Source organism: bacterium, from assembly GCA_029210965.1.
In the GTDB taxonomy this organism is placed as follows: domain Bacteria; phylum BMS3Abin14; class BMS3Abin14; order BMS3Abin14; family BMS3Abin14; genus JALHUC01.
In genome coordinates this window covers 1-57,671 of record JARGFZ010000007.1, presented here as the reverse complement: position 1 = coordinate 57,671, position 57,671 = coordinate 1, and the positions used below count along the sequence as shown (strand labels likewise).

Annotated in this window: 41 protein-coding genes (1 of these 41 running past the window's edge); 1 reads left to right on the top strand and 40 read right to left on the bottom strand. The window is 55.4% G+C overall.

Features of this window, described 5'->3' with window-relative positions; translation table 11 throughout:
• The 13 genes from P1S59_04745 to asnB all read right to left on the bottom strand — a co-directional run.
• On the bottom strand, positions 1-3,712 hold the 5' portion of the coding sequence (locus tag P1S59_04745) for an Ig-like domain-containing protein (GenBank protein ID MDF1525561.1). The gene continues 1,946 nt to the left of window position 1, outside the view; the window shows 3,712 of its 5,658 coding nt (coding positions 1-3,712); it begins with the start codon at positions 3,710-3,712; its stop codon lies off the left edge, out of view.
• Between the two features lie 50 nt (positions 3,713-3,762).
• Complete coding sequence (locus P1S59_04740; protein MDF1525560.1) at positions 3,763-4,320, bottom strand: prepilin-type N-terminal cleavage/methylation domain-containing protein; 558 nt, start codon at positions 4,318-4,320, stop codon at positions 3,763-3,765.
• Positions 4,311-4,979: a prepilin-type N-terminal cleavage/methylation domain-containing protein gene (locus P1S59_04735; protein MDF1525559.1), complete on the bottom strand. Its 669-nt coding sequence runs from the start codon at positions 4,977-4,979 to the stop codon at positions 4,311-4,313. The genes P1S59_04740 and P1S59_04735 overlap by 10 nt, the downstream gene beginning before the upstream one ends.
• 183 nt (positions 4,980-5,162) lie before the next feature.
• Positions 5,163-6,536, bottom strand: a complete 1,374-nt coding sequence (locus tag P1S59_04730; GenBank protein MDF1525558.1) for a sigma-54 dependent transcriptional regulator — start codon at positions 6,534-6,536, stop codon at positions 5,163-5,165.
• A gap of 119 nt (positions 6,537-6,655) precedes the next feature.
• Positions 6,656-8,320, bottom strand: coding sequence for an ATP-binding protein (locus P1S59_04725; protein MDF1525557.1), 1,665 nt, complete (start codon positions 8,318-8,320; stop codon positions 6,656-6,658).
• On the bottom strand, positions 8,296-9,123 hold the full coding sequence (locus P1S59_04720) for a prepilin peptidase (GenBank protein ID MDF1525556.1): 828 nt from the start codon (positions 9,121-9,123) through the stop codon (positions 8,296-8,298). The genes P1S59_04725 and P1S59_04720 overlap by 25 nt, the downstream gene beginning before the upstream one ends.
• 161 nt (positions 9,124-9,284) lie before the next feature.
• Positions 9,285-10,445, bottom strand: coding sequence for a glycosyltransferase family 4 protein (locus tag P1S59_04715; protein ID MDF1525555.1), 1,161 nt, complete (start codon positions 10,443-10,445; stop codon positions 9,285-9,287).
• The gene (locus P1S59_04710) at positions 10,442-11,758 is read right to left on the bottom strand and encodes an FAD-dependent oxidoreductase (GenBank protein MDF1525554.1); all 1,317 of its coding nucleotides are present in this window, start codon (positions 11,756-11,758) and stop codon (positions 10,442-10,444) included. Before P1S59_04710 ends, P1S59_04715 begins: the two co-directional genes overlap by 4 nt.
• On the bottom strand, positions 11,739-13,589 hold the full coding sequence (locus P1S59_04705) for a glycosyltransferase family 39 protein (protein MDF1525553.1): 1,851 nt from the start codon (positions 13,587-13,589) through the stop codon (positions 11,739-11,741). The genes P1S59_04710 and P1S59_04705 overlap by 20 nt, the downstream gene beginning before the upstream one ends.
• Before the next feature lie 54 nt (positions 13,590-13,643).
• Positions 13,644-15,635: a glycosyltransferase family 39 protein gene (locus P1S59_04700; GenBank protein MDF1525552.1), complete on the bottom strand. Its 1,992-nt coding sequence runs from the start codon at positions 15,633-15,635 to the stop codon at positions 13,644-13,646.
• A 185-nt stretch (positions 15,636-15,820) separates the two neighbouring features.
• Complete coding sequence (locus tag P1S59_04695) at positions 15,821-16,819, bottom strand: MraY family glycosyltransferase (protein ID MDF1525551.1); 999 nt, start codon at positions 16,817-16,819, stop codon at positions 15,821-15,823.
• Positions 16,816-17,997 (bottom strand): glycosyltransferase, encoded by a 1,182-nt coding sequence (locus P1S59_04690; protein ID MDF1525550.1) that lies wholly within the window; start codon positions 17,995-17,997, stop codon positions 16,816-16,818. The genes P1S59_04695 and P1S59_04690 overlap by 4 nt, the downstream gene beginning before the upstream one ends.
• Positions 17,976-19,922, bottom strand: coding sequence for an asparagine synthase (glutamine-hydrolyzing) (asnB, locus tag P1S59_04685; protein MDF1525549.1), 1,947 nt, complete (start codon positions 19,920-19,922; stop codon positions 17,976-17,978). Before asnB ends, P1S59_04690 begins: the two co-directional genes overlap by 22 nt.
• A gap of 343 nt (positions 19,923-20,265) precedes the next feature.
• Between asnB and P1S59_04680 the strand changes: the two genes are divergently transcribed.
• Positions 20,266-21,186, top strand: coding sequence for a glycosyltransferase family 2 protein (locus P1S59_04680; protein MDF1525548.1), 921 nt, complete (start codon positions 20,266-20,268; stop codon positions 21,184-21,186).
• Positions 21,187-21,781: 595 nt separating this feature from the next.
• Here P1S59_04680 and P1S59_04675 read toward each other — a convergent pair.
• The 27 genes from P1S59_04675 to P1S59_04545 form a co-directional block, all read right to left on the bottom strand.
• Positions 21,782-23,659, bottom strand: coding sequence for an O-antigen ligase family protein (locus tag P1S59_04675; protein ID MDF1525547.1), 1,878 nt, complete (start codon positions 23,657-23,659; stop codon positions 21,782-21,784).
• The gene (locus tag P1S59_04670) at positions 23,656-25,455 is read right to left on the bottom strand and encodes an O-antigen ligase family protein (protein MDF1525546.1); all 1,800 of its coding nucleotides are present in this window, start codon (positions 25,453-25,455) and stop codon (positions 23,656-23,658) included. The genes P1S59_04675 and P1S59_04670 overlap by 4 nt, the downstream gene beginning before the upstream one ends.
• Positions 25,456-25,537: 82 nt before the next feature.
• Positions 25,538-25,957, bottom strand: coding sequence for a type II secretion system protein (locus P1S59_04665; protein ID MDF1525545.1), 420 nt, complete (start codon positions 25,955-25,957; stop codon positions 25,538-25,540).
• 214 nt (positions 25,958-26,171) lie between these two features.
• Complete coding sequence (locus tag P1S59_04660; GenBank protein ID MDF1525544.1) at positions 26,172-27,566, bottom strand: sigma-54 dependent transcriptional regulator; 1,395 nt, start codon at positions 27,564-27,566, stop codon at positions 26,172-26,174.
• Positions 27,563-29,236, bottom strand: a complete 1,674-nt coding sequence (locus tag P1S59_04655) for an ATP-binding protein (GenBank protein ID MDF1525543.1) — start codon at positions 29,234-29,236, stop codon at positions 27,563-27,565. The genes P1S59_04660 and P1S59_04655 overlap by 4 nt, the downstream gene beginning before the upstream one ends.
• A gap of 8 nt (positions 29,237-29,244) precedes the next feature.
• A complete protein-coding gene (locus P1S59_04650) occupies positions 29,245-30,453 on the bottom strand; it encodes a type II secretion system F family protein (protein MDF1525542.1) in 1,209 nt (402 codons plus the stop codon).
• A 66-nt stretch (positions 30,454-30,519) separates the two neighbouring features.
• Positions 30,520-31,647, bottom strand: coding sequence for a type IV pilus twitching motility protein PilT (locus P1S59_04645; protein ID MDF1525541.1), 1,128 nt, complete (start codon positions 31,645-31,647; stop codon positions 30,520-30,522).
• Between the two features lie 276 nt (positions 31,648-31,923).
• Positions 31,924-33,711: a type IV-A pilus assembly ATPase PilB gene (gene pilB / locus P1S59_04640; protein ID MDF1525540.1), complete on the bottom strand. Its 1,788-nt coding sequence runs from the start codon at positions 33,709-33,711 to the stop codon at positions 31,924-31,926.
• 233 nt (positions 33,712-33,944) lie between these two features.
• The gene (locus tag P1S59_04635) at positions 33,945-35,654 is read right to left on the bottom strand and encodes a tetratricopeptide repeat protein (GenBank protein MDF1525539.1); all 1,710 of its coding nucleotides are present in this window, start codon (positions 35,652-35,654) and stop codon (positions 33,945-33,947) included.
• 200 nt (positions 35,655-35,854) lie between these two features.
• Positions 35,855-36,856 (bottom strand): bifunctional riboflavin kinase/FAD synthetase, encoded by a 1,002-nt coding sequence (locus P1S59_04630; protein ID MDF1525538.1) that lies wholly within the window; start codon positions 36,854-36,856, stop codon positions 35,855-35,857.
• Between the two features lie 509 nt (positions 36,857-37,365).
• Positions 37,366-37,626 carry a DUF3343 domain-containing protein gene (locus P1S59_04625; GenBank protein ID MDF1525537.1) on the bottom strand — a complete coding sequence of 87 codons (261 nt, stop codon included), beginning with the start codon at positions 37,624-37,626 and terminating at the stop codon, positions 37,366-37,368.
• A complete protein-coding gene (locus P1S59_04620) occupies positions 37,619-38,785 on the bottom strand; it encodes an aminotransferase class V-fold PLP-dependent enzyme (GenBank protein ID MDF1525536.1) in 1,167 nt (388 codons plus the stop codon). Before P1S59_04620 ends, P1S59_04625 begins: the two co-directional genes overlap by 8 nt.
• Complete coding sequence (locus P1S59_04615; protein ID MDF1525535.1) at positions 38,778-39,668, bottom strand: SPASM domain-containing protein; 891 nt, start codon at positions 39,666-39,668, stop codon at positions 38,778-38,780. The genes P1S59_04620 and P1S59_04615 overlap by 8 nt, the downstream gene beginning before the upstream one ends.
• A gap of 97 nt (positions 39,669-39,765) precedes the next feature.
• Positions 39,766-40,773: a GeoRSP system radical SAM/SPASM protein gene (locus tag P1S59_04610; GenBank protein MDF1525534.1), complete on the bottom strand. Its 1,008-nt coding sequence runs from the start codon at positions 40,771-40,773 to the stop codon at positions 39,766-39,768.
• Positions 40,763-41,095, bottom strand: coding sequence for a PqqD family peptide modification chaperone (locus P1S59_04605; GenBank protein MDF1525533.1), 333 nt, complete (start codon positions 41,093-41,095; stop codon positions 40,763-40,765). Before P1S59_04605 ends, P1S59_04610 begins: the two co-directional genes overlap by 11 nt.
• A 544-nt stretch (positions 41,096-41,639) precedes the next feature.
• A complete protein-coding gene (yedE, locus tag P1S59_04600; GenBank protein MDF1525532.1) occupies positions 41,640-42,692 on the bottom strand; it encodes a YedE family putative selenium transporter in 1,053 nt (350 codons plus the stop codon).
• Positions 42,689-43,216, bottom strand: a complete 528-nt coding sequence (locus P1S59_04595; GenBank protein ID MDF1525531.1) for a hypothetical protein — start codon at positions 43,214-43,216, stop codon at positions 42,689-42,691. The genes yedE and P1S59_04595 overlap by 4 nt, the downstream gene beginning before the upstream one ends.
• 82 nt (positions 43,217-43,298) lie before the next feature.
• Positions 43,299-44,231, bottom strand: a complete 933-nt coding sequence (locus P1S59_04590; protein ID MDF1525530.1) for a phosphate/phosphite/phosphonate ABC transporter substrate-binding protein — start codon at positions 44,229-44,231, stop codon at positions 43,299-43,301.
• 124 nt (positions 44,232-44,355) lie between these two features.
• Complete coding sequence (locus tag P1S59_04585; protein MDF1525529.1) at positions 44,356-44,922, bottom strand: hypothetical protein; 567 nt, start codon at positions 44,920-44,922, stop codon at positions 44,356-44,358.
• The gene (locus P1S59_04580) at positions 44,910-46,460 is read right to left on the bottom strand and encodes a 4Fe-4S binding protein (protein ID MDF1525528.1); all 1,551 of its coding nucleotides are present in this window, start codon (positions 46,458-46,460) and stop codon (positions 44,910-44,912) included. Before P1S59_04580 ends, P1S59_04585 begins: the two co-directional genes overlap by 13 nt.
• A gap of 641 nt (positions 46,461-47,101) precedes the next feature.
• Positions 47,102-47,992, bottom strand: coding sequence for a HEAT repeat domain-containing protein (locus P1S59_04575; GenBank protein ID MDF1525527.1), 891 nt, complete (start codon positions 47,990-47,992; stop codon positions 47,102-47,104).
• A 503-nt stretch (positions 47,993-48,495) separates the two neighbouring features.
• Positions 48,496-49,287 carry a carboxypeptidase-like regulatory domain-containing protein gene (locus P1S59_04570; GenBank protein ID MDF1525526.1) on the bottom strand — a complete coding sequence of 264 codons (792 nt, stop codon included), beginning with the start codon at positions 49,285-49,287 and terminating at the stop codon, positions 48,496-48,498.
• Entirely contained in the window at positions 49,268-50,332 is a 1,065-nt protein-coding gene (locus tag P1S59_04565) for an ethylbenzene dehydrogenase-related protein (GenBank protein ID MDF1525525.1), read from the bottom strand. Before P1S59_04565 ends, P1S59_04570 begins: the two co-directional genes overlap by 20 nt.
• A gap of 189 nt (positions 50,333-50,521) precedes the next feature.
• Positions 50,522-51,880: a sigma-54 dependent transcriptional regulator gene (locus P1S59_04560; protein ID MDF1525524.1), complete on the bottom strand. Its 1,359-nt coding sequence runs from the start codon at positions 51,878-51,880 to the stop codon at positions 50,522-50,524.
• Entirely contained in the window at positions 51,873-53,501 is a 1,629-nt protein-coding gene (locus tag P1S59_04555; protein ID MDF1525523.1) for an ATP-binding protein, read from the bottom strand. Before P1S59_04555 ends, P1S59_04560 begins: the two co-directional genes overlap by 8 nt.
• Before the next feature lie 490 nt (positions 53,502-53,991).
• Positions 53,992-55,248 carry a cytochrome c biogenesis protein ResB gene (locus P1S59_04550; GenBank protein MDF1525522.1) on the bottom strand — a complete coding sequence of 419 codons (1,257 nt, stop codon included), beginning with the start codon at positions 55,246-55,248 and terminating at the stop codon, positions 53,992-53,994.
• A gap of 366 nt (positions 55,249-55,614) precedes the next feature.
• Positions 55,615-57,144: a 4Fe-4S binding protein gene (locus P1S59_04545; protein ID MDF1525521.1), complete on the bottom strand. Its 1,530-nt coding sequence runs from the start codon at positions 57,142-57,144 to the stop codon at positions 55,615-55,617.
• Positions 57,145-57,671: the final 527 nt, after the last annotated feature.

Genomic DNA, 57,671 nt, shown 5'->3' with positions numbered 1-57,671 from the left:
CGATGAGATCGACCGTCCCGTCCGACGGGAAAGCGACTATGTCGGTTAGGTCTACAGTATGGTTAAATATCCCCCCGCTCGCACTAACGGTCCAGGTCATTGCTGGCACGCTATTGACGTTGAGCAGCAGTTCGTATGTACCACTCTGGGCGGCCAGGCTGCCCACCTCTATCTGGACGACCACATCCTGGCTCCAGATGGAGTTGAAAGACGGGTCGTTGAACCAGATGGGGCTCAGGTTGTTTGCCACCGTCACGCCCACAAGATCGCTTGTTGCCTCATTGAGGCTGGTGTCGAAGGCCTTGGCCGTGAGGATGTGGCTGCCGTCCAACCAGTAAGGGGTGCTCCCTATTGCTGTCGTCCAGATGAAACTGTTTGTGCCGGTAAGGTCAGCACCAACAATGGAATCGACGAAGCGTCCGTTGATGTAAAGTTCAACCCTGCTGATGCCCCCCGCTGGGTTTGCCACATCGCTGACGTTTACATCCACCGTCACCGCACCGGACACCGTGGCGCCATCGGCAGGCGCTGTGATGGTGACCTGGGGCGGGTCGAAGTCCTTCATGAAGAAGGAGAGGGTCATGGCGTAGCTCCCGACCACATTGTACTCCAGGGTGACGTATCGCGGTGTGGTGGGTGTGGCAAGGATATCGTCGGCGTCAGCAACATCGCTCTGGGCCACCGAGAAGTGCTTGTTTCCGTAGAGAATGTCGTCGGGCACCATGATGCCGGTGTCACCCTCTTCCCTCAGGACCAGCATGTCGGTGTCAGCGCCCGAATCCATAGTGATCTGGACGGTATCGGTGTTAATGCTGCCGTCTCCTGCCAGGAAGGGCAGTGAGAGTTCAGGCCGCAGCTTGTCGCCGTAGGCAACCTCCACCTGTAACGGGCCAGCTGGCGGCAGGATCTCCTCATCAGGAGACCCCACTTTATAGATCCTGAAGACGTCGGCCCCCGGTGTGTTGATCGTCCACGTATCCGTGTCGCCGGGGTTGTCCTTGTCGACGTAGGTCATGGAGATGGTATCGCCGTCGCGGGTCTGAAGGATGCCGTCATCTTTTTGCACAGTCGTCGCCACGGAAGAATAGAACGCAGTCTCCAGGGTCTTGAGAAAATAGGGGGAGTTTTCGTCAATGTACTCGGTAAGGCCCACGACCTCGACGTCCTGCGTGATCTGACTCTCGATCGTCACCTTAACATCGTAAGGGAAGGAGAAGGAATCACGGGAATTGGGGTCCTCGTTCTCATCATAGTCGAAGATCCTCAGGAAGAGGTCATAACCCGGCTTGAAGGTCGTAATGGCCTGGTCCGGGTTCGTACCGATCTTCGTGGTGTACAGGTTGTCCTGGTAGAACCCGCTGTCGCTCTGGGGATGGTTCGTTTCCAAATGACCTAAAACGATACTGCCCGAATAGAAAGCGCCTTCTATGTCCGCCTCCGCCGTTACGGTAACAGAGTCGTCCCAATCAGCCGTTCCGGGATAGACGTCCACCTGAGCGATACCCGCAACGTTAACGGTTACCGTCTTGGTAATGTCATTAAAAGGCGCCAGGGGGCTGAAGGAGTCGTTGCCATTCGTATCGCCTGCCAGCGTGTACTGCATAGAGAACGGAGCCATCGAACCGGGAATCAGGTTCGTGCAGTACTGCTTCACCGGATCGTACTGCAGGATAGAAGACTGGACAGTCACATAATCGCCTGTATTGCCCGCCTGGAGGGTCTTGCCAATGGGGATCTTGTCCATGAGAACAAAGGGACCGGCGAGGGGATCGGAAGACCTGGTCGTCAGAAGAGCGAAGGAGATCGTCTCGCTCTGGGTCGAGGGGTTGGCAATGGCCGATGTGCTGATCGTGATCGTCTCGCTCAGCTGCTCGAGGCCGCAGCCGATGTTGGATTCCCACGCGAAGCTATAGCTGCCGTCCCCGTTGTCGATCAGAGACGACAGTGTGCCCTTGGATGAGGAGTGGTTGATGCTCAGGCTCTTATACACACGGTTGCCGCATTCGTCTTCGACGTGGAAGGTAACTCCCACTTCCTGACCGTCTACACGCTCGATAGTGAAACTGCTGCCGGAGTTGCCCCCCAGTTGAGTCGCGCGGTCCGGAACGGTTGCGGCAAACTGGAAGATATTCGCCTGGGTGATGTCCACGATGGAGTCGATGACGATATCGTGGGGCTGGGCCGCGATAAGGTCCACATCCACGTTGGGTGTAAAGGAACCCCACTGGGCGCTCAGGGTTGCCGTGTACACAGCGGCCGCCGTGCCCATGGTATCGGGTGGTATAAAGGTGGCGCTGTAGGTGCCGTCTCCATTATCCACCTCGTTGACAAAACTGCCCCCGAACCCTCCGTCGCTCCAGGCGATGGTCTCACCGGGAATGCCGTTTCCGCAGTCATCATTGAGGCGCGCTCCCAGAATAACCCGCTCGTTGCCCACGGAGGAACACATGGCCACCTGGCCCGGTGTTGCAAGTGTAATGGACGAACCGCTGTTGTCCACATAATCCACCGACAGACCGCCAGGCATGGTAGCAGAGGTGCTGAATACGGATGCAGGGTTAGCCGCGACAATGATCTCATGTTCACCCTCGTAGCTCATCTGGGTGCAGAGTCCGTCCGAATAGGCGAACCGGAGTTTCACGTGGGTCCCCGTAGAAACGTTTGACAGGTCGTTGGCGGCAACATACCGGGTCTCCCCGTTTAATATGGTGTTGTTCACGGTATAGGGGTCGGCGGAGTCATACATGTTGTAGGGCGTGCCATCATCGGCCACAGCGTAAACGTAAGTGACCTGGTTGGAGCTGGTATTGAGGTTGCCGTCCTTGTCGTAGGCCTGGATAGTGACGTAGGGGTTGTCGTCAAAGGTGTTGTTGGCCGGGTCGGGACGGAAGTTGACCGCATAATAATTCTTGTCGGGGCAGGCCGCGTAGCTGTTATAAGGACCATTGACAGAGTTAATCAGATATCCGCAGGAGCCCACAACGATCTGACCACCCTGGAGGGTAACGTCCTCGATGTTCCTTGCCCTCAGGTCCAGGACCGCCCTGCGCTTGCGGAAGTTGGGGTTGGGCCCGCCGTTGGGATCGGTGTACATCCAGTCGGGGTTGGAGGTCCTGGCCGTGACCCTGGCCTTGACCCGCTGGACCATCAGGAGACTTACGTCGTTCTCGGGCAGTCCAGGGGAGCACACGGCAGTGCTGAGCTCATCGGCGCAAAGGGGACTCGAGATAGGGGTGTCAACGATGCCGTTGAGAATATTGTAGTAGGAGATAGCCATGGACTCGATGTCGGAGGCCATGACTGTCAGATCCATGTTTTCCACAAAGCTCTCGTCGGCACCCGCTGCCCTGCGGATGGTGTTGGTGGAAGGATCGAACTGATATCTCACGTACTGGATCGTTGATCCCGAGTTGGGGATATTGGCCTTGAAAATGATGTCCGACTGACCCGCCTTGATCACGGCTAAGCCGGGAACCTGGTAGCCGAGCCAGGACAACTCCTGGTTGATGTACTCCACGGTGGCCCTCAGGTTCTCCTGCATGGAGGCGATCTGTTCCTGGTTCCTGAAGAACCTGTCCTGGGAGCTGAAGACATTGTAGACCACGGACATGATCAGCCCCATGAGCAGGAGAGAGATCATGAGCTCAATGAGGGTGAACCCTCTCTGCCCATGAGCGCCTCTTCGGAAACGGTTCAGTGTAGTCGGCAGCATCTTTCCATCCTCCATCAACAAGAGAGCCTCAGTTAGCGATCTGATCCGTCCTACTGGAAATATTCCATATCCTTGAGACCGATCTGGGTCTCCATGTCCACGTGTTTCTCCACACCCCGGGAGGTCCAGCTGACCCGGATCCGGATCGTTTTGAAACCGGCAATGGGAAAGTCGTGAACCACGTTCCATGACCTGGTGTAGAGATCTCCCCCGGAAGTGGAATCCGCGCTCTCGTTAAAAGGACCCTCAGTGAAATCGGGGGTGGACCAGTCAGCCAGATCGTTGGTGGTATCGGTATCATTCAAACCCACGATGGCGCCTTCCTGAACAGAGTAGGCACCGATCCTCTTTAACTCCTCCATCTTGGAGCGGGCCAGGTTCACAGCAGCGCTGTTTTGCCGGGAAGCCGCGTTCCCGAAACCTGACTGCATCTGGAGTTTCATGATCCCCAGAATGCCGATGGCCAGAATGGTCATGGCGATGATCAGTTCCAGGAGGCCGAACCCGTCTCTGGATCCAGGGGTTAACCCTTTAACCATCAGCCTGCACAGCCTGTGAAATAGGTAATGCTTGCCTGATTTGGTATCTTCGTAATTCGTCATTGCCATACCCCACCGCTCCATCGAGATACCTTCACTCGCCCCGTGATCTGAACAGATACCGCATACCCCTCACCCAGGCTGTTCTTCAGGTAGATGACAGCTGGAGTAGGAGCGGTCATGGAACTTTGCAGGTTTATGACCGGGACACCAGTGGGCCTGTAGCCAAAATACCCGCCTTGGGTACCCCCGGCATAGGTGCCCACTGCATGGGTCGTAATAAAGTTACCGGCCCCCGGGAAGGCTGTGCCGTCCGGTCCCGCCCCGGAGGTGAAACCATCGGGAAAGCCGAAGCTGACGTTGACCGGCAGTTTGAAACAGGGGGTGGAACCCACGATGTCAGGAAGGTCGATACCTGCAGCGTTATAGTCAGCCGGGTTGTCTGCGGTGTTGTAGGGCGCTTCGTCAACGAACCCCGTGAAATAGTGGCTGCCCGCCGTGTCGTAGTTGACATTTATCCAGGCCATCTTGTTTGTGGCCACAGCTCTTACCTTAAGGTACTGCAATGTGGCAGCGACCTTGTTGGCGGTTGCCCTGAGGCGGTACTTGGGAAGGTCCCCCAGAAGGTTGTAGACAGCTATAGAGGTGATGATGAGACTGATGGAAACAGCCAGCATCAACTCCACCAGCGTAAATCCCTTTTCATTTTTGGAAAACCGATTCTTCATGTTTCCTCCATGCCACTGGTAAAGCAAGAGCCGTACCATGGATAACCCACCTTTAATAAAGGATATTTACGCCAAGCCAAACTTTAATGACGCACTTTTTTCATAGCAAGCGAATAACTATTACGTGAACAGTGAACCGTGATCCGTTTATTCTGCGTTCTACATTCTGCGTTCTACATTCTGTCACTTAGGTACCTCTATCTCGTAATCCTTGATCTTGTACAGCAGTGCTCTGTGGCTGATCTCCAGGAGGCGGGCTGCCTGGCTCCTGTTGTACTGGGTCTTTTTCAGGGCTTTTACAATGAGCCTCTTTTCCATGTGACGAGAGGCGATCTTAATGGACAACTCGTCGGGTGAAAGGCTCGTCTCTTCTCCTGTCTCCATTTCGGCCAGCAGGGGCAGGATGTCCTCCAGCTCCAGGGTGGTGGAATCGGCAAGGATCGACGCCCGTTCGAACAGGTTCTCCATTTCCCGGACGTTTCCGGGCCATGGATACTTCAGCAGGGCCTTCATCCCATCCGGGGAAAGGTTCCGCTGTCCGCCACCCAGGCGCATGGATATGCGATAGAGCAGGTGATCGGCCAGGGGATAGATATCCTCGGGGCGCTGCCTCAGGGGCGGGATCTGGATCGGCACAACGTTGAGCCTGTAGAAAAGATCTTCCCTGAACCGGCCCTCCCGGACCGCCTTTGACAACTCCACTGCGGTAGCGGCGATGATCCTCACATCGACTTCGATAGCCGTATTATCCCCCACCCTCCTCACCTCGCCCTCCTGGATGGCGCGGAGGAACTTGACCTGCAGCTCCAGGGGCAGGTCGCCGATCTCATCTAAAAACAGAGTACCTCCGCTGGCTTCCTCGAAGAGGCCGGCCTTGTCCGTTACGGCATCGGTGAAGGCTCCCCGGGCATGCCCGAAAAACTCGCTCTCCATGAGTGTGGCAGGAATGGCACCGCAGTTAACGGCGACGAAGGGGTCATCCTTCCATGGGCTCAGGTTGTGAACGGCCCTGGCAAGGACCTCCTTGCCGGTCCCGCTCTCCCCCGTCACCAGCACATGGCTTCTGTAACCGGCGACCTTGCGCACAGACTCCATGATTTTCACCATGGAGGGGCTGCGAGCCACGATCCCCTCGAGGCTGAACCGCTCACCAACCTCCTCCTTGAGGCGGGTATTCTCCCTCCGAAGCCCCTCCCGCTCCTGAGCTTTCCTGAGAGCCAGAAGAATCTCATCAGGCTTGAACGGCTTGCTGATGTAATCGTATGCGCCCCTTTTCATGGCCTCCACGGCAAGGTCCACCGTTCCGAAGGCCGACATCATGATGACCGTGATATCGGGGTAGAGGGCATGGATACGTTCGAGCAGCTGCAGCCCATCCATGCGGGGCATGCGAATGTCGGAAATGACCAGGTCGAAAGGTTGTTCTCCCAGAAGCTCCAGGGCTTCACTTCCACCCTGGGCGCTGCTGACCTGGTAACCCTCCTTCTGGAGGAGAACCGCCACCATGGAACGGACACTCTCCTCGTCATCGACAACTAATATCTTGTGTAGCTCCATAAATCACCGTCCTGTGAGTTCAGTTTCAAAATTCAAAATAACAGGTGAATCGTGAATCGTGAAAAATGAACCGAATAAACACTAAAACTTTTCCGCTGTTACCGTTCACTGTTCACCATTCACTGTTCACTGCTTTTCTCCGGCAACAGCACCGTGAACATCGCGCCGCCCTCCTCCGGGTTCTCCAGACAGAGCCGTCCCCCGTGGGCCTCGACGATGCCGTGGGCGATGGCAAGTCCCAGGCCTGTGCCCTCACCCGGTCCCTTGGTGGTGAAAAACGGATCGAATATCTTGTCTGCGATCTCGGGGGGAACGCCGCCCCCTGAATCCCTGATCGAAATGGCTACCGCGCGATCCCCTTCCTTGAGCAGAGGAGCATCGGGGAAAGAGCGTCTCATAGCCACGTAGTCTTCGTTCAGGGGATCGGTGACCCTCTTCCGGAAATCAGCGGCCCTCCTCCTGGGAACGGCACCTTCACCTGCCTGGAGCACCGTGGACCTTGTCCGCACCTCCAGGTGACCCTCCCCTTCCACGGCCTGGGCCGCGTTAAGGAGGATGTTGATGAGGATCTGCTGGAGCTGATGGCTGTCTCCGCTGACCAGAGGATCCTGATCGGACAGGATCGTTTTAACCACCATATTCCTGAAGATCTGCTGGGGAGTCACCAGATCGATGGTGCTTTTGACAATTTCGTTAACACTCAGGATCTCCACATGGGAATCCCTGGGACGGGAGAACTCAAGAAGACCGCTGATGATCCTCTGGATCCTCTCCGTCTCCTTCTCAATATAGCCGAGATACTGCTGGGCCTCGGGATCCTTCTCTTCCCTCAGGAGGATGGAGGCGTAACCCAGAATAGCCGAGAGGGGGTTGCCGATCTCATGGGCCACCCCGGCCGCCAACTGCCCCACGGAGGCAAGCTTTTCCACCCGGACCATCTCCCTCTGGGTGGACATGAGCTCCCAGTTGGTGCGCTCGATGGCAGCCAGGTGCTCGTCCTGTTTATAGACCGCTGCCTGAACCCTCTCTGCCATGGAGTTAAAAACCGCGGCCAGAGCCTCGATCTCCCTGGCCCCCTGAACCTGGACCCTCGTGTCATATTCTCCTGCCGCCAGAGCCTCAGCCCCTCTGGAGATGCGAATTATGGGATTTATGGCAACCCTCCCGATAAGCCACCATCCGAACAGGACGATCATGAGGCCGTCTATTAAGGCGAAGGTATAAACGAGCTTACGGTGGAGCTTCAGAACGACCCCCAGATTTTCCAGGGGATAGGTGACCAAAAAGGCACCCATCATGACCCCATCCTTGAACACCGGAGCGGCAAAAGTCCATGAACCGCTGGCCGATTTCGGAAGCTTTCCTGTGATCTGACCCGGCACCACGATCGATCTCGTTTCCAGGGCACGGATGAGGAAAGGATCCGATGTAGTACCGGTATCACTTTCACGGATCCCCGCTAGAAGGCGGCCTTCCAGGTCAGCGACCTTGAAAGAGGTGATACCAAGGCCTGCCGTGGTCTGGTTCAGGATCACCTGCAGATTCCGCGAAGGGCCTTCCTGGTTCCACCAGCCGGAAAGTCCCAGCTGCACAGCACGGGTGACCTGGGTAAGGGATTCGAGTTTTTGAAGGAGGATCGTTTTCTCAGCCGCCCTCAGGGCTGTGGCCCCCAGAATAACTACGCCGCTGAACATGATCAGTCCGAGGCTGAACATGATCTCGAACCTCAGTCCGCGCTGGCGCCCGAAACCCAGGCCTTTTATGACAGTTTTCCCAGATACCATTGTATCAGCTGGACTCCGAAGAAAAGGTGAACAAGGGCCCCGAGGGCCAGAAAGGGGCCGAAGGGAACCGGGAATTTTCTCACCGATTCACCCTTTACAAGGGCATACCCCACACCCACAACGCTGCCGGACAAGGAAGAGACCAGTATCGTGACCGGAAGGGCCTGCCAGCCCAGGAACGCACCAATCATGGCAAGGAGCTTGACATCTCCCAACCCCATCCCCTCCTCTCCCATGATCTTCTCGTAGGCATAAAGGACGAGGAAAAGGAACCCGGCCCCTATGCCCACACCCGCCACCGAATCCATCGGCCGGGGAAAACCCGGGAGAAAACTGCAAGCGAGACCAAGTATGGTTCCGGGCCCAGAGATGACGTCAGGTATGATGCGGTGGTCAAGATCTATGAAAGTGATGACCACAAGGGCCCAGACGAACAGAGCCAGCGGGACAGTTGCCGCCAGAACCAACAAGACAGTTTCCAGCAGAGCCAACGGGACAGTTGCCGCCGGGATCCCGAATCTCATGCCCACGGCCGCGAACAATAGGCCGCTCAAGGCCTCCACAAGAGGGTACCTCGGTGAGATGGTCGTCTTGCAGATACGGCAGCGCCCTCCCAGGATGAAATAGCTGAGGATGGGGATGTTGTCGGACCACCTGATCCCACTACCGCAAGACGGGCACCGTGAACCGGGAGATACAATGGACAGGCTCATGGGCAGCCGGTGGATGAGAACATTGGCGAAACTGCCCATGATGGCCCCGAATGGGAAGGCGAATATCACTATCTGGAACTGTATGCTCATTGTCGGGATCCTTTAGTAGAATAATATCTCATATTTCAGATCTCCAAAGTTGCTGTGAATAGTGAACCGTGAAGTGTGAAGAGTGTTAATCTAAAACAACCTGATCTTAATAACTCCTCGTCAATACATGTCTTGACCGTTCACTTTTCACTATTCACTGTTCACCATATGTTCTTTTCTCTGAGGAGTCGCTCGTAGAGCTCCTCCTGCTTCCTCACCATCTGGTCCTGGTCCCATTCGTCCACTACCCGGTTCCCTTCCCGGCCCATGCGATCGGCCAGGCCCTGGTCTTTCAGGAGACAGATCACCCTTTGGGCCATGGAGTCCACATCCCCGGGGGGGCAGAGGTACCCGTCCACACCTTCCCTTATGGCCTCAACGGAACCGTCAACGGCGGCAGCTACTACCGGACGGGCAGCCGCCTTGGCCTGGGGTATCACCCTCGGGAGCCCCTCCCATCTCGAGGTAAGGACAACGACGCGGCTGCTCTTCATGAGCTCGGGAATATCCTCACGCCATCCCGGAGCTATAAAAACACCTTTCAGCCCCAGGCGGTCCACCTCTGCAAGAAGGGTTCCTCTCAGTTCCCCGTCACCTGCAAGCAGGAATCTGACTTCCGGAAAGTCACGATGCACCAGGGCAGCCAGATTGACAAAATCGAGGGGAGCCTTCTGGGGCTTTAAACAGGCAACCATGAGAACGAGGGGTGATCCGTGAGGGATACCCAGATCAAGAAGGAGATCGGGCTTGACCGGTTGGGCACGGAGGAACCGGTCAAGGTCGAAACCCGATCTGATAAGGGTGCACCGCTCCGGGCTGAAAAGACCCAGGCGTGCCCCATCTTTACGGTTGGATTCGGACACGGCGATAAAATGATCGGTGATGCGGGAGGTAAGACGCTCTGCCGTCTGGAAGAGAAATCGTTTTGGAGGACTTTGTGCCGGGGTGAAACCGAACCCGTGGATGGAGTGGATGATAACCGGGACACGGTTCTTACGGGCAGCCCAGCGGCCCAGGATGCCCGCCTTGGAGCTGTGAGTGTGAACGATAGCCGGTCGGCCCCGGTAGGGTTCGAGAAGTTTGCCCAATTCCCTGTAGGCCGCCCCATCGACACCCGGTCTCAGGGCACGCTCCATGTTGGACACAACCCTCAGGTCCAGGTCCAGGTCCAGGGCCTCAGGCATGAGATAACCACCGGGGCCCGTCATGAGAACCGGTTCGAAGCGCTCCCGATCCAGAGAAGCTACTGTATACAGGGTGTTCTGCTGGGCGCCGCCGAACTCCAGTTTGGTTATAACGTGTACCACAGGGATCCGGCTCATCCCAGGACCCCCCTGGCAGCGTTAAGCCCCCACTGAACCGCATCCTGCATGGCAGAGTACTCCCAGGCCCCGTAACGCCCCACGGATCGAATACCTTTTTCACCCAATGACCCAAGAATGGCATCGAGATGGTTGGCTCTGTAAAGGTCATGAAAAACGTAGGCACAGGGCATTTCCTGATCAACTCTGGCCGCAACCCTGGTGGACCGATCAATGAGCCCCGTATCGGCCAGGGTCTCGAGAACTTTATCAGCAACCCGGTCCGCATCCGGGGGTGAACCCGGGATATAAGCCACCTCGGCGTAAAGGGAACCACAGCCTGAAGGCGCGACCCTGGCGGAAAAGTTCGTGGGGAAACCCACGCGGTAAAAAGGCAGACGCTCATCGGGGAAGTAGACCCAATGATCCTGGGTGTTGACAGGACCGTCGAGACCCATGCAGATCCCGAGGACCGAACTATACCTGAGGCTCCCGGCGGATCGGGCCAGAGAACTGTTCAGGCCCTCAGTTATTTCCAGGAGCCCCGGAAGAGGCACGGTGCTTATGAGAGAGCTGAAGGGAAGTACCTCACCCCTATCCAGGGTCACCGTTTGGGCAAAAGCGTTCACCCGGTCAACTTTCGTACCGTTGAGAATGAAGGTCTCCTGACCACGGGCCAGGCTGCGGGGCAGGATCTCTATGCCTTCCTTGCGGGGATAGAAAAAGGTGGCGTTGTAACCGTAGGCAGGAGGAGTTTCCCCCCGTGCGATGGCCCTGAGTTCCCGGGCTGTGGGAACAGGCACCGACCAGGATGTCCAGGAGATCTCCATCTCTTCCAGGGGATGAACGTTGAGCTTGGCGTTGTAGGGGATCATGAAAAGCCTGGCCAGGGTTTTACCGAACCGTTTTTCCGCCCACTGGTCAAAAAATATCTCCCCGGAAACCGTCCCATCAGCAGCTACCAGAAGCTCCTCCAGGCACTTCCCGGCGAAAGGGGCCGGCAATTTACCGAAATGGGCCTGGATGGGATAATCCACAAAAACCCCTTCCACATATACGGAAGCCTTCCGGTTTTGCTCTACAAGACCATCCCCGATCAGCTCAAGGATAAGGTCCCTGGACTCCCCCTCCCTTAAATGCAGAAGGTGCCCGGTGTAGTCGAAGGTGAAACCGTCCACCACCTCGGTACGGCACAGGCCGCCAGGACGGTCTGCGGCCTCCACAATAAGGTAGTCCGCGCCAGCGGCACCGAGAACGCGTCCCGCCGCCAGCCCGGCTAAGCCTGCCCCGATAATGACGACCGGGGCACGGGAGTTAGCGGAGGGTAAAGACATATATCCCTTTCTCCTCGAACGCGATATCAGCCTGGTCGGACAGGAACCGGGTCAACATGGATGCCGCCTCATCATCGATCCTCAGGAAAGGAGACTTTGCCGCAAGCCTTTTCATTTCCCAGGTGTTGAAAAGGATGTGGGTGAATCCGGCCCTGGAAAGCTCATTCGCCATTTCATTCGATGTCCTGCCGTCCTTTACCATTTCAATGAGCCTATGCGGCATTTCGAAAGTGGCAACCTCCCTGGAAAAGTTGGAGTAGAAACCCTTCATTTCCCCCAAAAAAAGGACCTTGCCCGGCTGCGGGTCGAGGTTGTTTAGATAATTAATGGCAGGGTACAGGGGATAGTTACTGGAAAGGTATTCCTTATCCTTCGTCATCCCGAAAGCGATCCCGGCCCGGTTAGCGTACCCGGCGTCGAAATCAAGGAAAATCCACACGTTGGCCAGCAGCATGATAACAGCGAACGCCTTCAAGAGTCTGCTCCAGATTGAATCAACTGCCAGGACACGCGCAAAACCGGTACCCATATAAAGGAACGCGACAGCCAGCAGAGGGATCAGAAACCGTCCAGATCTGAAAGAGAAGTACCAGGCCACGAAGAAAAGCAGGGCCCAGGTACCGAGAAACCTGTTCCCGGTCCGGCTGCCCTTGAGCCAAGGCAGGGTCAGTAAAAGCACCACGGGGAGCCTACCGATAGACATGGGGAACTGCAAGCTCCAGGGTTTGAACACAGCGAAGTAGGGAACAAGGGCCCATGTCCAGATATCCTTAATGGAAATAGTATGGTAATGCGTGTCGGCCGCAAGGATCTTAAGGCCAGGGACCTTCCCGGCAAATCCCGCGAGAAGAGGATAGAGGGGATCACCTGTAAAAAGGAGGTTCTTCAGGTACCAGGGGGAGACCACAACCAGGGCGGACAAGAGGAAGATCCCCCATGGAACTGAATGGAGGCCCCTCTTTTCCCTGAGGTCGTCCCAGATCCCCGCAGCCAGGGGAGCGGCCAGAGCGAAAGCCAGGGCATTGTATTTGCAGCCAGTGGCCAAGCCGGCCATGCAGCCTGCCAGCACCATGCTCGCCGGTCTTCGATCCCCTTCAGCAAGGATGGCAAGGGTCGCAAGCGTAAAGAACGCGGCGGCCCAGTCGTTCTCAAAGAACCCCGCAATGACCATGAGAGGGGGTGTCAGGACCAGGAGGGCGATGCCCCAGGCCGTTCCCGCTTCCCCGAACCGTTCCTTCCCCCATTCCCACAGAAGGAGAATGGTAAGGAGAAGGAAAGTCATAGAGATCATTCCCGCCAGGTCAAGACCGTCAAGGGCCATCCCGGCCCCGAAAAGGATCTCGGCTATCTGGGGATAACCGGAATACAGGTTTTCGGATACGTGAAATACCTTGCCCTCCAAAAGGTAACGGGAGGGCAGTTCCAGGTGATATGTCATGGCATCGAAAAAAACCGGGGGAACGAGTGTAAACAGGAGGTTAACGAGGCCGGCGATACTTATCAGGATAAGAGGGATCCTTGTTCCGGGACCGAACTTCTGGACCCCGGGCGTGACTCCGGGGAGGATACGGACGATATCCTTCCTCAGGACAGGCGCAACGGCGACCAGGACTGCAAGGACCAGAGCGGTAATGGCCTGCGTATTATAAAACCCGGCCAGCCCCAGAAGAAATATCTCCAGAGACAGGGCTCCCAGACCCAGTCCGATGACCAGAGCTGGCCTCATTTCACGTTCGCCCTTCGGACCTTCAGAATACAATACACGCAGCAGGAGTGCCCCCTGACCCCATGACACAGCCAGAATGACGATCCACCACAGGTAGGCGCTCAAAGGCCCCACAGGGACTCCATCGTCCTGGAAGCCAGCAAGGCAAGGATGACAGGATCAATACTCATTTCGGATCCTGTAAACACTGACCCCGTTGGCGGCGAAGACACGGTCCGTCTGCCCCCTTAACATGGAATCAAGTGCCTCTTTTTCCAGAGCCGTGAGTACCCACAGCGGGGCGTTCCGGTTCCCGTAGGCCATTCTCTCCCACTCCGCGGGGTTAAAGAGGATGTGGGTAAACCCGGCATTCTTGAGTTCCTGTACCATTTGCTCGGGGTATTCACCCCGTTTAACCATTTCCAGGAGACGGTTGGGAGCGTTGTGGGACGGCACTTCCCTGGAAAATCTTGAATAAAACCCCCTCATTTCACCGAGAAAAAGAACCCTGCCAGGCGGCGGATCGATCCGGTTCAGGAAATTTATGGCCGGATAGATCTCATATGTCTCCGTGAGGTACCGCTCGGGAGACCTGGTTCCCAGGGCGGCATCTATGCTTTTATTTGTGTAATCGAAAAGTCCCAGAAACACCCCTGCATTGGCGATAAGGGAAACGGAAACAACAACCTTCAAAACATTCGCCCTGAAACCATTTCCACGGGCAATGTGGGCAAGGAGCGCACCCAGCCAGAGATAGCCCACGACCATCATCGGCATGGCGTAACGGAAAGTTCGGAAAGTCAGGTGCCACGCGACAAAAGACAGCAGAACCCAGAGCAGAAGAAAGGCACTGCCACCTTGTTTCTTTTTAACAAACGGCAGCAGCAAGACGAGGGCGATGGGCAGGATCCCGATAGTAGCGGTCATGCTCAGCCTCATCGGATCGAAGGTAGCCTGGTAGGGCACCATTATCCAGGACCAGAGAAGATCTGTGGACCTTGAACCTACAAAGGAATCCACGAAGTCAATGTTGTGGCCAAGTTTTCCTGTTATGGAACTTAGAAGCGGGTAGAGGGGGTCGCCGGTCTGGACCAGGTTTTTCAGGTACCACGGAGCCGTTGAAACCATTGAAGACAGCACGAAAACTGACCAACATCTTATAATACCGGTACGTCTTTTGAAAAGATCCGTAGCGAGACCGGCTGCGGGGATCAGGACAATGGCATAGCCCAGCGCCTGATGGCGACAGCCCGCCGCCATCCCTGCCAGGATCCCGGCCAGGACCATTTGCTTTACGTCCCGTTCCTCGCGAGTGACCAGGAACAGGGCCGCAAGCAGGAAAAAGGTCATGGACCAGTCGGCGCCGGTCTGGGGAACCTCCACCAGGAATACGGGGGTAAGCGCCAGGAGAGCCGCAGCCCAGGCGGCCCCCAGGTTGCCGAAAAGTTTTTCGCCACCGCTCCAGATCGTCCAGATAGTAAGGATAAAAAACAGGTAATAAAAAAGACCGGCAAGATCAGCACCCACAAGTCCCATCCCCAGTCCGTAAAGCATCTGGGTCAGGAGTGGTGAATAGGAGTAGAGGTTCTCGGGAATGTTGACCATACCGCCAGCCTGGAGAAAACGAAGCGGCACCTCGAGATGATAACTCAGGGCGTCGAAAGCCCTTGTAGGCACCAGGACAATTGGAAAGGAGATCACAGCGGAAATAAGGACCATCCCAAGGGGAAGGACAGCCTCCTTTGCCCGCCGGGAAGCGTCCCGCGACGCGCTTCTAACAGCTGCAAATACGAACTTTCTTCCGAAAAGCATTGACTGGATGAGGACCAGGAGAACCAGTATCGTCAGAGCGGGTGTGTTCATGAGCCCCAATGCGGCCAATACCAGAACTTCCATCGACATGGCCCCCAGACCGAGCCCCATAATGACGCTGATGACCATACCCGGAGGCAGTAACAGCTTTTCACCCCCCAGCACCTTGAACCAAAAGGCACCCTGCCCCAGACAGGCAGCCGAGACGGTCAACCACCACAAGAGGGCACTAACGTGCCACACCATGACCCTCACCGGGAACATGACCTCCTTTCCCACTACAAGGAGTAGGAGGATAAGGGCGGCCAGGACTACCGGGCTGGAAAAACTCCTTAACTTTTGGCGGCTGCTATCATCCACAGACAGGATCATTCCTCCTAAACGTTGATGACTTCGCAAAAAGTCATCAACGCGCCCCACGCGGGGCGCCCGGATCAATGACTTACACCGTAAGTCATTGATCTGTGAGGAAAGGGAAAACGACGCTTTTCCCTTTCCGTGGAGCAAAAAGTCCCGGATCGGACTTTTTGCGACCCTGTCAAACGTTAAAGGTTTCCGTCTATCTTCCACAACCACAGGGCCGACAGCATCATGCCAAGGCTTACTGTAAGCAGAGCGCCGACAGCGGTCTGTTCATTACCGTACACCATGATCAAAGCTACAGTTCCCATTAAAAATGAGACCCCGTAACTCAAAATAACTGTCTGAGACACTGTAAGGCGCCACCTCCGGAGCCGCAGGGCAAAGTGGTCCGGGCTCCCCTTCAGAGGATTAAGCCCGCGCTTCCACCGAACCATCATGACAAAAAGGGTGTCGAAAACAGGCACCCCCAGAATGAATATGGGAGCTAAAACAGCCACGGGGTTCACTCTGGCATATATCCCCACCATTCCCAGAGCACCCAGCATGAAACCGATGAACAAACTGCCGGCATCACCCAGATATATTCTGGCCGGGTGATAATTGAACCTGAGGAAACCGATGAGTGCGCCCATGAGAGCAAGGACCATTTGGGCTACACCTGCCTGTCCCGAGGAAAGTGCCACGATGAAGAGGAAGACACATGCTATCGCGCCCACGCCCGAGGAGAGGCCGTCCATGATGTCGATAATGTTAAAGGCGTTGGTCATCCCCATGAGCCAGAGGAAAGACAGCGGATATGTAATATAAAGAGGAAGGAAGACTATCTTGATGGCTATACCCGCCTTCATTACGATGAGGACCGCAAGAACCTGTCCCAGAAGTTTGGTGGCGGGCCCCAGGTTCCCGATATCGTCTAAAAAACCCAGGAGCACGATAAGGGTTCCTCCCAGCAATATGGCAAGCATCTGCTTGTCCAGTTCGTAGAAGAGAGAAAAGCCAATAAGAAATGCCACGAAAACGGCAAGCCCCCCCATGTAGGGTACGGGTTCAGGATGATTTTTCAAATCTCCGTCCGGTCTGTCAACGATCCCGATGTCTTTGGCAGTCCTTGCCATCCATGGCGTGAGAGCAAGAACGGCGCCCAGAGAAACGATAAAGGTGAAGGTGTATTTAATAATCATCCAGGACTGATCCCCCGTTTCTGTACCGGCCCGGTGACACCGGCAAGCTCCTGATAGTAGGTTTCCATCTCCCCTTGCACACGCCTGAAATCATAATGTTCCTCAACCCTGCGGCGCCCCCTGAGGCCCCACTCACGGATGTCAGACCCCATACTCTGGACCTGGTTCATGGCCTCGGCAAGCTGTCCGGCATCCCCTGGTTCCACCAGGGTGCCGGTCACACCTTCCGTCACCATGGATGCAGCATCCCCGACCCGCGTTGATACAACGGGAAGACCGGCGGCCATAGCCTCCAGGATCACCAGAGGACCTCCCTCCCACAGGGACGACAGGACGAAAGCATCGGAAATGCCCAGAAGGGGCATCGTATCAGGCCTGAACCCGGCGAAGATAACCCTTTGGTCTACCCCTTTCTCCCTTGCCCGGTCCTCCAGCATTCCCCTGTCCTCTCCATCACCTACGATGAGCAGGAAGGAGCCCTCACCGAGGTTCTCTATTTTGGAAAAAGCATCGATCAGACAGGCAAAACCCTTCTGCCTTGATAGCCGGCCCACTGCCGTCCAGACAAAAGCATCCGGGGGGATTTTCAGGTCCTCTCTCAGTTCGCCCCTTCCCTCGTCCTCCAACGCCTCTCCCGGCTCGCGATCAGCGTCTTGACGATCCGGTATCTCGACCCCGTACTGAACTAATTTTATGGAGCGTCGAAACAGGTTCTCCTTTCTTTCCTCATCGAGCACCTTCTGGGAGAAAACAAGGGTGCCGTCGTTTAAAAACCCGGTGGCCCCGTTTATGAACCGTCTGGCAGGGGAAGCAAGATCAATATGTCTCGTGCTCAACACCCTTGTCTGTCGTCTCAACCCGCCCGCGATCCGCACCAGAAGGTTGGAGTGATACATGTGCCCCTGAATGACCTGGGGATCAAACTCCTTGGTAATGTTCATCAGTCTGGTAAAGGAGGAGGGTGATAGCCTGCCCCTGGCCTGTCCCAGTTCATATACCTCAACATCCTCCCTGAGGATCTCGTCGGCAAGTTCACCACCGGACATGAGGCTTACCACACCCATCCTGATCAGGTTCCGGTCGTGATATCTGGCTGACCACACGAGCATCCTCTCGGCTCCTCCCAGACCAAGGCCGCTGATGACATGAAGAACCCCTATGCGGCTGCCGGTTTCCACTTTTCTTCCCACAGTGCGAAAACGAGGAGGTTCCAGAGTTTTTCGTGATGGTTGCTCTGACCTGTCAGGTGCTCCCGTACCAGCCGGTTCACATAACCAAGATCAAAATAGTTCTCCAGCACCCTCGAACCTGTTCCCAGATACTGATTAATTAGCTCCCGAAGCTCCCCTCGCAGCCATGAATCCAGGGGCATCGTGAAACCCATCTTCGGCCGGTTGGCAATATGCGCGGGAAGGTCCCTCCGGGCCAACCGCCTGAGGGGCGCCTTGCCTTGACTCCCCTCAAACAGGTCTTCATCATCCACCCTCCTGCTCCACTGGACAATCCTGTGATCCAGGAGAGGAACCCTGACCTCCAGTCCTGATGCCATGCTGGCCCTGTCCACTTTGGCCAGAACGTCATCGGCGAGAAAGGTCCTGGTGTCCAGATCCATCATCCGGCGTATGAACGAACTATTGGATGGCCCGTTAAGGCATGACAGGAAAGCGTCCGGAAGGGCGGGAACTTTTTGTCCTCCGAGGGCCTCACCGGCTTCGGCGGCCGAAAATATCCCGATGGATGTCTGGTAGGCTGAGGCAGGGTCATTTTGAACGATAAGCTTGAGGAGTTTTTCCCACTTTCCCGGGAAATTCTCCACGGGAGCCCTACCGGATACCTTCTTCAGGAAACTGTTGGCTCGGGCCAGGGACCTTGAGGGGATCCCGGCCATGATGGCGGCGGCAGACCGCCTTATGAATGGAGATAAACCGGCAAAACGGTTCAGGTAGCCGTCAACGGCCCGGTACCTGTCATAACCGCCGAAGAGTTCATCCCCGCCGTCACCGCTGAGAATAACGGTGACGTGCTCACGGGCGAGGCGTGACAGCACGATCATGGGGAGGGCCGACGGATCGCTGAGAGGCTCATCGAAGATCTGTGGGAGATCAAATATCCGGTCAAGGAGAGTGCGGCTGTCGATCTTCACCTGGTGGTGCCTGGTGCCCAGATATCCGGCCACATCCGCAGCCATGGGCCCTTCATCGTAATCGTCCTCAGCGTAGGAAACAGTGAAGGTGGAGGGAGAACTCACTCCCGTTCTGCCCATGGCGGCGACCACCAGTCCCGAGTCCATCCCCCCGGACAGAAAGGCTCCAAGTGGAACGTCCGACACAAGACGGCGATGCACCGAATCGTCCAGGAGCCCGGACAGTTCCAGAACGGCAGATCCGCTTCCCATCCACTCAGTCTCATTATGGACATGATAGGGGTCCCACCAGGCCACCAGAGTCTCCCCTTCCGGATCCAGCCGTATGAAATGACCTGGCGGCAGCTTGCGGGCATCGGTATAGATCGTTCCGGGAGAGGGGATATACTGGAGCATGAGGAACAGCTCAAGAGCTCTGGGGTCTACTGTCCTGGTAAAACCTGGATGAACACAAAGGGCCTTTAACTCGGAACCGAAGACCAGGTCATCACCGGCCCACCCGTAATAGAGAGGCTTGATTCCCATCCGGTCACGTACAAGGTAGAGGGCCGATTCTCCGGGGATCCAGAGAGCAAAGGCGAACATCCCCAAAAACTTGTCGAGGGCTTCCTCGACGCCCCAGGTAAGGCAGGCTACAAGGACCACCTCAGAGTCCGTTTCGCTCATGAACCGGCAGCCGAGCCCTTCAAGTTCCTGCCGGAGCGCACCATAGTTATAAACCTCACCGTTGTAAACGATCCATCCCCTGCCGTCGACATCGGTCATGGGTTGGGCGCCCCTGGGACTGAGGTCCAGAACGGCCAGTCTCGTGTGACACAAACCGATGCCAGATGGAGGATCGCTCCAGGTCCCTCGGCCATCAGGTCCCCTGTGAGCCAGGGCGTCGGCCATAGCCTCCAGAAGGGAACTGTGGGCAGGCGGGATCTGACCTCTGCGGTAGATTCCCCCTATGCCGCACATGCATGAACCTCGAAAATCCGTAACGTTGTTGACCGCCTTCCGATCTTTCCCTTATACTTCCGTATCCACTCATCAGGGTCAGATATAAAAGAAACATGGTAAGGTACAGACCAGCACTATGACTATTTTTCGTAGTATAGCCGACAAAACTGACCTTTCCAACATAAAAATAGTCACTATCGGTGGCAGAAGTGAAAAGTGGTGAGTGCCACATTGCGGTCCATTTTCCACCAACACAAACCAACGGATTATACTGCGGTCCTGCTGGTTCCCTTCACCCTTTGGACAAGACCCTGGAAAGGATGAAAATGTCCATGAAGATTGAAAGCCTGGATACACCCTGATGGATTTTCTACCGGTCAGCAGGAAGATCACCCGCGAGATCAGGGAATTCATTAAATCACCACGTTTCGACCCGGAGGCTTCTCCTAAATCCGACGCTGCGTGGCCAAGGATCTCGGTCATCACTCCATCCTACAATCAGGCCGCTTTTCTGGAGAGGACCATCCTTTCCATCCACAACCAGGACTATCCTAACCTTGAACACATCGTCATCGATGGCGGTTCCACCGACGGCAGCGTCGACATCATCAGGAAATATGAAAGACGCCTCGCCTACTGGCATACCTTACCCGATCGCGGGCAGAGCGACGCCATCAACCAGGGTGCAGGTAAGGCCACCGGCGCCTGTATGACGTGGATCAACTCCGACGACCTCCTCCTCCCCGGCGCTCTGTATAAAATGGCCCGGGCTTTCATGGATGATCCCGAAACCGACCTCGTCTACGGCGATCAGGTTGAAGTGGACGTGGATGATCGAGTCACCAAACGTGTGCACACAATCGATTTCGACATCCGGGATTTCATCTACGAGATCAACATCATCATCCATCAGCAGTCCGCCCTTTGGAGGACTGATCTGTTTCACAGGATCGGTGGCCTGAAACTCTACCGATACGCCATGGATTACGACCTTTTTTACAGGATGCATGCGGCGGGTGCCAACTCCAGACGGATCCCGGATTTCCTTTCCGCTTTCAGGGTTCACAGCGAAGGGCTCACGGGGTCCGGAGAAGTGGGCCGCCATCGGGGGGAAGAAGTGAACGCTGTGTTCCGGGATTTCACGGGACGCGACCGAAACCTTTTAGACCGGGCGTTCCTCAGATATTATTACAAGGCCAGGCGGTTCGCTATTCAGCCCAGAGCACTTTTGGGGGCAATGGAAAACAGGCTGTGGCGCCTCCTGCACAAGGGAATAGAGTGAACCTTACCACCGCCATCTCTTACCACGGAGAACTTCGACTCTGGTAAAATACAACATCAAATAGACCTACGCACCAGACGGAATCGCGGCCATGAAGGTTTTCTACCCTTATCTGACCTGGGAGTTCTTCCCTCTCGTAGCCTTGCCTCCCAACTACCGCGAGCCCTGGCTGTTGGAGATCGTCCCCTTCAGCAACCGAACCCTGTAGATGTTGGGAACCGCTTTCCTGTTCCCCGTTATGTTCTACTTGCAGAGGTGGGGGCGTAGATAGGGAAGGAACGGGATAAAAAGGAAGAGGGGGTCCGCTTTTCTTCTGAACATCTGGTACATTTAGATAAAAAAATCCAGGATGATACATTTTTAGATCCTGGTTCTTTGATCCTGGATATTGTATTTTGAAGCCCAAAACTTGATGGACTCGCAAAAAGTCCAGCAAAGCGCCCCGTATGGGCGCCCAAATCAATGACTGCGGGTGTAAGTCACTTATTTGTAAGGAAAGGGAAAATGACACTTTTCGCTTTCCGAGGAGCAAAAAGCCAATGATGGACTTTTTGCGACCCTGTCAAACTTGAAACCTGAAACATGAAACCCGAAACTATCTTAGTATTATCTCTTCATAATCGCCCTGGGGCCGATACCCTGCCCCCCTTTCCTTTGCCTTTGCCAGTTCGCTTTGGGCCCATGTTATCCGGCCGGGATCCAGTTTTGACAACCAGGATATCCTGGTCCGGTGGGCTTGAAGGTAGTTGGGTTCTTCACGCAGGGCATTATCCAGCAGGTCCAGAGCCCTTTCACGCTGTCCGAGGTCCCAATACACCTCAGCCATGTTCAGCAAGATGAGCGCGTTGTGCGGTTCAATAAGCGAAGCCTCCTTCAATTTCCCGGCAGCCGCGGCGAGTGCCCCGGCAGCCTTCATTTCACCCTGCCTGGCCGCTTTGATGTAGATGGCAGCTTGCAGTCTGGGGGGCACGGTGTCCAGACGGTTGAGGCTCTGGGCCCTGAGAATGGCGGCCAAAACCCGGCTCAACTCCTGCTCATCGGTGTTCTGGTCGCTCATCATCAGGCGGATCTGCGCCAGGTCCCTCGACGCGCCGGGGAGAAGGGGATTTATAAGTGTGGCAGCCTTCGTCGCCTTGAGCGCACCCGGCAGGTCGACGTCCATAAGTCTCTTGCCCTGGAACCAGAAGGCTCTCGATGCCAGATCCAGGTTGAGCCAGAGGGCAAAACAAAGGATCACCACACCTGTGGCGACAGGAATAAAGCGCCTTGGTCCATTACCAGACTCTACCGTTCGGTCAGTTTCAGGGGTTATCTGCGCGAGACACCAGGCCATGAGCACCATGAGGGAAAACACCTCAGTGATATCGTGGAAAAGGGCCTGGTAAAGGATGATACCCACCGCCAGGGCCGGTCCCGGTCTGCCTAGGTTGATCGAATGGAGCATCATTCGCAGCGTAATGAAAAGAAACAAGCCCAAGCCGATCACACCGATGACACCCCCCTCGGCCCAGCTCCTCAGGTATTCGTTGTGGGGTTTTCTGGCGATCCGGCCATAGCGCACCGGCAGTTCCTCAGTGGGAAAGGCGTAAACAGGGGCGTATTCGTAAAAAAGGTTGGGGCCCACACCGATCAAAGGGTGGTCCGCACCCATCCGGAGGGACGATCCCCATATCAGGAGCCTGGAAAAGGCGTGTGGGTCGGCCTTGTAGCCTTCGGTGACCCGGTGCCGGATCGTGCTGGGAAGAAGGATGATCATGGCAATCACCAGTATCGCCACCCAGCGCATGTGCCCTCTCCTGAAGATGAGATAACCCGCCCACAGCAGGATCATCCCCAGCCCGCCCGATCGCGATCCGATGAGCATGAGGCCGACGGAACCGAGCATCGCCGCCGACAACATAACAGCCGTTTCCCATTTCCGCTCTCGGGACGGCATGAGAGATCCCAGGGCCATGGCCAGACAGACCAGGAGAACGGTCGCTGTATAGTTGGGGTTGGGGAAAGGACCAGCAGGGGGACGCATCCCCAGAACCAGTGCCTGGACCGCGACCCAGGTCACCAGGATGCCGGTCCACACCAGGACCATGGCCATAACGGCCACCTTCCTTGGCCGCGACCAGAGAAGGTAGAAAAATACCGACGCAAGGGCCAGGTGGACCAGGAACAGGAAGCTGCTGTAGGGTACCGGAGTGCGGACGAGATGGCTAAGGGAGAGGCCCAACACTATGGCAAGCGGGATCCAGAAAGGGGCCTCAGGGATCTGGACACTTCCTCTGATCGATCCTTCCCGTATTACAGCCAGGAGCACACCCGCGACAAGAAGGACAAAGGGGCCCAGGAGCCACGGGACTTCACCCCAACTGATGAAGGGGATGAGAAGCACAGCGGAGCTCAGAGCGACATCAACCGCCCTCAAGGACTTTTCTGGCAGGAATGCGGTGGATTTTGCCAGCGGCTGGGCCGTACCGGTCATAGATCCATTCTCGAAAGGATCTCATCGGCAAGATCCCGGGCCTGTGGATCGAACATTGACATACGCCGCACCTCTTCAAGGAGCCTGTAGCTCTGGCCGGAATCTCCCAGGTTAAGGTACGCCCTCGCAAGATCGATCCTGATTCTCGGCGAGGTTTTATATCTCAAAAGAGCCGTTTCAAGTGGAGGGATGGAACCTTGCCATTTTCCAGCCGTCTGGGCCGCACGCCCTATTTCCCAGGATGGATAGGGACTGGCCCGCATGAGGGAGTCTGCCTTCCGGAAGAGTTCATTGGCCAGATCCGTCTCACCTGCTGCATATCGGGCACGACCTTCATCGAGGGCGAACCTCCCGTTCATGGGAAGCATGGCCCTTGCGTCTTTGTAAAGGTGAGCTCCCTCCTCAAACTCACCTTCCGCTACGGCCTTGCCGGCGCGAAAAGCGAGGGATTCACCCTGAAAAAAAACGAACACGGGCAGGACCATAACCAGGGCTACCGCGCCCATTGTAAGAGTGAAACCGTTATGGGATTCTGCTTTCCCGGTAATGGCACTCTTATCGTTAGCGCCAGCCAATCCCAGGGCGGCCCCGAGGACACACCATCCAAATAGCGCTGTCTCGGGTACAAAAAAATCCATGTCAAGCAGGCTATGTCCTAAAAAGGCCATGCTCCCGAAAACAAAGCCCGCATATCCCGGAGGAACCATCCGAACGCCCTTGACCCTGAAGAAGTCTACGATAGACTTAAGCCACAGGGACAGAAAAGCAACCAGAAATAATAGCCCGGGCAGTCCCCAGGAGATCCAGGTCCGCACCAGAAAGTTGTGAGGGTCAGCCACAGGCCTCACTCCCTCGGCCACAAAACCCATGAGGGCTCCTGGACTGGATCCTGAGCCCCAACCCAGAACCGGGTGGATAAGCGCCATTCGGATTCCTGCGGCCATGTACCCACCCCGCTGGAGGATTGAATTTTCAGGACCAGACAGGAAATTTTCCCCTCGAATGGCAAGAAGTCCAGCCGTTATCAGGACGACAACCCCACCGGCAAGAACCATCTCCCTGAGCTTAAACCTTCGCCGCACTAAAAGAACGCCCCCCGCCATGACCACAGCAACCATACTCCCACCGATGGATCCGGTAAGAACAAGGACCGCGCCCTGCGCCACCGTCAGAAAAGTGAAAAAAAGAAAGCGTCTCCTGTCGGAGGCGGTCAGAAGTAGATCCAGGGTTAAACAAACCCCAATGGCCAGAAATCCGGCCAACATATTTGGGTTGAGAAAACCAGCGAACACCCTGTTTTGGCTAACGATCTGGGCCAGGTCGACCACATCCTCGCCCGAAGTCTCCAAATGTCGAAGGGTTTCACGGATTTTCCCTAAGCCAAATACCCGCTGGTAAAAAGCGCTTGCAAGAACAGGGGTCACAATTAAACCAAGGACAGGGAGCGATCCGATCTCAAATTCCTTCTCTTTACGTATGAGCAGAAAAGTCATGAAAAAAACAGTAAGGTTTCCAAAAAAAGCAATTATCTCCCTCAATCCCTGCCCCGGGTCGGGCGCCCAGAAAAGAGTGATAAGAGACCAGAGCAGGAGGCTCCAGGGCAGGAGCAATACCGGGAAGTACCCTTCAGGGATATCTTTGGTCGCTAACGAAGAAAGCAAAAGCAGGGCAAGCCCCACAAGGACCGGGACCAGAAAAAGCCCCTGAGCAAAGGGGTAGGCACCACCCGCCATATGGGGTCTTAATACCAGCACGAATATAAGAAGTAAAACCGGAACACCCCGTCCTTTTACCATGGCAAAACCCCTGAAAAAAAAGGAAGGCGGCGGTATAGACCGCCGCCTTCCTTCAATTTACTCTCACGCTACCCGAAGGTGATTAGTGGGGATAGGCATTGGGCGTAATGCCCGAGGGGGATCCGTAAATCAGATCCGGGGCCCTGTTGTTCGCCGTCACTACGATATTGAAGCTCGTACCGTTAGGACTGGTATAAGAGAAGGTAGTCCACTTGGCGTCCGTGAGTTGGGTGGGAAGGTTCGCCTCAGGGAGGAGTCCTCCCGGCGTACTGAGGTCAGCGTAAGTGAGTGCGGTCGGATACCTGTTGGTGGGGGAATCGGCAGCGTAGGAGGCCAGCACCGAGCGCAGGACGTCCACGTTGGCCTTGGCAGTACCGAAGATCGCCTTGTCCTTCAGGTCAAGGAAGTTAGGGATGGCGATAGCCGCCAGGATGCCGATGATCGCCACAACGATCATCAGCTCGATCAGGGTGAAACCTTTTTGGGTACTTCTCATTTTCATTAACATTTTTTTCTCCTCCATTTTCAAGGGTTTGTTGGTTAAATGTTTTCTTGTCCCGGTATTTTGCATAGGCCGTGCCAAATCGAAAAAAATGCCAATAATTTCTTTACCAACTGTAAACCACTGTAATTATGTAATTTTTTTCGATTAAAGAAAAGCCCGGCAATTGAAACCGGGCTTTTCGGGTGACAAAAAGTGTCAGCAAGGTGTCCTCTTACGTCTCTTCATCGGCCCAACCGTATTTCTTGAGACGGTAGCGCAGGGACCGGAAAGATACTCCAAGGACCTCAGCGGCCTTTGTCCTGTTCCCCCCTGTCTGATCGATCGCTGATTCAATGAGCCGTCTCTCGTAATCTTCCAGAAGAGAATCGAGGTCCTGCCCTTCCCCCAGCGGCACTTCGGGGTAGCTCCTGCTGGCCTGCGCCCGCAGCACTTCATCTGGAAGAAGGTCCATTGTGAAGGAATCACCTTCCCCCAGGGCAACAGCCCTTTCCACGATGTTTTCCAGTTCCCGCACGTTCCCGGGGTAGCTGTACTCCACGAGGCGCTTCATGGTTTCGGGTGTGACTGAGGTAAAGGTCCTTCCCTGGCGATCCCCCAGACGACCCAGGAAATGCTCCACGAGCAGGGGAATATCTCCGCTGCGCTCCTTTAAGGGCGGGATCTGAATGTGGATAACGTTGATCCTGTAGTAAAGGTCCTCCCGAAACCTGCCAGCCTCAACCTCCCCGGCAAGATCACGGTTCGTGGCTACAATGATCCTTACATCAACATTGACGGGCGTTGTGCCGCCCACAGGGACCACCTCCCGCTCCTGAATTGCTCGAAGCAGCTTTACCTGGAGGCTGGTGGAGGTCTCCGTGATCTCGTCTAAAAACAGAGTCCCTCCCGTTGCGGTCTCGAACAGGCCGCGCCTGTCGGAATCGGCTCCTGTAAAGGAACCTTTACGATGGCCGAACAGTTCGCTCTCCAGAAGAGTCTCCACCAGGGCGCCGCAGTTCACCGAGACGAAGGGCCCCTTCCTTCCCCCGGCGTGGTGATGAAGCGCCCTCGCTATGAGCTCTTTACCCGTTCCGCTGTCACCGGAGACAACCACCGTGCTGTCCATGGGGCCGACCCTGCGGATTATCTCAAATATCCTCTGTATCCCCGTACTCTTACCCACAATGTTCTCGAACCCGAACTGCTGATCGAGAAGACGGTGGAGTTCAACGTTCTCCACAGCCAGTTTCCTGCGCTCCACGGCGGCGCTGATGCGGGCCTTGATCTCCTCTATGCGGAACGGCTTGGTAATATAGTCAACCGCGCCGAGCTTCATGGCTTCAACGGCCGAATCAGGAGAACCGTACGCGGTTATCATGAGGACAGGGATATCCTTTTCCAACTGGCTGACAGACTTCAGGAGATCCAGACCGGTGAGTCCCGGCATGTTGATATCGGTGATAATAAGATCGAAACCCTGGTCCTCAACAAGGCAAGCGAGGGCATCACCAGCCAGGGAATACCCCGCCACCTCATACCCCTCCCTGCCCAGAAAGATCTCAAGCATCTCCCTCATGGACCGCTCGTCATCCACGACCATGATCCGTCCCTTTTTGCTGCCTTTCATCGAACCCTCCAGGGAGCCAGGCGAACGGATACCGTCGTCCCCTGCCCCTCTTCCGAATGGATTTCCACAGTTCCTTTATGAATCTGCACCAACTGGTAAACGATGGCAAGTCCCAGCCCTGTACCGCTTACTTTGGAGGTGATGAACGGCTCGAAGATCCTGGGCAGGATCTCCTTTGGAATACCGGGACCCTTATCTGACACGGCGAGGATGCTGTCCCCTTCAGGGTTATTGCCAGACCTGGTGAGGGAAATGACAATATCACCTTTTCCGCCGATAGCCTCGGCGGAATTTTTCACCAGGTTCATGATGATCTGGTGTATCTGGGACATATCAACGGAGAGGATGGCCCTTTCCTCCGGCAGCATGGTTAAGAGGTTGAGTTCAGACTCCAAAGCGGTGTTACGGAGGAGCCTCACCGCGTCCTCGATGATCTCGCGCAGATCTACATCCTCGAAATGAGGGGCGGGCGGGCGGGCATAGGCAAGAAAGTCCCCCAACAGGACGTTGAGTCTTTCTGTCTCCTTCAGGATAATATTCATGAGCTTGAGATCTTCACCGTCCAGATCAAGGTCCTTTTTCAGCATCTGGATGGAACCGCTCATGGAAGCAAGGGGGTTTCGTATTTCGTGGGCAATACTTGCCGCCATCCGCCCTACGGCCGACAACTTCTCTGTGATTTGAAGTTTGTCTTCCATCTTCCTCAGCTCGGTAAGGTCCGTGAAGATCACCACATATCCAAGCTCAGGTTCCTGGAGGGGTGAGATGGAGAGGCCAAGAATCCGATCCTGCCCGCCCTCTTCGGTAAAGGAACCCTCCCATCTGTTAAGCCCACTGTAGGGGGCCTTTTCCAGGAGAGTTTCCATGGGAATGCCATGAAAAATCTGGGAGGTCGTCAAACCTTTTGCCGACGGCCACTCCAACCCGAGCATCCGGGCCGAAGCTGAGTTCATGGAGCGGATGATTCCCTTTTCATCAAGAACAACGATCCCGCTGGTCATACTCTCGAAAACAACGTCGCTCAGGGACTGAAGCTTTTCCAGATCCACCGTCTTCTCGCTGAGCTCTTCCCTGGCTGAGCGGTAACGGTATCCGATCTGGTGTCCCAGGAAAGCCACAGCGTAAAAGGCGACAATATGGAGGAATATCCTGCCGATAATATCCCACGGGTTCACCAGGAGAATATCTGTCAGCTCTCTGCTGTAGGGCGGCATGAGGATCCGGTAATACTGAAGGTCTACAATGCCGCCGTAGAGGATGGCAGAGAAGGATGCTGTCCAGTAACCGCCTCCCCTCAGGGACAGCGCGGCCCAGAGGATGGCAAAGAGATAGAGGAAGGGGAATGGACTGCTGTGTCCTCCGGTAAAGAACACAATGAGCGTGTAAAGGAAAAGGTCGGTCCCGACCTGGTAAACAGCGAAGAGGGGCAGGTTCCTGACCTGGTTGAAAATGGTGGCGAAAAAGATGGTCAGGAGGTAGACCGCGATGATGATCAGATAGATGGTGAAGAGGGGAGCGAAGAAAAGAACCTGGCTCCCCTTTAGCTGGATGAGCACCGTCACACTCAGCAGCACAGTGACGGTGGACACCCTGAAGATCATGAGGATCTTCAGAAAAAGTGGAAGTTCCAGTGTGGCTCGGGGACGGTGGCTCCCGGAAGCCGGTAACATAGATCCGGCTACCCGAGGGTGGCCATCTTGAAGATAGGCAGGTACATGGCGATGACCACAAACCCGATGGCGCCGCCCAAAAATACCATCATCACAGGTTCCATGAGAGAGGTGAGGGCCTCTACCGCCGTATCCACTTCGTCATCATAAAAATCCGCGATCTTGTTAAGCATAGCGTCCAGCGCACCGGTAGCCTCTCCTACGCTTATCATCTGCACGACCATGGGAGGAAAAACCCCCGTTTCCTCGAGAGGATCAGCGATGGTCTTACCCTCGCTGATGCTTGTCCTGGTGCTGAAAACAGCCTCTTCCACAACTTTATTGCCTGCTGTTTTGGCGCAGATCTCCAGGGCATCCAACAGGGGGACTCCGGAGGACAGCATGGTTCCCAGGGTTCGCGTGAACTTTGCAACTGACACCTTTCGGATAAGGGGTCCCATAACTGGCATCCTGAGGAAGATCCCGTCCATCCTCCTCTTGCCATTATCTGTGGCGTAGTAGGTTCTGAAAAGGAAACTGAATGCGAAAAAACCCCCGATGATGAAGAGTATCTTGTAGCTGGCCGCAAAGTTGCTCATGTCGATGACCATTTGCGTGATCGCTGGCAGCTCGCCACCCATGCCGGTAAACATATCGGCGAACTTGGGAATAACGAAGATCATGAGGATGGCAATGACCCCCACCGCGACGGTCAGGATGGTGATGGGGTAGACCATGGCCGATTTGACCTTCTTCTTCAGCTTCATGGCCTTTTCCATATAAGCGGCCAGCCGGTTCAGGATCGTGTCCAGGATACCGCCTGTCTCGCCGGCGGCCACCATATTGACGTACAGTTCATCAAACACTTTTGGATGTTTTCCCAGGGCCTCGGCGTAAGCGGCACCGGCCTCGACATCGTTCTGAACCGTTTCCAGGGTCTTGCCCAGGGTCTTGTTATCGGCCTGGCTGGAAAGAATCTCAAGACACTGGACCAGGGGCAGCCCGGCGTCGATCATGGTGGCGAACTGCCGGGTAAAGATGACGATGTCCCTGTCCTTTACCTTATCCGAGAACCCGGGAATGCTGATCTTGATCTCTTTGGGTTTGGCCTTGACCTTGGTTGGGTTCAGACCCTGCCTGCGAAGAGCAGCGTGTATGGCTTCCGCACTGGCAGCCTCCATGGTGCCTTTTTTCTTGTCTCCGGTACTGCTTGTGGCTTCCCAATTGAACTCAGGCATGGGTCTCCTCCCAGTTCACCACCAGGTTAACTTCATCGCTGGACATCCGATTGACCTCTCTTCTTATCATACAATATTGATCCCTGCCTGGGTCAACATCTGTCTCATCTCCTCGAGATTGGTCGTCCTGCCAAGCACCTCTTCTATAGGGATTGTCCCCTTGAGGTGCAGATCCAGGAGGGACTGATTCATGGTCTGCATCCCGTATTTGCTCTGCCCCACCTGCATGCTGGAGTAGATCTGGTGCACCTTGTCCTCACGGATGAGGTTGCGGATTGCCGCATTGGGAACCATGATCTCCAGGGCAAGGCATCGTCCGCCGCCCTTCTTGGGGATCAGGGTCTGGGACAGGACCCCCTCAAGGACAAAGGAAAGCTGGGCCCTGATCTGCGGCTGCTGGTAGGGCGGAAAAACGTCCAGGATCCTGTTGATCGTCTGGACACAGTTGTTTGTGTGAAGTGTCCCGAAGACAAGGTGCCCTGTCTCGGCAACGGAGAGAGCCGCTTCGATGGTCTCGAGGTCCCTCATCTCCCCGATGAGAACGATATCAGGGTCCTGGCGAAGGATGGATTTCAGAGCGCGCTTGAAGGTGGAGGTGTCCGCCCCCACCTCGCGCTGGTTGACCACACAGCTCTTGTGGGGGTGAAGGAATTCGATAGGATCTTCAATGGTAATGATGTGCTCGTGCCTCGTTCGGTTGATACTATCGATCATGGCCGCCAGGGTCGTGGACTTTCCGCTCCCGGTGGGGCCGGTGACAAGGATAAGTCCTTTGGGCCTTTTGTTCAGGTCCGCCACAACCTTGGGCAGTTTCAAACTTTCAAAGGTGAGGATCTCGAAGGGGATCGTCCTGATGGCAGCCCCCACGGAACCCCTCGTCTGGAAAACGTTGGCCCTAAAACGAGACAGCCCTTTAACGCCGAAGGAAAAATCCAGCTCCTTTTCTTCCTCGAAAATGTGTTTCTGGGCATCGGTAAGTAGACTGTAGGCTATCTTTTTGGTCTCGGGCGGAGTGAGGGTTGGAACGTTCAGAGGCCGGAGAGCGCCGTCGATCCTGAGCTGCGGGGGTGTACCCGGCGTGATGTGCAGATCGCTGGCCCCGTTATCCACCATGAATTTCAGGAGCTGGTGGATACCCGGTGATTTTTGCGAATCGTCAATCGCCTCGGTGCCGTTGGTGGTGGGTTCGTCCATGGATTAGTTTCTCCCCATATTTGCAGCATGCCTGAAAAACCAGTAACGCTGCAAAAGGTCTCAATTCTTTTTCACCACTCGTTCGTCACGTCAAGAATGTGACTTACTGGAGACATCACGCCGCTGGCGTGACAGGCTTCGGATACGGAGGGAACCAAATAGAGTGAGCTGGCTCTCATCACAATCTGCAGAAACCATGCCTTCCCCAGATCGAAGTTTTTCTCCGCCTGTCTCCATCAACTCCGTGGTAAAAACCATCGCATTAAAAAATCGGGATCAGTCCCCGAAGGTCACGCGGAGGATCTCCTCTATGGTAGTCATGCCTTCCTTGATCTTTTCCAGACCACTCATACGAAGGGATTTCATGCCCCCCTGGATGGCCGCTTCCTTGATCTCAAAAGTCGTACCGCCCTGGAGGATGATCTCCTTGACATGGTCGTTGACCACCATGACCTCGTAGAGAGCAATTCGTCCCTTGTACCCGGTGCCGCCGCAAGTGCTGCACCCTGCACCTTTGTAAACCGTGATACCCGAAGCCTCATCATCCTTGAATCCTACGTCAAGAAGAGCCTTGATGGGGACTTCAACAACCTCCTTACAGCTCTCACACACGCACCGCGCAAGGCGCTGGGCTACAACCATGATCACAGCAGATGCAACCAGAAAAGGTTCCACCCCCATGTTGAGGAGCCTGTTAATGGTAGCCGGCGCATCGTTGGTATGAAGGGTGGAAAGTACCATGTGTCCGGTGAGAGCGGCTTTGATCCCGATCTCGGCCGTCTCGTAGTCCCGGATCTCCCCCACAAGAATGATGTCCGGGTCCTGCCTCAGGAAGGAGCGCAGGGAGGCAGCAAAGTTGAGTCCTATCTCGTCGTGCATCTGAACCTGGTTGATGCCCATGAGGTTGAACTCCACCGGGTCCTCAGCAGTCATGATATTGACGTCGTCGGTGTTCAGCTCCGCAAGGGCGGAATACAGAGTGGTTGTCTTGCCGCTTCCCGTGGGACCTGTCACCAGAACCATCCCGAAGGGTTTGTGGATCGCTTCCTGGAAGTTTGCAAGGGCCTGCTGCTCGAAACCCAGTTTCGTCATATCCAGCTGGAGGTTGGCCTTGTCCAGGAGCCTCAGAACGATCTTCTCACCAAACAGGGTGGGGAGGACTGACACGCGAAAATCGATCTCGGCCCTTCTGCCCAGTTTCATCTTGATCCGCCCGTCCTGGGGAAGGCGCCGTTCGGCGATGTCCAGGCTGGACATGATCTTGATGCGGGAAATGACCGCATTACGGATCTTCAGGGGCAGGTTCATTACAGTTTTACAGACACCGTCCAGCCGATACCTGATACGCATAACCTTCTCGTAGGGCTCGACATGAACATCGCTCACCTTCAGTTTGTAGGCCCGGATAAGGATACCGTTGACGAGCTTGACGATGGGAGCGTCCACCTCCATGCTGAGGGGGTCGTCATCCATATCATCAATGACCTCCACATCGTCGGCCGCAGTCTGGACGAGGTCGTCAAACTCATCCACGTCTATCATGTCCCCTACTTCCATCTCTCCTTCGAAACCGCCTGTTTCCATATCATCCAGGGAATAGTCGCCGGCGGAGATATTCCCAGAGCTGCCCAGTCCGCCACCCTCGTAGTATTTGGCGATGGTTTCCTCGATGGCGGTTTCGGAGGCCACCACAGGCTCCACATTGTAGCCGGTCATAAACTTGATGTCGTCCAGGGCAAAAACGTTGGTGGGGTCGGCCATTGCCAGGGTCAGGGTTCCCCCTGTTCGGCTTATGGGGACAAGCTGGTACTTTTTGGCGGTTTTGCCAGGAATCAGTTTGATGATCCCCTTATCGATCTCGAACTCTACCAGGTTGATGGACGGGACTCCGTACTGTTTACTCAGGAAAGAGACGATCTCCGTCTCTTCGAGGATGTTCAGTTTAGCCAGGTTATAGCCCAGCCTGCCCCCTGACTTGCTCTGCTCCTCCAGAGCCTGTTTCAGCTGATCTTCGGAAATTATCTTGGCTTTGACAAGCATCTCGCCCAAACGCGCTGTTGCCATATCTCTTTACTCCTCTACGGCCAGATCCGCTTTTATTGTTGCGCATAGGCTATTTGCCGGAAGGCTTTTTGTCAAGGCTATCCACGTTGCCTGTGCACATTTGCCGAAAGGGACGCTGACAGCCTTCCGTGAACCTCTTCCGAAAAACTGTACCCGGAACCTGGCAAGATTCTCCAACAGGCTCTTGTTTGTGACGGGTTGTTCACCAAGAGATCCGCTGTTTGACTCGCTTTTCAATTCTCTCCATCGCCCTTCAGAAGAGAATTTTTAATGATCTCAGCCAGGGCCCGATCCTCTTTTTCGAGCATATGTTGGTGATCAATGGCCGCCTGCCGGTCCCCCGCTTTCAGATACGCCAGGGTCAGCCCCACATGCAACCTGAAATCACCGGGATCAACCTGCAGCCCCGCCCTGAAGACCGCAACGGACTTCCCAAACTCTCCCTTTTCCATGAGAAGGATACCAAGGTTGACATAACCGGGGATAAAATCCGGTTTGATCCTCAGCACCTGACGATAGGTTTCGACCGCCTCATCATAGCGTACCAAGCCAGAAAAGGCATTGCCCATATTAAACCAGGCCTGGAAATGGTTGGGGTCAATTTCGACTACCCGCTGGTAGGCCTTTATTGCATCGAGCTGCATACCCCGGTCAGAATAGGCGTTCCCCAGGTTGTAATGACCACCGGGCACCATAGGGGCAGTTCTTACGAACTCGCCGAACAGTGAAATCTCGTTCCTCCAGACTTCGCCCTGCTTCACCGAGCCAATCATCATCAGGGCAACCAGGAGTCCGATGCTGGCAATGAAGACCTTGCGGTTCTCAGCCAGTCCCGCTGCCAGGGCACCTGCCAGCAAACAGAACCCCACCGAAGGAAGATAGAGAAACCTTTCTGCCAGAAGAGCTCCGCCCCTTGCATCTACCGCGAGAACCGGTACGAGAAAAAGAACGACCCACACCACACCCTGGACCGTGCTGCTCTTTCCACCTCGCCAGAAATTGAACAGGGCCAGCGACAGGAACAAAGCTACTCCCAGGACAACTGACACAGTTATCTGCAGTTCAGCGGGACCGTAGAAGATCTTGAGGGGCCAGGGAAGAACGAGGAGTCGCAGATACATAAACAGCATCTGTCCGATGAGGGGCAGGCTGAAAGCACTTTCACCGGGTCCGACCTGTCCCGCTCTGGACTGGATCAGTCCCAGTTCAGCCCCGAACACCTGGAACCGTAATGCCAGAACACAGGCAATCACAGCCGCCCAGCCGAGGATCCATCGACGGTTCCGGAGCCACCATCCGGACGGCCCGGTTGGCCTTAATCCGGGAGTCGCCGCCTCCCATACCAGAAGAACGGCAGGGAGCATGAACGCAACCTCCTTGGAAAGGCAGGCCATGAAAAACGCGGAGAAGCTCATGAACCGGTCGAAGGAAGGGGTTGTGGAAAAGCCCTTTCGCTCCCTGACCCACATGACGACCGCCAGGAGAACAAAAAAGGCAGCCCACAGATCGGTGCGTCCCGATACAAAGGACACCGATCCCGAGTGGACCGGATGGACTGCAAATATCATCGCCCCTACAGCAGCGGCGACCCGGACGTTTAGCAGCCGCAGCAGGAAAAAGACCAGAAGCGTATTAAGGGCATGGAGGACGATATTCGTCAGGTGGTAAATATATGGGAAGTAACCGGTTAGCATGGAATCGAACCACAGACTCACGACGCATACAGGCCTGTAGTATCCGGATACGTAGCCATCTTTGATGTGGGTCGCGAACTGGGAAGTCACCAGGGCCGGCAGGCCCCCCTCCTGGACAATGTGATCTACATACTTTAGGACCGTCACGTCGTCCCAAACGAGGTCATGGGTCAGGGTCCCGGCATAGGCCATGATGGAAAGGATCACTGCCGCGGCGATGATAAGTATATCTTTAACCTTTCCCGGCACCCTTTCTCCTCAAGGAAACGAAACTAGGTCATGGTCGAGATCCAAGTCTTCGTCTTAGTCCTGGTCAAAACAACCGGAGGAGGAATAAGGAAGGAGGAAGGTGAGATTAAAATCACCTGTCCTTCCTTCATCCTTCATCCTTCTCAAAGTCAAGGTCCAGGACCAAAGCTTTCCCTCTCCCTCATTCTTTCCCATACAGTTCAAAGCGGTATCTCATCAAGCTCATGGATACTGTACAGATCCCTGGACTTTTCCACATCAAGAGCTATCTGGTCCACAAGGTCACCCGCACTGCTATAGGAACGCTGCTCCCGCAGCCTGTCATAAAAAGCGATGGTAACAGTACCACCGTAAAGATCTTCCTCCCAGCCGATGAGGTGGGCTTCCACAGAAAAGGAACCTTTCTCGAATGTGGGCGAAGAACCAATGCTTATGGCAGCCGGCCCCATTATACGCTCTGTGGCCTTGCCGAACTTTTCACTGCCCGAGCCCACCTCCCCGGAACTGCCAGCCGTTTGGTAGCCTCCGGCATAGACCCCTTCTTCAGGAACCAGGATCTGGTGACAGTCAAGGTTGACGGTGGGAAAACCCAGGTTTCGTCCCCTGCCTTCACCGCTCACAACCGTACCGCGGACAAAGTGGGGTCTTCCCAGAAGCGTCCTGGCCGCAGCAACATCACCAGCGGAAAGGGCTCCACGGATCCGGGTGCTGCTCACCGGAAGATCATCCACCATAAAGGGGTCCACCGCATCGACTTCAAAACCCTGCAGAATCCCAAGGGAACTCAGCATGGGCATATCACCTTCTCGACGATGGCCGAAACGCCAGTTCTCTCCGGCGACCACCGCCCTTATCCCCAATCGGTTCACAAGAACATCCTCCACAAACTTTCCGGGGGACAGAGTCGCCATCTGTGGATCGAAATCGAGGATAAAGGCTGTATCGAAACCAAAGCTCTCAGCGATAAGCAGCCTGTCGCGGACCGTCATGAGCGACTCGGGAGTTTCATCCGGCCTGATGACCGAAGCGGGATGCCTGGAAAAGGTAAGGAGTACCGCCTTTAGCCCCTCATCCCGCGCTCGCCTGACAGCGGTATTGAAGATCAGTTGGTGCCCCCTGTGGACGCCGTCAAAGTTACCCACTGCCAGAACACAGCCATCCAACGGATCATAGGCGGCATCAATATCGCTGTAGATTTTCAACTTTTGTCTCCCTATCTGAAAATCAGTGCCTGATTTTCAGATCAAAATTTAAAGAACTCAACCTTTTTTCACCACCCGTTTGTCACTCACTTCAGAATGTGATTCACTAGACACTGAGGACACCCTTCGGCCCTTCGACTAAGCTCAGGGCAGGCAGGGTAACACAGGGTAGATCGGGAACACCTTCCCTCGCCTGGACTTCCTCTGTGAAACCCTGCTTGTCAGCCGTAGCTTTAGCGAAGGTTGGTCCCTGCCTGTCCTGAGTCACGCCGGAGGCGTGATCGAAGGGCGCGAGGCAGCCCTTGCCGCTTTTACAGGAACCGCGCTTTCCCGAGATTCAGACTTTCTCTGTGTCCTCAATAACTCAGTGGTAAAAAAAGATCGCATTTATAGCAACCGTTGCTTATCCCAAGATAAGATTTTCTCTGCGTAACTCTGCGATGGTTCCTTGTGATAACCTCTGCGCAACTCTGCGTTAAAGCTTTTGTCGCCTTTACAGAAACCGTTGTTTAATCCAATTCCAGGACACATTCCCACTCCCCCTCAACCTCCTTCAAAAACCGAACCGGTAAAAGCCCATCTGAAGTGAGCGTTTCCCTGCAGGTGTCAAAGGAATCGGAATCGATGCGGATGGCAAGACCACAGTCGCTGGAGATCCTTCTGGGCTTCATGATGGTCCGGTGCTCGATACCGGCTTTTTCCAGGGATTTTTCCGCCGAGAGGGTCAGATGCGTTGTCGGAAAAACGATGACCATTCCCAACTCAGGCACCTCTCACCTCCCGGATCTTTCTGACCCCGTCAATGAGCGCCTCTATATCACCCTCGGTAGTGAAGAGACCGGGGCTGACCCTCACCGTCCCTTCCGGAAAACTCCCTATGGTCCGGTGGGACATGGGGGAACAGTGAAGACCAACCCGCACCTGGATCCCCATCGCCTCCTCCAGGAAACTGCCCACCTCGGCTGGATCCATACCCTCAAGACGAAAGGATACCACCGCCATCTGCAGCCTGGAATCGCATGGACCGAAGAGGGTGACTCCCGGTATTTCCCTTAACCCGCTGATGAGGAGATCAAAGAGCGCTGTTTCGTGACGCCTGATCTGCTCTAACCCCTTTTCCCTTATAAAACTCACCGCCTCACCGAGGGCGGCAATACCGGGGATGTTTGGAGTTCCGCTCTCATACCGATCGGGGAGCAGGTCAGGCTGACGACGGAGGGTGGACTGGCCCCCCGTTCCGCCCTCGAAGATCGGGTCCAGAACAAGATCCGGAGCCAGATACAAAAACCCTGTTCCGGAGGGTCCGTACAGGGCCTTGTGTCCAGGGACTGCCAGCATATCGATCCCCCACGCCTGAACATCTATAGGGAAGACTCCCGCTGTCTGGGCTGCGTCAACGAGGAGACGGGGCCTGCCCTCTCCCTTGGATCGGAGGCCAGCACTTACTTCCTGCACCGGCTGGATCGTGCCGGTGACGTTGGAGGCGTGGGTGAGGATCACCAGTGCCGTTTCGGGCCTTAGGGCATCCAGCACAGAGGCTGATGTCACAACCCCTTCCCTATCCCCCTCCACCCGGGTCACTGAAATACCCCGATCATCCTCCATGCGGGCAAGGGGACGGGACACCGAGTTGTGGTCCATTGATGTGGTAACCACATGATCCCCGGGGGCGAGAAAACCTGAAATAGCAAGGTTAAGGGCAGCAGTGGCGTTGCAGGTGAAGATGATCCTCGAACTGTCACCGGCACCCACAAAGTCCGCCACAGCTTCCCTGGCCTCGAAAATGACCCGCTCGCTCCGGACACCAGCGCTTCCCCTGCCCGGTGTAGCGAGGAGTTCGGTGGCTGCCCAAACCAGTTTTTGTATGACACGTTCCGGTTTCGGCCAGCTCGTAGCAGCGTTGTTAAGGTAGATGACCGGTTCACTCATAATGCTCTTCCATATCCTCTAACCCATCCGTGGGGCAAAGAGGATCGGGGGCCCCATAGTGCCCCATAAGGTGATAGACAGCCCCTCTGCAGCCTCCCTTGCAGCGAACAAGATCAGGGCAGGCCGAACAAAAACCGGGTATGGAATCGACATCCCTGCGGATACGGTCCCTTAATGGCGAGGCCCACACGGCATCCAGCTTTTCCCGGTTAAGATCCCCCATAGGGACCATCAGCGTTTCGCAGGGGTAAACCCTGCCCTCACGGTCGATGAAGGCCATGGAGTTTGCTGCCTCACAGCCCTGTGGTTCGACGCCCTCAAGACCGAGAGCTTCGGTGAGTATGAAATCGTGAACCCTGACCTGGCCTGTCCGCAGCACTTTTGAAAAAGCCATCAGCTCAGACAGGACTTCCCCGGAAAGCTCCCCGATATCGGGAAATGCCCGGGAACCTTCGCTGGTGATAACACCGGCCGGTCGGTTTGGCAAGGTGAGCCCGCACCCGGCAGTTTCCACAATTTCAAGGATGGAAATCAGATCCTGCATCTTTCCCCTTCGGGGAAACCAGCGAAAAGCTGCCTCATCCGGCGGCAAACCCAAAAATGAGGCGTCCGCGAGGTATTTGGCATCACCGGGCCCTTCGATAGGGAACTCCCACCGCTGGGCGATCCCGGCAATGACATCCCGGCGAGGACTCCTCCATCCCCGGTACACGATGACCAGGGAGGTCCCTTCCCACGGCAGATCCAGAGCAGACAGCTGGCCGATCCGCTCGACCTCGAGGGTAACCGCAAGGGGACAGCATCCACGGATGGACTCCAACAGATCTTTGCTGACCGGATCACCGAGCTGCCAGTGGATACGCCAGGGTAAATCGAAATGCATCAAAAGCCACCTCGTAGGTGCGTACGTGCGTAGAGCGTATGTGAGTGGTTGTTCGCACCCACGCATGCACGCTTCACGCATACACGGACCATGATCATTACTCTTCCTCCACCCAACAATGCGGATCGGGGCTGTCGAAGCTTCCGGTGAGGGCAAAGGCGCGAGCCGAGCAGCCCCCCAGGCAATCTTCGTAACTGTCGCACCCCGAACACTTGCCGGTGGCTGTTTTGGATCTCATCCGGTCAAGAACAGGGGAATCGAACCATATTCTGTCAAAGTCGTCCTTCAGGATATTGCCGATGGTAACCGGGATGAAGCCGCAGGGCGTGATCCCCCCGTCCGGCTCAATGTGAAGGCTGAGTTTGCCGCAGGTGCTGCCCTTTACAGCAGTGTCATGGCTATAGCCGGGCAGAGAGGCCATGATGGGATCGTCGAAGGAAATAATGAGATCGGAAAGCCCCTCCCGGACATTAAGCGCTTCGGTATAAAAAGCACTCCACTGGTCGGGCCTAAGGTCCAGGTCTCCCATGTTCACCTGCCCCATACCGGAACACTTGTAGTTGTGGAGGTACAGGGTACGGACCCCGTGATCTCGGCAAAGATCGATCATGCCCTGCCAGTTGTGCAGGTTCTCCTGGTTGATCACGCACGATACGGTACTTCTGACACCGGCCTTTTCAAGATTATCCAGCCCCCTGATCGCCCGGTCATAACTCCCTTCCTTATTCCTGAAACGGTCGTGGGACTTTGGGTCCGGGCTGTCGATACTGATCCCAACGCTGTGAAAACCCGCATGGGCGATCCGTGCGGCAGTGGTTGGGTCCAGAAGCCATCCGTTGGTGTTCATGGTGACCTTAAGCCCCTGTGAGACCGCATAAGCGGTGATATCGTAAAGGTCATCGAGGAGAAGAGGTTCACCACCGCCGAAGTTGATGAAGACAACGCCCTTTTCCGACAGCAGGTCCACCACATTCCTGATGTCGGCAGGTGTTAACAGCACCGTTTCCAGTTCCCGGCTGTAACAGTGGGAACAAGTGAAGTTGCACTGGTAGGAAAGGGACCAGTTGACGGTGAGGGGCGCTGAAAGGAGTTCGCTATTTTTCATCAATGAGGCCCTTTTGGATCATCTCATCCACAAAGGTTTCGGCATCCTCTTTCAAGGTGCTCTCATCCACTTCAAATAATTCCAGAAGATGCGCCACCAGTCCATCCCGGTCCAAAGTTCCGTCACACAGTTTCCAGATCTCCCCCCCGAGAAGGTTGAGCTGATGCATTACCCCGCCAGCCAGGATGGTCACTGTTCCCACCTCCAGAGCCTCAGCATCCTCACCCTCCCGCAGAGGATCCTCCAGGACCTCCCGTACGTGGGCCTCCCTGTGGGACTCCACTCTCCAGTTGACGTCGGGGTTGCGATGTAACTTTTTCATCAGAAATCCTCCTGAAAAATAATAATCTCAGATTTCAAATCTCAAATGCTCGCTTCAGGTTCCTGCGTCACCGTCTCTAAGTGTCTAAGTAACTAAGTACCTATATACCTGGACACCTCGATACCTCGCTACTTCGATACAGCCTTTCCCCCTTACGCCCACTCTCCCACTCGCCCCCTCTGGTTCTTTCTCCGTTTCACCGTTTCACCCCATTCCCCGTTTCGCCTGCTTCCTGCTTCCTGCGTTCTGCATTCTGTATTTCCGCCCTTCGCCCTGTCTTTTTCCTTGCCCTGTCGCTCGTCACTCCGGCCCGGCCTGCCTTTGAATGCTTTGGTCGAGGTTCCCGAAGTCCAATCGCAATTGCTCGCAGCAACGTCGCTTAAAAAACGAAGACGGGTCATAACAGAGCCACTGGATTCCGGACAATCACTCAATGAGGCAGGTGATTTCCGGAATGACGAAGAGAACCCCGCTCTTACGCCCTTTCGGCAAGTCGCCCCCTCGCCCAGGCGGATGCTCTCTCCTGGCTCCTGGCTCCTGAGTACTATGCTTTCCTATAAAACCTCACGATCCCGAAACAAAACGCCAGCCCCAGCAGCACAGCCGCCTTGCCGAAAGGGGTGGGACCGGCCGAGGTGCTGACGATACCCCACTGATGGACAAGTCCTCCCCCGACGATCATTCCCAGAACAGCCAGAGACGCATCTGCGGAACCCTCCCCGGAAAGGACCAACTGCCTGAAGGGACATCCACCGGCCAGGACCGATGCGAATCCAACCAGCCCCATGCTCAAAAAATTCCACATGTGGTCCGGGTTGGACCCAGGCTGATCCAGGACACCGAATCTAAAAAGACCGACTGAAACGTTGACCGCCAGGGCCGCCAAAAACAGGACTATCAGCCCTCCCATGAGGCTCATATCTCTTGCAAGGAAAAGGTTTGAAAAGCTCCCTGTCACGCAGAATCTTGACCGCTGGGCCAGAGCGCCAATCAAAACACCAGCACCCAGGGCGATGACGAAGGGAGCTCTCTGAGCCGCCGGGCCGGTGGTGCCGGAAAGGAGAAAACCTCCAGCAGCAAGCCCCAGGAACAGGAGAAAAAGCAGTGGGACCAGGATGCCCTGGTAGGCACCTGCCCCTTGTCTGGGAACCCCCAGGTCCAGGCCCGCCCGGTAATACCGTATTCCCACCCAGACCCCTCCAGCCAGACCGAGTAAACCTCCCACCGCTGTCATATCCCCCGCTCCCAGGCGCAGCATCATCTTGATGGGACAACCCATGAAGACCGACGAACCAACGATGAGGAAAAATCCCAACACAAAAGCCAGGACAGGATAGGCTCCCGACCTGGGGCGCATCTCCCTGCCCAAAAGTGCCGTGAGAAAGGCCCCGGCAACGAAACCAGCAAGTTCAGGTCTGAGGTAGGCCATGCGGAGGTTGTGATGCAAACCCAGGCTCCCGGAAAGGTTCTCCATAAAACAGGAAACACAAATGCCGGAGTTGGCCGGGTTTCCCCACAACGCCAGAGCGGCACCCAGAGCCCCCAGGGACAAACCGCTGCCGATGATCAGGACTGTATCAAAAGACAGTTTCCTCACTCGCAGCCTCCGGCAAGCCTTCGTTTGAGGAAATATGCCGTCTTCAACAAGTTTTTTTCGGCACTGTCAAGATCCTGACTGCTGCGGGCTGCATCCAGCTCACCCATGACTTTCACGCTCAACGCCTGGATCCTCCTTCCGAGAAACAGTTCGGATCCTTCATCCAGGTAATCCGGTTGAAGCCTGACAGCCCGCGCATAGGCAAGGAGGGCCTCACTGTCCTGACCTTCCGCCTCCCAATGACGGGCTGCAAGAGCCCAGACCTCATGACGTCCGGGAAAACTCCCCTTAAGTTCCTGCATGAGAGGTTCCGGGTCGCCGTTGGTGTCAGTAAGCCGACGAGCTTCACCCAGGAGGGTATGGAACCTGACCATATCCTGGTCCGAAACGGTCTGAACCCTCATATCCGACAGGGAGCCCTCAACAGCAGGCACCCTTGCCGAATAGACCAGGGTGATCACCGCCGCCGCGATACATAACACCGCCAGGGCTTCGGTAAGTCTGCTTAGGATTTTTTGGCTCATATCAACATCCAAATAGTTTGTGGCTAGTGGCTGGGATACAATAAATTAAACCGTTCACTGTTCTGATCTGAAGACCGTCAGATCAGAACTCCTGATACGGCGGCATATTCGCCTTTCTTGCCATTTCCCTGACCCTGTCAAAATCTGAATCAGCGATGGGGACAAACCCGTCTACCTGAGCCCGGCCGAGCACAGAAAGAACCTCTTCACCCAAACTGGCCGTATCCTCCGGCAGCAGGTTAAAGAGAAGGGAACGGATCTTGTCGACCCTCTCGGACGGAACTTCAGGACTCACACCGAAAACGCAGTAAGGGATCGGATCGCCCCTGGCGATAACCCTCAGGTCCTCCGGACCTATCCGCCGATCCCTGATCATAAACTCCAGGTCCAGGAGCGGCACTGCAGCTGCATCGTAAACGCCAAGCCAGACACCATATACCACCTTCTCGTGCTTGTAGGCGCCCCATGGAATGGCATAGTATTCGAGATCCAGCTCCGGATCGACACCTGCGTCGATGAGAAGTTCGTACTGGGAAAGAAAGCCTGTTGGAGCCAACTGGGGACCAAACACCATTCGTTTGCCAGCCAGGTCCGCCAGTGTCTTGATGGAGCTGTCGGCCCTGACCACTATCCCCCCGGCACTCTGGTACCCCAGGCTGCCCCTCTTCTCTCCAGCAAGGGGTTCGAGCCCCTTCTCGTGCATGATCACGTAGAGGAGGGAGTTTGAGTGTACTATGTCCAGTTCACCGCGCTCGAAGGCCTCAGGCACCTCGAAGGTGTTCAGGTAGACCGCCTGGAAAGAAATGCCGGATGCTGCCTGGAGGAATTGAGTCAGGGGCTCAAACCGGGCGCGTGTCTCCTCGATACCGTCACAGATCATGTACCCGATGCGCAGCGGTTTAACATCGCTGACAGCAGCCTTCCCGTCTGGAGCTTCAGCCGCAGGCTTGCAGGAAACGAATGCAATGGCCAGAATAAATGGTACCAGATATGCAAGCTTTTTCTCGTATCTCATGTGCTCGCTACCCTCAGGTTTCAGGTTGAATCAAATGCACTGGTGCACTGCGTGTATTCAGCTTTCCGCTAACGACTATCGGCTTACTTCAGGTTTCTTCTGCGTGCTGCGTTCTGGTGGATCTTCACAACAGATCCGCTTCCCTCAACATATCCAGAGCCACACCCCTGACCCCCTCACCCGCCTCGACACGGGCCAGGGCCTTTTCCCAATCGACAGGTTCAAGCCCTTTTGAAAGGGAGTCCAGGTATCGCTCCACCAGGCTGAACTCCAGTTTTTTCCGGGCATCACTGCCTATGATAAAGATGGCTGTCAGGCCCGGAGGGCCAAACTTCCCTTCAAGTTTCAGGACACCCTCCGGCAAAACCCCCGGGGCAGTATCCGGTACAACGGCCATGGGAAACTCCCGGTCCCTGACGGACTCAATACACCGGGTGGGAGATCCTGTTTCCACCAGCTCCGTTTCCCGGCCCATCTGTTCTTCGAAATAGGAGGCGATGACCTGGGCAGCCAGGTGGACCGACCTCTCCCCGGTGTGCCCTATGGGGACAACCTTTCCCATATAATGTCCGTAGGAGGGAACCGCCACCAGGCAGACAGCCGCCGCCAGCGTATACCCCAGCCAATACTTCTGCCAGGATCTCTGCCTAAACCTCTGCCCAGATTTCTGAAAAACTTTTAGAAGAGCCAATTGTACAGGCCTCCGTATACCACCGCCGCCATGACCATCAGTGGGAAAAGCATGGGGATAGCACCCCTGCCCTCGCGCCTGGAGATCTTCGAGTAGGCCCAAAGGGAAAGAACGGTCCCCGATAACAGCAGTGCCAGGGAAATTATCTTCACCGTGCTGATGGGAAGCCAGATCCCCGGCTGAGACATAAGACCGAGTTCCCATATGGCCATGTACGACTTCACTCCAACAGGGTCTGCCATCGCCACAGGCAGGTAGGTCAGCTTCGTGTTGAGCTTGACCAGAGCCAGCACCAGATGGGAGGAGAGGAGTAAAGGCAATATGGTGGGCGCGTACACAGCCGACAACCCCCGAACCGTATCGGCACCCATGATCCTTTCCTCCCCGCCCGGATCATCTGCCCCGGAGGAAATCCCGTTTTCGAACCAGACTTTCAAGGGTGAACCCTCCCGGGAATCCTGTTTCCCCAAGGGGATAACCGACGTATTGTTTGAGCGGCTCCATATAACAAGGGCTGCAGACATCAGAACGACCAGGAGAGGCAGCCCGATACCCAGCCAGAGAAGAAGCACCGGCTTTATGGCCGTTCCCAGGTAAGGGTTCATCCATCGAACCGGGAGGGCCATTAGCTCCTGAAGGGACGGCCAGAACCTGGAAAAGGTGAGAAAAATAAACCCCATAAGTGACGCGACCAATACCGTGTCGGAGAACCTGGGATATCTCTCGGTCCAGAGGGAGGTAAGGGGTTTCCGCCCGAAAAGGGCTACGTTGTCCAGGGGGCAGGCTCTCATACAATTAAGGCACAACAGACACCGGTCTGTTCCGTCCATTTCCCATACCTTGAGATTCACAGGACATGGGTTTTTCCTCATACGAAGAGAGATCTTCAGCCTGCCGAATCCGGCCGTAAACCAACTGACGGCTCCGCGCACACATTCCCGCTCCTCGCAGTCGCGGCAAACCTCATCCTCCCTCACACCGCAGCGCAGGGGGGCAGTCCGGCCGTACAGACCCAGCATACCGCCAATTGGACACAGGTAGGCGCACAGGGATCTCCCGGCAAACAGGATACCCGCAGCCACAGCGATCGCAACCCAGGCCAGAAGGTACCAGGCGGTGATATCCGGATAGTGATGGATCCGAAATAAACCCATCATTAATACAGTTATCATCAGTGCCAACGCCTTGAGGTGCTGGTTTCTGATGAACCGGGGAAAAACCTTTTTCAAACCGAACCTTGATACAAACTCGTTCATGGCACCAACGGGACACACGGAACACCAGGCCCGTCCCACCAGAGGGACCAACAGTACTATCCCCATGAGCCAGAGAACCCAGAACGCCAGGTTCCCCAGATTGGTGTACATCAGGGGGTCGGAGGTATCCACTCCATCTATACCCCGTCTTCCCCATGCAGCAGCGACCATGACCGCCATTACGGCAAGGGCGCCCCACCGCACGACGATCCAGAACCATCCCTGCTTCAGGAAAACCGGGGCCAGGCCTTTCAGTTGTTTTTTTCCGGTACCGTCATGCATATATCAAATGCTCTCTTCGCTACGTTTCGGGTTCCTGCGTCACCGTATCTACGTATCTACGTGTCTAAGTGTCTAAGTGTCTAAGTAAATAAGTGCCTATATACCTGGATACTTCGATACAGCCTTTCCCTGTTATCCCCTTCATCCCTGTTAGAAAAACAAATCTCAAATCTCATCCGCCGTCGCTAACGCCCGCCGACCAGCTATGGCGGACAGGGATCTCAAATCTCAAAAACCCGGGATCGCTTCCGTCTTCGTTATACCTGCGGCATAACTTCGCCGCGACAGGTCACATGGTTAAGTTCCAATCACCCCCACCTCAATCCTCCCCCCTCAATAGGGGGAGGAAGAATTTGGAAGGGAACTTTAATAGGGTTCGCGATGGGCCACCTTAGCTCTGTGTGAAAAAAGATCGCCTTTATAGTAACCGTGCCATAACCGAGACTTAAGGTTTCCTCAGTGTTCTCAGTGAGCTCAGTGGTGAAAAAACATCGCAATTATGGAGACCGCGCCTCAACCAGGGTTCAGGCCTCCCTCTGCGTCCGAAGCCTGTCACGCCAGAGGCGTTACGACCTCTGCGTTTCAAAACAAACCGCTTTTACAGAAACCGTGACTTCATTCTGCGTCCTGCGTGCTGTCGCTCACCGATACAGGTTATAAGGCGGAACCATTTCCCCCTCTTCCCCCATGTAGAGGACCTTGCGTCCGGTGATCGTCTCGAGGGAGCGGGCGGCCCACTCACGCACCACCGTTACTGGGTCCTCAAGGGTTCCGGTGAGTGCAGGAACCGATTTATCATTCTCAAGGCTGCCGAGGGCCTGGGCCGCCTCTCTCCTGACCTGCCACCTGGGATCCAACAACGCTTCGAGCAAGGGTTCAAGGGCCCTCTCGCCTCCGATCCTTCCCAATGCCCACGCAGCTGCATCCCTGTTGGGGCCGCTAATGGAAATGAGGCTATCGACGGCCATCACCGTCTTCAATTCCCCCACAACACGTATGGCTGCCCGCTCACTCCCGGCATCCTTTGCCGCCGACAGGAAAGTGGTGACCGCCGCTCCCGCCTCAGGGCCCATTTTGACGAGGGCGCGGACAGCCGATTTGCGAAGCAGCATATCCTTCGAAGCGAGGATGCGGACAAGGTTCGGCACTGCGGTCAGATCACCGATCTCACCCAACGCCCACGCGGCCGCGTACCTCCTGGTCCCATCTCCCTCCAGGATCCTGATGAGAGCCGGGAGGCTCCCGCTGTCACCCAGGTTCCCCAGGGCTGCGGCGCTGGATTCCACCACTCTGTCATTTGGTGACTCCAGCCCCCTGGCAAGCCAGGGTTCGATGTCGGCTCCGATGTCAATGATCCCCTTGTAGGCCGCAAGCGCGACGTCCTTGTCATCGGATCCCATGGCCTGAACGAGCCGCCACGACGCCTTTTCGTCACCTTCCCTTGCCTTTGGGATGAGTACGGTGACGCTTTCCTGGCCTCCGCAAGCCGTTACCAGAAAGATGAATATTATTGTGGCGGCTCTAAATCTCATATCTCAAATCTCAAATCTCAAAAGTAAACAATCAGTTATCGCGAGCCATATTTTAGTCACCTTCAATATTCTTCTTCCCCCTTGAGGGGGGAAGATCGAGATGGGGGTGGACTCTTTCACCCTCCCCTCAATCCCCTCCCCTCAAGGGAGGGGAAGATTAAGGAAGGATCTACTGTTAGGCAGCGATCCCGAGACTGCCGCGTCGCACTCGCATAACTCGTCGCTCCTCGCAATGACGCCGGCCAGCAGCAGTATCCAAAGTTCCAGGTTTTACAAATCACAGATCTTTCTCCCCCTCGCCCACTCTCCCACTCACCCCCTCCAATTCTTTTTCCGTGTCTCCATTTCACCGTTTCGTTTTTTTGCCCCTCTCCTGCGTTCTACATTCCCTGCCCTGAGCCTGCCGAAGGGTACATTCTACATTCTGATCCCCTAGACACCAGACATTAGAAACTAGACACTGGTTTCCAGGACACATATGATCTGTGATGTCCTGAAAACCACTACCATACCTTCTGAACCATGATCGTGATCCCGGAGGTAAGCTCTCCCCTGCGTACCACAACTCCGGACGGATCCACCGTCCCCTCATCGAAACGCCCGTAAAGATCACCGATCTGCGGTGGTCCGCCGAACCGGTCCCTTGCTGCCAGATAGTAGGTTCCTCCCCTTTTTACCGGCACGAAAAATTTACCATCCGCTCCGGTGCGCTCACTGACATACTTGGGCCTTTCAGACATTTGTATGTGATCGTAAATATGGACCCTGATGCCTTCCACGGCGTTCCCGTCGGCATCCTGCACAACTCCGCTTATTCCTGTGGCATCACCCGAAACCCTTGAAGGGAAGGCTTTTTCGTTGGCCACCTTAAGGCTCGCAGTAAGAGAAAGGGAGACACCCTGAGTCCCTTCAGCAACCTCGAAAGGGATCGGCTCTCCCCTGTAGTCCCCTATCATCACTGGCCCTGCAACCTCTTCAGAAACCCGTTTCCTCACCACGGCAAGGTATTTGCCGGGTTTGAGGGAAAGGGAAAAAGAACCGTCGGGGGAGGTGGGTTCGGATATGACTCGTGCCGGACCGTAGATATCATCACCCTCCCCGTAGATATAGATCCTGGCATCAGCCAGAGGAACGCCCACAGTGCCTGTCACCGGAGCCGGCGTCTCCCTGCCGGCATCATCGCACCCCGCCGCCGCGAACAGGAAAGCTCCCAGCAGTAACGCCAGTAAAAATCCGGGGAAGGAAATGCTGGTAAAAGTTACCGGAGAAAGCGCTTCAGAAATCCATCGGCTCATCAAAATCCCTCCCCTTGTTTTGGATCCGGGTAGCACGCCACAGCACCAGAAATGCGCTATCGGCGGATACGTGATGTTCACTGAAGGTGTTATCGAATAAACTGACGCTGAAAGGCACCCTGCCTCCCGGGGAATAAACCACGTCATCCGGATCGGCTGTGTCCAGGGCTCTTTTCAGTAAAAGGGTCCACATTCCCTTCTCCCACCGGGCTTTGGCTCTTACGTCTCCCTGTCGGCCTATAGGCGTCTCAACAATATAGTAAGGCGCCACGGAACCGTTCACCGTTCCGGGACCCGGGACCTTCGTGGATCGGTTTACCACAGGCAGCACCTGCCCTTCATCCCCGCGCTTGCCTGTTTCATCGATGACCATATCGTCGGCAAGACCAAACGACCCCGTAACCGAAGCCCTCCAACGCCAGAGGTCCAACACTTGTCCTTCTGAGGATTTCATCCCCATTCTCATCTTTGTACCGCCGTCGTAAACATCCACCTCCATCATATGGCATGCATACTGGCAGCGGAAAGGACCCTCTCCACTCCCGGATCCGCCAGATCTACCCATAGATCCCCCTGCCGGCTCCCCCGATAACTCCCATAATATGGCAATACCGTCGTCCGCACCGGGCCTTGCGATCCAACCTTCCGGCCCCAATTCCCAGGTTCCAAGCTCGCGATCCTGCGTCCTGTCCGGCCACTTCATGAGCACAAACAGCTCTTCCCGGTTGTAGACTGCCTGGATCCTCACTTTGACAGGATCCGAAGTGGAAGGTCCGTGATGACACTCCGGAGTCGATCTGTGAGATGTTTCCATGTCCAGTGCGACGATCTCTTCGGGGATATTTACGTTCCCCATCCAAACCACCAGATCAAGGGGCACTGCCTTTTCCCATTCCTCCGGCCCCGGCTCACCGTCAACAGGCTGGGCCACAAGGGTGTCTCCATTAAAGGGGCTCGAACAGTTGCAATACAGCACTGCGGCCAGCAGCAAAGCCGGTATTGTCAATAATACGGTTTTCATCATAGTGTTAAGAGCAATGTTCATACCAAAATAGTAATCTCAAATCTCAGATCTCAGATCTCAAAGACAGTTGATCCAAAGTATAAGTTCCAAAATCCAAGTTCCAAAATCCAGGAAGACGGTTGTTTCTCATGTAAGATGACTCCGTATGTCCTTGATTTTCTTCTGCATTCTGCGTTCTGCGTCCTGCGTCCTGTCCTCATTTATGAGGACTTACACGAGTCCATATTTCCCCATTTTGTACCGCAAAGTGGTTCTCTTGATCCCCAGTTCTCCCGCTGTTTTTGTCTGGCTGTCCCGGTTTTTATCCAGGGTCCTGACAAGGATCTGTCTCTCCATGGCTTCCAGGATCTGGGTCAAGGTCTGCCCCTTTGCAGGGGCTGCCTCAAGGTCCCTGTCCCGGCCCCTGACCTCTTCCGGCAGATCCCGGAGAGTTACAGAGCTTCCCTTGCAAAGAACAACTGCCCTCTCCATGACATTTTCCAGTTCACGGACATTCCCTCCCCAATTGTAGGTACGAAGCGCTATCAGGACATCCCCCGGCAGATCGTCAAGTTTTTTGTTCATCTGGACACTATATTTTTCCAAAAAATGCCGGGCAAGATGCTCTATATCCTCCCTTCGGTCCCTCAAGGGGGGAACCGTAATGTGGACCACATTAATTCTGTAAAAAAGGTCCTCCCTGAAGGCACCTGACCGGACCATGGCCTTCAGGTCCCTATTGGTAGCGGCAATGATCCTCGCGTTGCTTTTCAAAACAACAGATCCCCCGACCCTTTCGAACTCCTGGTTTTGAAGAAAGCGAAGAAGCTTTACCTGAGCCTGGGGCGGAAGTTCCCCTATCTCATCGATGAACAGGGAACCTCTGTCAGCGAGCTCAAACCTTCCCTTGCGGGTGGTTATGGCCCCGGAAAAAGCTCCCCTCTCATGCCCAAACAGCTCGCTCTCCAGGATCCCTTCAGACAGGGCGCCGCAGTTGACGACGACGAAAGGTTTATCCTTTCGGTCGCTGTGATCGTGGATCGCCCTTGCTACAAGCTCTTTGCCTGTTCCGCTTTCACCTTCTATGAGAACGGTGGCCCTGGAAGGGGCGACACTCACCGCCATGTCCACCACATCCCGAATCCTGTCAGACACACCAATGATACCCTCCGGGTCGTATTGGTTCTTTATTTCGGCCAGGAGCAGATCTCTCTGAACCAGGAGCCTCTGACCCTCAAAGACCTTGCCCACCACGATCTTGAGCTCATCCATGGCAAAAGGCTTGGTTATGTAATCGTGGGCCCCCAGTTTCATGGCCTCCACAGCCGTTTCAACTGTGGCATAAGCGGTTATCATCAGGACCGGCACATGGGGACTGTTTTTTCTTAAATGCTTGAGGAGTTCGATCCCGTCCATTCCGGGCATATCGATGTCAGCGATGACCAGATCCCAATCCTCTTTGGCAAAGGCCTGAAGGGCTTCGTTTCCATCGGCGCATGCTGCGGCCGCGTAGCCCTCCTTCTCCATAACCCGGGTGAGCAGGCTCCGCATCCCTGGTTCATCGTCTACAACCAGCACTTTCTCACTCATTTTCTGGCTCCTCGATCACTCCATCGTAAGGTTCCCCGGTCCGGGGCAGCCATATCTCAAAAACGCCTGTTGGACCGGACAGCGCCTTTATCCGTCCCCCCATCTCCTCCACCAGCTTTCGACAGATGGAAAGACCGAGGCCGGTGCCTTCTCCCCGACGCTTGGTGGTGTAGAAGGGATCAAAGATCCGCTCCTCTCCTCCCAGGGGCACACCTTCTCCGGAATCTTCGAAATGGATCAGATAGCCGTCCTCAGCGGATCCAATGGTTTTCTGGAGACTCACTGTGATCACTCCCTCATCCCCCATCGCCTGGGCAGCGTTCAAAGCGAGGTTGACCAGGACCTGCCTCATGGAATCCGGATCAACATTGACGACTGTGTCCCGATCCTCCAGTTCCAGGTTCCAACTGATCCTTTTGAAGAGACGCTGGTCCTCCAGGTGCTTGACCAGATCGACGATCAGGGCCTTCAGATCCAGATCTTGGGCAACACCAATACTCGGGCGGGAAAAATCCAGAAGGCCGGCGATGATCCTTTTGCAGCGCTTGGCCTCCTCCCTCACAACAACAGCATATTCGTGGAGTTGACTTCCCGGATCGCTCTCCTCCATGGTCAGCTCCGCGTACCCGAGGATGACGCCAACAGGGTTATCCAGTTCGTGGCTGACCCCGGCTGAGAGCTGCCCAAGGGCTGCCAGCCTCTCGGAGCGCACCAGTTGAGCCTGAAGTTCCTTAAGCTTACTGTTTGCCTCCCGAAGTTCTCTGTTTGCTTCCTCTATATCCCGGCGGTGTTGGGCTAGAGACTCCAGCATCTGGTTGAACTGCCGGGACAGCTCCTCGATCTCATCCCCGGTGGTCAACCGGATCCGATGTTCCAGATCACCCTCAGCGATGCGGCGCGCCGAGGCTGAAAGGAGTGAGACAGGGCGGGTGAGGGCCCGGGACAGGTAGACTGAAAGCCCGGCTACCAGGAGCATGAGAACCAGGGCCACCAGGATCACTCGCTGGACAAGGTTGTCCGTCTTGGCCTCCAGGGAGGTGTAGGCATAAAGGTATCTGATGGCGATGGGTCGAGATCCTCCAAAACCCGTGACAGGTGCGAGGACATCCAGGTAACGCTGTCCGCCTGCTTTGAAGGTTCGAGCCATGGGATGGGAACTCCCTATCACAGCCTGGACAGCTTTGTCCTTTCCCTCATACCAGGCGCCTGCTGAAAACGGTTCCGATATCGGCTCTGATATTTGCCCTGGGGTTGGCTCAATCCCTGGGCCGGGAGCTGCACCAGGAGCAACCTTAGTCCCGTCTTGCATATGGGGAGTGGAGAAAAGCACCCGGCCGCTCTCTGTGAGGATCTGAACGCCGATGAGGTCCTGATTGCTTCTCGTCAGGTTATGGATCGCCGCGGTCACCTCTGGATCCGCCCCTCCGGAGAAACGGCCCCCGAAGGTTCGCAGAACATCCAGGCTCGTGTAACGGGAGTAAGAGGTGTTGCGGGTGAGGAACTCCTGTTCCCACAGATGGGCCGCTGTACGGACCGTGGCAAGAGCCGTCAATGAAACGGAAGTGACAGCCAGAACCACGGAGTACAGGAAGATCTTCCTCGGCCAGCTAAATTTAAACACTTTGATAACCCCGCAAACTCATTTATTCCACCACCCGTTCGTCACTTACTAAAAGAAGTGACTCACCAGGACACTGAGGAAACCAATAATAGTGAGACCATCCCCCGTGAAACCCTGCCTGCCCTGAGCAAGTGAAGCGCGCCGAAGGGTGATGCAGCCTTCATGTGGCTGCGCTGTGGTAAATTAGCTTTCATCGCTTTTATAGAAATGGTTTCATACCTTCAGATTAGGCTTCTCTCAATGTCCTCATTTTCCTCTGTGGTGAAAAACACCGCCTTTATGGTAACCAGGCCTTAAACCCGATTTAGCCTTTCTCAGGTATTCCTCTGCGGTGCAGCCTGGGAATGGCTGCGCTGCGTACCCTGCGGTAAAAAAAATCGCTTTTATTGCAGCTGCGCCTTTCCCAGGGTATAAAGCCTTCTCAGAATTTCTCAGATTTTCTCCGTGGTAAAAACATCGCCTTTGTAGTAACCACGCCCTAACTCAAGTTTTAAGCTTTTCTTAAATTTTCCCCTTGCACAATAACGTTATCTTGCAGATGTTTGACGATCTCATCCCTGTTTTCCCTCGAAGAGACATGGACTCTGAGATGTCCCCCTTCCCGTACCACTACCGCGCAGCTGTGTCGGACAAAAAAAGCCCCGGTCACACATATCAGAAAGAGGACGCACCCCGCCCATACTCCGGCCTGTCCAGGGTCTTTTACAAACTGAAAACCCACGTAGGATAACCCGAACTTGTCCTGGCCGTAATCGGTGAGGTAGATGCGGATCCCGTCGCTAACCATCGGGTGGTTGATCGAGATCTCCCCGGAGCGATCACTGGCATTCCTGTACGACAGGGTGACCCTGGCAAGGACCTGGCGCTCAGGCCAGGTAGCGTAGGACACCGGAACAAGGGAAAACCCGCTGTTCCCTATCTCCTGATCTCTCCTTATCTCGGTACGGGATCCGTCAGCATGGGTCCAGGTGGCCAGAAAATCCTTCCTGTCGGTATCGAAGTTTTCAAGCCTCATACGCCCTCTGACCCCCGGCACCTTAAAGGTTCCACCCTCGTGGGTGACGATCACCATGCCCTTTTTCTGCGTTGCAAGTTCCAGGACCCCCAGCCGAACACCCACCGGGTTGGGCTGCAGGTTGAAGTCATCAGCTCGTAATTCAAAAGGCAACGGCTTGTCGCCTCCAACTTTCCAGTTAAAGGCGGTGCTGATGCTGTCACCTACAAAAACACGCTGGGTGGCTACAAAACCGGCAGCGGAACCGAAAATAGAAAAAGCCATGATGATCAGGATACTCCCGTGGGTCATCAGGGTGAAAAGGTAACTCCAGCCCCCCCTGGAAAATATCCGGCCCCCACTCTTCCTTCTTGAGCGAAAACCGAGGGAGTGAAGCGCTGTGACGGTTCGGATCTCCGATTCATCCGAGTCAGGCAGATCGAGGACAGCTTCCCTTCCCATGGCAGCCTTGCCGGAAAGGGATGACAGCATTCCGGGAACGCGATTGACCATGCAGGCGAGCAGATTTGCAGACAGGATAGCCAGCAGGGCAGTGAACCAGACGGAGTGATAAAAATCGGTGAGCCCCAGGGTGACGGCCATCCTGGTCCCGGTGGTACCCACCAGCTTCTCCCAGACTTCCATATCCCCTCCCTGGGGCAGGAAGGTGCCGAAAGCGGACGCACCTGCAGTGAGGAGCAGGATGGTGAGAGTAAGTTTGATAGAGCCGAGACGATTGAGGACTGTCCGCAAAAGAGGTTACCTTTCAGAGGCTGGAGTCAGGTACAGGGAATAAGGAATATGGAATAGGGTATAGGGAAGAAAACAACGGTTTGCCTGTATTCCACCTACCACCTTCCACCTTCCACTCTCCCTTCATTTAGTCATTTTTCTGTCACACACCTTTGAGTGACAATAATTTGTCATCAATATGCAAAAAAATATAACCCAAACTGTATTACTGAGAAAAAACTGTCAAGGTTACAGAAAGGCAGTGAAGAGTGAACTGTGAACGGTGAAGAGTTGAATCAAAACCTGCTTTACGGGCATTTATGGTATGCAGCTCTTCCTATTCACTCTTCACAATTCACAGTTCACTGGACAGATCGAAGCCCTTACCTATGGCTTCGATCTGTCCTCTCCATCCCTCACAATAATTATGGCCGAATCGCTCTCGAGGGGGCACCTGGTCTCGCAGATACCGCAACCGATGCACAGGTGTTCAATAACCCTTGGCTGTTTGAGAACCACAGGTCCAGCTTGCCCCGGCACTGTAACGTCGTCAAATACAATAGCCTTCTCCGGAGTGGGACAGTGCTCCTCACAAACCAGGCACTGTTCCGGCCTTATGAAGGGGATACACCGGTCCCTGTCGATAACGGCAGTTCCAATGGTGACCTTTCTCTTGGTGACTGTATCCAGATGGGCAATGGCGCCGGTGGGACACACCTGACCGCACAAAGTACACGAGTATTCACAGTACCCTATCCTGGAGATGAGCCGCGGTGTCCACATCCCTTCAACCCCTGCCTCGAACAGGGTGGGCTGAAGCCCGTTGGTCAGGCACACACGCATGCACTCACCACACCGAAGGCACAACCCCAGAAACCGGTCTTCCGATACAGCTCCGGGTGGGCGAATGAGGGTAGCTGGAAGTGAGTCCGGACGAGCGCTGCGCCCCATGGCCAGGGGAAGAAAGACACCGGCACCCGCCGTCCCCAGGAAGGCTCTGCGCGTAAGAGGCAAAAACGGTCCGGGATGATCAAGAGTGCTGGAGGAGGCTCGGTGGCCGATGAGATGGTCACCGCACGAATCCACACAGTTGTAACACAAGATGCAGTCCCGTTTCCTGATGGACTGCTTGTTCTCACCCTCGATGGCCCCCATGCGGCAGGTTGTGGGGCAGTTTCCGCAGGCCGTGCACCCGGAGCGGTTAATGTTCAGACCGAGGGGGTTTCTCGACGAAACGATCCCCAGGAGAGCACCCAGGGGGCAGAGGTTCCGACACCAGAACCTGCGCTCCACCAGTTCCAGGAATATTATGGTCAGAAAAAGGCCCAGGAAAAGGGCCGTGTAGCGAAACATGGGCATTTTGAATGAGAGGAAATGGTCGCTCAGAAAACCGTAGACAGGTTCGGTCACTGCGCTCACAGGGCCGCCCACCCGCCACGCAGTGTCGAAAACCAGGTGGATCGTTTTTTCCAGAGGGTGCACAACCCCCATGGCCAGACTGCGGATGAGCAGGGACAGGGGATCCAGAACCCCTGAAAGATTCACCGCGAAGAGGGACGAGATGAGCACAACAAGGAGAACAACATCCTTGGTGAGGTAGAACCTGCCGGCCGGCCGGGGAGCCAGCTGACGGCTCTTGCGGCCGAAAAGGTCCAGGCACCCTCCCATGGGGCATATCCATCCGCAGAATACACGCCCGAAAAGAGCGGTTACAGGCAGAAGGATGAGGATGGGCCAGAAGAACCCGAGGAACTTCCTTCCAGCCGCCATGGCTGTGATACCGGCAAGGGGATCGATGGTGAAGAAGGCGTTTACGGGCCAGGAGATGACATCCTCCCCCATGTACCTCGTGTTGAGGAAAAGGAGGAGAAAGAGGATACCGAACACCCACTGGGAGATGATGCGAAAGCTTCTCATCCCGGAACTGTGCCGGAGCTTTTCGACACGGTTCTTAATATTTTTCGGGGGAAACAATTTTTTCATTTTTTAAAAGAGACCAAAAAACATTTTTTCTCGCTCGTTCGTTACGCTTGAAGCACGACTCACTAGAGACGCCCTTCGACGCGTTTCACTTGCTCCCCTCGACAAGCTCGGGGCAGGCAGGGCAGGCGATCTGACGCTCAATCCCCCGCGATGACAAAAGCGGCTGGATTCCGGCTCCTCGTTTTTCTCGGTCCGGAATGACAATCCTTTAGATTGTTTTCAGTTTTTCTCCGCCTGTCTCCCCTTTTCTCCGTGGTTATTAAATATCGCATTTATTACCATCACGCTTTAACCTAGACTTAGCTCTTCTCTGCGCCCTCAATAACTTCTATGAGTAGGCCGGTCCTGTCAACGGGAAACTGGTCTATTGCCGACATCGGAAGCCCTTGCTTACACCCTGCTTCTATTCGCACTGTTTGTGGGCATCTTTGGCCCTGTGCATTCTGGGGTACGGAATGAGG

Coding starts and splice junctions, on each gene's coding strand:
- P1S59_04740 (MDF1525560.1), bottom strand. CDS start 4,320: ATGGCAATGACGAATTACGAAGATACCAAATCAGGCAAGCATTACCTA.
- P1S59_04735 (MDF1525559.1), bottom strand. CDS start 4,979: ATGAAGAATCGGTTTTCCAAAAATGAAAAGGGATTTACGCTGGTGGAG.
- P1S59_04730 (MDF1525558.1), bottom strand. CDS start 6,536: ATGGAGCTACACAAGATATTAGTTGTCGATGACGAGGAGAGTGTCCGT.
- P1S59_04725 (MDF1525557.1), bottom strand. CDS start 8,320: ATGGTATCTGGGAAAACTGTCATAAAAGGCCTGGGTTTCGGGCGCCAG.
- P1S59_04720 (MDF1525556.1), bottom strand. CDS start 9,123: ATGAGCATACAGTTCCAGATAGTGATATTCGCCTTCCCATTCGGGGCC.
- P1S59_04715 (MDF1525555.1), bottom strand. CDS start 10,445: ATGAGCCGGATCCCTGTGGTACACGTTATAACCAAACTGGAGTTCGGC.
- P1S59_04710 (MDF1525554.1), bottom strand. CDS start 11,758: ATGTCTTTACCCTCCGCTAACTCCCGTGCCCCGGTCGTCATTATCGGG.
- P1S59_04695 (MDF1525551.1), bottom strand. CDS start 16,819: ATGATTATTAAATACACCTTCACCTTTATCGTTTCTCTGGGCGCCGTT.
- asnB (MDF1525549.1), bottom strand. CDS start 19,922: ATGTGCGGCATAGGGGGAATCTACCGCAGAGGTCAGATCCCGCCTGCC.
- P1S59_04680 (MDF1525548.1), top strand. CDS start 20,266: ATGGATTTTCTACCGGTCAGCAGGAAGATCACCCGCGAGATCAGGGAA.
- P1S59_04675 (MDF1525547.1), bottom strand. CDS start 23,659: ATGACCGGTACGGCCCAGCCGCTGGCAAAATCCACCGCATTCCTGCCA.
- P1S59_04670 (MDF1525546.1), bottom strand. CDS start 25,455: ATGGTAAAAGGACGGGGTGTTCCGGTTTTACTTCTTATATTCGTGCTG.
- P1S59_04665 (MDF1525545.1), bottom strand. CDS start 25,957: ATGAAAATGAGAAGTACCCAAAAAGGTTTCACCCTGATCGAGCTGATG.
- P1S59_04660 (MDF1525544.1), bottom strand. CDS start 27,566: ATGAAAGGCAGCAAAAAGGGACGGATCATGGTCGTGGATGACGAGCGG.
- P1S59_04655 (MDF1525543.1), bottom strand. CDS start 29,236: ATGTTACCGGCTTCCGGGAGCCACCGTCCCCGAGCCACACTGGAACTT.
- P1S59_04650 (MDF1525542.1), bottom strand. CDS start 30,453: ATGCCTGAGTTCAATTGGGAAGCCACAAGCAGTACCGGAGACAAGAAA.
- P1S59_04645 (MDF1525541.1), bottom strand. CDS start 31,647: ATGGACGAACCCACCACCAACGGCACCGAGGCGATTGACGATTCGCAA.
- pilB (MDF1525540.1), bottom strand. CDS start 33,711: ATGGCAACAGCGCGTTTGGGCGAGATGCTTGTCAAAGCCAAGATAATT.
- P1S59_04620 (MDF1525536.1), bottom strand. CDS start 38,785: ATGAGTGAACCGGTCATCTACCTTAACAACGCTGCTACGAGCTGGCCG.
- P1S59_04615 (MDF1525535.1), bottom strand. CDS start 39,668: ATGCATTTCGATTTACCCTGGCGTATCCACTGGCAGCTCGGTGATCCG.
- P1S59_04610 (MDF1525534.1), bottom strand. CDS start 40,773: ATGAAAAATAGCGAACTCCTTTCAGCGCCCCTCACCGTCAACTGGTCC.
- P1S59_04605 (MDF1525533.1), bottom strand. CDS start 41,095: ATGAAAAAGTTACATCGCAACCCCGACGTCAACTGGAGAGTGGAGTCC.
- P1S59_04595 (MDF1525531.1), bottom strand. CDS start 43,216: ATGAGCCAAAAAATCCTAAGCAGACTTACCGAAGCCCTGGCGGTGTTA.
- P1S59_04590 (MDF1525530.1), bottom strand. CDS start 44,231: ATGAGATACGAGAAAAAGCTTGCATATCTGGTACCATTTATTCTGGCC.
- P1S59_04580 (MDF1525528.1), bottom strand. CDS start 46,460: ATGCATGACGGTACCGGAAAAAAACAACTGAAAGGCCTGGCCCCGGTT.
- P1S59_04575 (MDF1525527.1), bottom strand. CDS start 47,992: ATGAGATTTAGAGCCGCCACAATAATATTCATCTTTCTGGTAACGGCT.
- P1S59_04570 (MDF1525526.1), bottom strand. CDS start 49,287: ATGAGCCGATGGATTTCTGAAGCGCTTTCTCCGGTAACTTTTACCAGC.
- P1S59_04565 (MDF1525525.1), bottom strand. CDS start 50,332: ATGAACATTGCTCTTAACACTATGATGAAAACCGTATTATTGACAATA.
- P1S59_04560 (MDF1525524.1), bottom strand. CDS start 51,880: ATGAGTGAGAAAGTGCTGGTTGTAGACGATGAACCAGGGATGCGGAGC.
- P1S59_04545 (MDF1525521.1), bottom strand. CDS start 57,144: ATGAGAAGCTTTCGCATCATCTCCCAGTGGGTGTTCGGTATCCTCTTT.